The sequence below is a fragment of the Escherichia sp. KTE159 genome, from assembly GCF_000408805.1.
GTDB classification, from domain to species: domain Bacteria; phylum Pseudomonadota; class Gammaproteobacteria; order Enterobacterales; family Enterobacteriaceae; genus Escherichia; species Escherichia marmotae.
The window spans coordinates 54,693-111,885 of the sequence record NZ_KE137291.1 but is presented as its reverse complement, the minus strand read 5'-3'; the positions used below and the strand labels follow the sequence as shown (position 1 = coordinate 111,885).

General features: G+C 48.3%; 42 protein-coding genes and 12 pseudogenes. 35 read left to right on the top strand and 19 right to left on the bottom strand.

The window, feature by feature from the left end:
* The first annotated feature begins 338 nt into the window (after positions 1-338).
* The 5 genes and pseudogenes from A31E_RS0121990 to A31E_RS21345 all read left to right on the top strand — a co-directional run bounded on the left by A31E_RS0121990 (position 339) and on the right by A31E_RS21345 (position 2,835).
* Positions 339-1,075 (top strand): annotated as a pseudogene (locus A31E_RS0121990) (DUF1281 domain-containing protein).
* Positions 1,072-1,383, top strand: a complete 312-nt coding sequence (locus A31E_RS25115) for a hypothetical protein (protein ID WP_032157807.1) — start codon at positions 1,072-1,074, stop codon at positions 1,381-1,383. Before A31E_RS0121990 ends, A31E_RS25115 begins: the two are co-directional and overlap by 4 nt.
* Before the next feature lie 76 nt (positions 1,384-1,459).
* Positions 1,460-2,143 carry a DNA methylase gene (locus A31E_RS21335; RefSeq protein WP_016233099.1) on the top strand — a complete coding sequence of 228 codons (684 nt, stop codon included), beginning with the start codon at positions 1,460-1,462 and terminating at the stop codon, positions 2,141-2,143.
* Positions 2,144-2,365: a hypothetical protein gene (locus A31E_RS21340; RefSeq protein WP_016233098.1), complete on the top strand. Its 222-nt coding sequence runs from the start codon at positions 2,144-2,146 to the stop codon at positions 2,363-2,365.
* 13 nt (positions 2,366-2,378) lie between these two features.
* A pseudogene (locus tag A31E_RS21345) lies at positions 2,379-2,835 on the top strand (DUF1380 family protein).
* Between the two features lie 3 nt (positions 2,836-2,838).
* Here the strand turns inward: A31E_RS21345 and tnpC are convergent.
* The 3 genes and pseudogenes from tnpC to A31E_RS21360 form a co-directional block, all read right to left on the bottom strand.
* Positions 2,839-4,410, bottom strand: a complete 1,572-nt coding sequence (gene tnpC / locus A31E_RS21350) for an IS66 family transposase (protein ID WP_016248305.1) — start codon at positions 4,408-4,410, stop codon at positions 2,839-2,841.
* Positions 4,411-4,429: 19 nt separating this feature from the next.
* Positions 4,430-4,777: an IS66 family insertion sequence element accessory protein TnpB gene (gene tnpB, locus A31E_RS21355; RefSeq protein ID WP_000624622.1), complete on the bottom strand. Its 348-nt coding sequence runs from the start codon at positions 4,775-4,777 to the stop codon at positions 4,430-4,432.
* Positions 4,777-4,950 (bottom strand): annotated as a pseudogene (locus tag A31E_RS21360) (IS66 family insertion sequence element accessory protein TnpB); the annotation flags it as partial. The pseudogene A31E_RS21360 and the gene tnpB, both read right to left, overlap by 1 nt.
* A 390-nt stretch (positions 4,951-5,340) precedes the next feature.
* On the opposite strand from A31E_RS21360, the gene ccdA reads away from it, so the two are divergent.
* From ccdA to A31E_RS21375, 3 genes are read left to right on the top strand one after another with little or no spacing between them, the layout of a single operon-like run.
* The gene (gene ccdA, locus A31E_RS21365) at positions 5,341-5,559 is read left to right on the top strand and encodes a type II toxin-antitoxin system antitoxin CcdA (protein WP_000813639.1); all 219 of its coding nucleotides are present in this window, start codon (positions 5,341-5,343) and stop codon (positions 5,557-5,559) included.
* 1 nt (position 5,560) lies between these two features.
* Complete coding sequence (gene ccdB, locus A31E_RS21370) at positions 5,561-5,866, top strand: type II toxin-antitoxin system toxin CcdB (RefSeq protein WP_016248304.1); 306 nt, start codon at positions 5,561-5,563, stop codon at positions 5,864-5,866.
* Positions 5,867-6,673, top strand: coding sequence for a site-specific integrase (locus A31E_RS21375; protein ID WP_016233093.1), 807 nt, complete (start codon positions 5,867-5,869; stop codon positions 6,671-6,673). It begins immediately after the preceding gene.
* Between the two features lie 359 nt (positions 6,674-7,032).
* Here the strand turns inward: A31E_RS21375 and msrQ are convergent, their stop codons facing one another.
* The 3 genes from msrQ to hiuH form a co-directional block, all read right to left on the bottom strand.
* On the bottom strand, positions 7,033-7,668 hold the full coding sequence (msrQ, locus tag A31E_RS21380) for a protein-methionine-sulfoxide reductase heme-binding subunit MsrQ (protein ID WP_016233092.1): 636 nt from the start codon (positions 7,666-7,668) through the stop codon (positions 7,033-7,035).
* Positions 7,669-8,661 carry a protein-methionine-sulfoxide reductase catalytic subunit MsrP gene (gene msrP, locus A31E_RS21385; RefSeq protein ID WP_016233091.1) on the bottom strand — a complete coding sequence of 331 codons (993 nt, stop codon included), beginning with the start codon at positions 8,659-8,661 and terminating at the stop codon, positions 7,669-7,671. It abuts the gene before it with no gap.
* Positions 8,662-8,759: 98 nt separating this feature from the next.
* The gene (gene hiuH, locus A31E_RS21390) at positions 8,760-9,173 is read right to left on the bottom strand and encodes a hydroxyisourate hydrolase (RefSeq protein ID WP_016233090.1); all 414 of its coding nucleotides are present in this window, start codon (positions 9,171-9,173) and stop codon (positions 8,760-8,762) included.
* 131 nt (positions 9,174-9,304) lie between these two features.
* Between hiuH and hprR the strand changes: the two genes are divergently transcribed.
* The 4 genes and pseudogenes from hprR (at position 9,305) to A31E_RS21405 (ending at position 20,671) form a co-directional block, all read left to right on the top strand.
* The gene (gene hprR / locus A31E_RS21395; protein WP_024188661.1) at positions 9,305-9,976 is read left to right on the top strand and encodes a response regulator transcription factor HprR; all 672 of its coding nucleotides are present in this window, start codon (positions 9,305-9,307) and stop codon (positions 9,974-9,976) included.
* Entirely contained in the window at positions 9,976-11,334 is a 1,359-nt protein-coding gene (gene hprS / locus A31E_RS21400; protein WP_016233088.1) for a two-component system sensor histidine kinase HprS, read from the top strand. Before hprR ends, hprS begins: the two co-directional genes overlap by 1 nt.
* A 108-nt stretch (positions 11,335-11,442) precedes the next feature.
* Positions 11,443-11,696: pseudogene (locus tag A31E_RS26310) on the top strand (peptidase); the annotation flags it as partial.
* Positions 11,697-12,088: 392 nt separating this feature from the next.
* Positions 12,089-20,671, top strand: coding sequence for a glycoside hydrolase family 94 protein (locus A31E_RS21405; protein WP_016248303.1), 8,583 nt, complete (start codon positions 12,089-12,091; stop codon positions 20,669-20,671).
* Between the two features lie 19 nt (positions 20,672-20,690).
* Here the strand turns inward: A31E_RS21405 and A31E_RS21410 are convergent, their stop codons facing one another.
* On the bottom strand, positions 20,691-20,924 hold the full coding sequence (locus A31E_RS21410; RefSeq protein ID WP_024193537.1) for a hypothetical protein: 234 nt from the start codon (positions 20,922-20,924) through the stop codon (positions 20,691-20,693).
* A 400-nt stretch (positions 20,925-21,324) separates the two neighbouring features.
* Between A31E_RS21410 and A31E_RS26025 the strand changes: the two genes are divergently transcribed.
* Both A31E_RS26025 and A31E_RS21420 read left to right on the top strand, forming a co-directional pair.
* Complete coding sequence (locus A31E_RS26025; protein WP_016233085.1) at positions 21,325-21,597, top strand: hypothetical protein; 273 nt, start codon at positions 21,325-21,327, stop codon at positions 21,595-21,597.
* Between the two features lie 163 nt (positions 21,598-21,760).
* A pseudogene (locus A31E_RS21420) lies at positions 21,761-22,015 on the top strand (helix-turn-helix domain-containing protein); the annotation flags it as partial.
* A 182-nt stretch (positions 22,016-22,197) separates the two neighbouring features.
* Here the strand turns inward: A31E_RS21420 and A31E_RS21425 are convergent.
* On the bottom strand, positions 22,198-23,385 hold the full coding sequence (locus tag A31E_RS21425) for an IS91 family transposase (protein ID WP_016248302.1): 1,188 nt from the start codon (positions 23,383-23,385) through the stop codon (positions 22,198-22,200).
* A 3-nt stretch (positions 23,386-23,388) separates the two neighbouring features.
* The gene (locus A31E_RS23660; protein WP_207145514.1) at positions 23,389-23,796 is read right to left on the bottom strand and encodes a transposase; all 408 of its coding nucleotides are present in this window, start codon (positions 23,794-23,796) and stop codon (positions 23,389-23,391) included.
* Positions 23,797-23,820: 24 nt separating this feature from the next.
* Between A31E_RS23660 and A31E_RS26540 the strand changes: the two are divergent.
* Positions 23,821-23,910: pseudogene (locus tag A31E_RS26540) on the top strand (type II toxin-antitoxin system RelE/ParE family toxin); the annotation flags it as partial.
* A 678-nt stretch (positions 23,911-24,588) separates the two neighbouring features.
* Here A31E_RS26540 and A31E_RS21430 read toward each other — a convergent pair.
* The 6 genes and pseudogenes from A31E_RS21430 to A31E_RS25105 all read right to left on the bottom strand — a co-directional run.
* Positions 24,589-26,049: an anion permease gene (locus A31E_RS21430; protein ID WP_016233082.1), complete on the bottom strand. Its 1,461-nt coding sequence runs from the start codon at positions 26,047-26,049 to the stop codon at positions 24,589-24,591.
* Positions 26,050-26,114: 65 nt separating this feature from the next.
* Positions 26,115-27,767 (bottom strand): NAD-dependent malic enzyme, encoded by a 1,653-nt coding sequence (locus A31E_RS21435; protein WP_016233081.1) that lies wholly within the window; start codon positions 27,765-27,767, stop codon positions 26,115-26,117.
* Positions 27,768-28,563: 796 nt separating this feature from the next.
* Complete coding sequence (locus A31E_RS21440) at positions 28,564-29,547, bottom strand: helix-turn-helix domain-containing protein (protein ID WP_228943880.1); 984 nt, start codon at positions 29,545-29,547, stop codon at positions 28,564-28,566.
* A 223-nt stretch (positions 29,548-29,770) separates the two neighbouring features.
* A pseudogene (locus tag A31E_RS25110) lies at positions 29,771-30,229 on the bottom strand (IS3 family transposase); the annotation flags it as partial.
* Positions 30,230-30,309: 80 nt separating this feature from the next.
* Positions 30,310-31,818, bottom strand: a complete 1,509-nt coding sequence (gene ltrA / locus A31E_RS21445; RefSeq protein WP_187415622.1) for a group II intron reverse transcriptase/maturase — start codon at positions 31,816-31,818, stop codon at positions 30,310-30,312.
* A gap of 671 nt (positions 31,819-32,489) precedes the next feature.
* Positions 32,490-33,175: pseudogene (locus tag A31E_RS25105) on the bottom strand (IS3 family transposase); the annotation flags it as partial.
* Positions 33,176-34,268: 1,093 nt separating this feature from the next.
* On the opposite strand from A31E_RS25105, the gene faeD reads away from it, so the two are divergent.
* The 12 genes and pseudogenes from faeD (at position 34,269) to cmi (ending at position 48,887) form a co-directional block, all read left to right on the top strand.
* Positions 34,269-36,713 carry a F4 (K88) fimbrial usher FaeD gene (gene faeD, locus A31E_RS21455; protein ID WP_016233074.1) on the top strand — a complete coding sequence of 815 codons (2,445 nt, stop codon included), beginning with the start codon at positions 34,269-34,271 and terminating at the stop codon, positions 36,711-36,713.
* The gene (gene faeE, locus A31E_RS21460) at positions 36,706-37,497 is read left to right on the top strand and encodes a F4 (K88) fimbrial chaperone FaeE (RefSeq protein WP_000044491.1); all 792 of its coding nucleotides are present in this window, start codon (positions 36,706-36,708) and stop codon (positions 37,495-37,497) included. The genes faeD and faeE overlap by 8 nt, the downstream gene beginning before the upstream one ends.
* A gap of 34 nt (positions 37,498-37,531) precedes the next feature.
* A complete protein-coding gene (locus tag A31E_RS21465; protein ID WP_016233073.1) occupies positions 37,532-37,750 on the top strand; it encodes a DUF5462 family protein in 219 nt (72 codons plus the stop codon).
* Between the two features lie 237 nt (positions 37,751-37,987).
* Positions 37,988-38,797 carry a F4 family fimbrial subunit gene (locus A31E_RS21470; RefSeq protein ID WP_016248300.1) on the top strand — a complete coding sequence of 270 codons (810 nt, stop codon included), beginning with the start codon at positions 37,988-37,990 and terminating at the stop codon, positions 38,795-38,797.
* A 135-nt stretch (positions 38,798-38,932) separates the two neighbouring features.
* On the top strand, positions 38,933-39,730 hold the full coding sequence (faeH, locus tag A31E_RS21475) for a F4 (K88) fimbria minor subunit FaeH (protein ID WP_016233060.1): 798 nt from the start codon (positions 38,933-38,935) through the stop codon (positions 39,728-39,730).
* 29 nt (positions 39,731-39,759) lie between these two features.
* Positions 39,760-40,524, top strand: a complete 765-nt coding sequence (gene faeI / locus A31E_RS21480) for a F4 (K88) fimbria minor subunit FaeI (protein ID WP_016233059.1) — start codon at positions 39,760-39,762, stop codon at positions 40,522-40,524.
* Positions 40,525-41,054: 530 nt separating this feature from the next.
* Positions 41,055-41,123, top strand: a pseudogene (locus A31E_RS26685) (hypothetical protein); the annotation flags it as partial.
* 1,607 nt (positions 41,124-42,730) lie between these two features.
* Positions 42,731-43,196, top strand: a pseudogene (locus A31E_RS21485) (IS21 family transposase); the annotation flags it as partial.
* 315 nt (positions 43,197-43,511) lie between these two features.
* Complete coding sequence (locus A31E_RS21490; RefSeq protein WP_016248299.1) at positions 43,512-46,643, top strand: hypothetical protein; 3,132 nt, start codon at positions 43,512-43,514, stop codon at positions 46,641-46,643.
* A gap of 521 nt (positions 46,644-47,164) precedes the next feature.
* Positions 47,165-47,578, top strand: coding sequence for a hypothetical protein (locus A31E_RS21495; RefSeq protein WP_000465043.1), 414 nt, complete (start codon positions 47,165-47,167; stop codon positions 47,576-47,578).
* A 1-nt stretch (position 47,579) separates the two neighbouring features.
* Complete coding sequence (locus tag A31E_RS21500; RefSeq protein WP_016233054.1) at positions 47,580-48,362, top strand: site-specific integrase; 783 nt, start codon at positions 47,580-47,582, stop codon at positions 48,360-48,362.
* A 171-nt stretch (positions 48,363-48,533) separates the two neighbouring features.
* A complete protein-coding gene (gene cmi / locus A31E_RS21505) occupies positions 48,534-48,887 on the top strand; it encodes a colicin M immunity protein (RefSeq protein ID WP_000864812.1) in 354 nt (117 codons plus the stop codon).
* A 49-nt stretch (positions 48,888-48,936) separates the two neighbouring features.
* Here cmi and cma read toward each other — a convergent pair whose 3' ends face one another.
* Positions 48,937-49,752 carry a lipid II-degrading bacteriocin colicin M gene (gene cma, locus A31E_RS21510; protein ID WP_016248298.1) on the bottom strand — a complete coding sequence of 272 codons (816 nt, stop codon included), beginning with the start codon at positions 49,750-49,752 and terminating at the stop codon, positions 48,937-48,939.
* 243 nt (positions 49,753-49,995) lie between these two features.
* Between cma and cbi the strand changes: the two genes are divergently transcribed.
* Positions 49,996-50,523, top strand: coding sequence for a colicin B immunity protein (gene cbi, locus A31E_RS21515; protein WP_016233052.1), 528 nt, complete (start codon positions 49,996-49,998; stop codon positions 50,521-50,523).
* Positions 50,524-50,540: 17 nt separating this feature from the next.
* On the opposite strand, the gene cba is transcribed toward cbi, so the two are convergent.
* Positions 50,541-52,076: a pore-forming bacteriocin colicin B gene (gene cba / locus A31E_RS21520; RefSeq protein ID WP_016233051.1), complete on the bottom strand. Its 1,536-nt coding sequence runs from the start codon at positions 52,074-52,076 to the stop codon at positions 50,541-50,543.
* A gap of 245 nt (positions 52,077-52,321) precedes the next feature.
* On the opposite strand from cba, the pseudogene A31E_RS26680 reads away from it, so the two are divergent.
* Together A31E_RS26680 and A31E_RS21525 are read left to right on the top strand one after the other, a co-directional pair.
* Positions 52,322-52,442 (top strand): annotated as a pseudogene (locus A31E_RS26680) (entry exclusion protein 1); the annotation flags it as partial.
* Between the two features lie 74 nt (positions 52,443-52,516).
* A complete protein-coding gene (locus A31E_RS21525) occupies positions 52,517-53,029 on the top strand; it encodes a hypothetical protein (protein WP_016248297.1) in 513 nt (170 codons plus the stop codon).
* A 150-nt stretch (positions 53,030-53,179) separates the two neighbouring features.
* On the opposite strand, the gene A31E_RS21530 is transcribed toward A31E_RS21525, so the two are convergent.
* Together A31E_RS21530 and parM are read right to left on the bottom strand one after the other, a co-directional pair.
* Entirely contained in the window at positions 53,180-53,530 is a 351-nt protein-coding gene (locus A31E_RS21530) for a plasmid partitioning/stability family protein (RefSeq protein ID WP_000361384.1), read from the bottom strand.
* A gap of 2 nt (positions 53,531-53,532) precedes the next feature.
* Positions 53,533-54,495 carry a plasmid segregation protein ParM gene (gene parM / locus A31E_RS21535; protein ID WP_016233050.1) on the bottom strand — a complete coding sequence of 321 codons (963 nt, stop codon included), beginning with the start codon at positions 54,493-54,495 and terminating at the stop codon, positions 53,533-53,535.
* A gap of 30 nt (positions 54,496-54,525) precedes the next feature.
* Between parM and A31E_RS25095 the strand changes: the two genes are divergently transcribed.
* The 5 genes and pseudogenes from A31E_RS25095 (at position 54,526) to A31E_RS26020 (ending at position 57,087) form a co-directional block, all read left to right on the top strand.
* Positions 54,526-54,828 (top strand): hypothetical protein, encoded by a 303-nt coding sequence (locus A31E_RS25095; protein WP_148718425.1) that lies wholly within the window; start codon positions 54,526-54,528, stop codon positions 54,826-54,828.
* A 76-nt stretch (positions 54,829-54,904) separates the two neighbouring features.
* The gene (locus A31E_RS21540; protein WP_016233049.1) at positions 54,905-55,588 is read left to right on the top strand and encodes a DNA methylase; all 684 of its coding nucleotides are present in this window, start codon (positions 54,905-54,907) and stop codon (positions 55,586-55,588) included.
* On the top strand, positions 55,589-55,810 hold the full coding sequence (locus A31E_RS21545; protein ID WP_001104902.1) for a hypothetical protein: 222 nt from the start codon (positions 55,589-55,591) through the stop codon (positions 55,808-55,810). It abuts the gene before it with no gap.
* Positions 55,704-56,257: pseudogene (locus A31E_RS21550) on the top strand (DUF1380 family protein). Before A31E_RS21545 ends, A31E_RS21550 begins: the two are co-directional and overlap by 107 nt.
* Before the next feature lie 50 nt (positions 56,258-56,307).
* Positions 56,308-57,087 (top strand): hypothetical protein, encoded by a 780-nt coding sequence (locus A31E_RS26020; protein ID WP_024193531.1) that lies wholly within the window; start codon positions 56,308-56,310, stop codon positions 57,085-57,087.
* Positions 57,088-57,193 lie beyond the last annotated feature (106 nt).

The following is a 57,193-nucleotide window of genomic DNA, read 5'->3' as shown; positions in this document are numbered from 1 at the left end:
CTGGGACCACGGTCCCACTCGTATCGTCGGTCGGATAATCAGTCTGGGACCACGGTCCCACCCGTATTGTTGGTCGGATAATCAGTCTGGGACCATGGTCCCACTTGTATTGTCGGGCAGGTTATCAGCGTGAGACTACAATTCCATTAATGCCTGTCAAGAACAACTATTGACATATCGTTTCAACCCGTAGAACGGAGTAGTCTCGGCGTGCGGCTGTATGGCCACTGTGTCCAGCTTATCCACAGCATTTTTCGCACGGTTCTGTGGACAAAATACCTGGTTACCCAGGCCGAATGTAAGAGGAGAATTCCCATGCAAAACTGGTGCGCCACCGAATGTATTTTTCTGCCGAACTGGCAAAGATTGCTGAGATTAAACGACAGGCCAGTGGTGCAGTCACACCGTTTTATCGCCGCGCCACAGATGAAGGTATTCAGCTGTTTGTGGTCGGAAGTGCCGGACTTCTGCTGACCACTGAAGATATCCGCTCTGAACAGTGCCACGGAGTGAAGGCTGCCGGACGTGGCGTTGTATCGCCGGAGAATATCGCGTTCACCCGCTGGCTGATGCACCTGCAGAACGGTGTGCTACTGGATGAGCAAAACTGCCTAATGCTGCATGAACTCTGGCTGCAGAGTGGTACTGGACAGTGTCGCTGGGAAGGATTACCGGATGATGCCAGGGAAACCATCACCGTGCATTTCACCGCAAAAAGAGGTGACTGGTGTGGCTTCTGGACTAACGAGAATGTATCGGTGTGGTGGAACCGTCTATGTGACAACGTACTGGCGGAAAAACTATGCCGTTTTACTTGTTGACGGTTTTGCCCACCCGCCTGGATGTTGAAGTGAACGGCTTTAACGGTGGTGTTCTGAAAGATGTCCCCTCTGCATATCACTGGTATGCAGAACAGGGCTGTGATTTCTGTGGCTGGCAGTTGTATTAGCGCGGAGAGCTCGTTGATGTGCTGTGGGGGAAACTTGAATGGTCTTCCCCGACAGATGACGATGAGCTGTCGGAAGTCACCGGACCTGCGTGGATAGTCGACAATGTGGCGCATTATGGCGGATGAAGTATGACGGAGACGGGCGGGCAACCACCCGTTTCTTTTCCTGTAAAGGATGTCGCCGGGCTCCTCTTTTTACTGCGCCGGCTGACGCGGCGCGGCAGGAAAGCTGCCTGTGGTCAGTGTCCCGCGTCCGGCGGGCACGAGACGGGCGCTTTTACCGCTCCCGTCTGGTGTCGGTGACAGAGTACGCCAGCCTGTCGCCCTTTTCTGATGAACGCCCTTCAAGCCGCTTTCGCGGCATATTCTCGCCGTCAAAAAGACGACGGCTGCGGTATTCCACGGTCGGCCTGACCTGTTACCGGACGCGGTGAACAGCCCACAGGCAGCGGGGAACGGGCACCACAGGGGGGACCTCCCTGTGCCCTCTGTAAGAGAAGGTGTGCTGTTATGTCCCGTTTTATCCTCGGCAACTGCATCGATGTTATGGCGCGTATCCCTGATAACGCCATTGATTTCATCCTCACTGACCCGCCGTATCTCGTCGATTTCCGTGACCGTTCCGGACGCACCATCGCTGGCGATAAAACCGATAAATGGCTGCAACCGGCCTGTAATGAAATGTATCGCGTACTCAAAAAAGATGCGCTGATGGTGAGCTTCTATGGCTGGAACCGCGTCGATCGCTTTGTGTCCGCCTGGAAAAATTCGGGATTCAGCGTGGTTGGCCACCTGGTCTTCACCAAAAACTACACATCCAAATCTGCGTATGTCGCGTACCGTCACGAATGCGCTTACATCCTGGCAAAAGGACGTCCGGCGCTGCCTCAGAAGCCATTGCCCGACGTGCTGGGCTGGAAATATTCAGGCAACCGCCATCACCCGACGGAAAAGCCCGTTACCAGCCTGCAACCGCTGATTGAGAGCTTCACACACCCGAACGCGATTGTGCTGGACCCGTTTGCAGGCAGCGGCTCAACCTGCGTCGCCGCCCTCCAGTCCGGACGCCGGTATATCGGTATCGAACTGCTTGAGCAGTATCACCGTGCCGGACAGCAACGCCTTGCCGCCGTGCAGCGGGCCATGCAGCAGGGGGCCGCAAATGATGACTGGTTTATGCCGGAGGCTGCGTAAATGAACTATGCCGGACATGAAAAACTTCGCGCCGAAGTGGCGGAGGTGGCCAATGCCATGTGCGACCTGCGTACATCCATGAATGAGATGGAGCGGCGGTACAGCTTTAATGCTGACACCCTGCCGGAACGTCTGGTGCGCCAGACGTTGTTTCGCACAAACCGCCTCCTGATGGAGGCATATACCGACATTCTGGAACTGGATTCCTGCTTCAAAGATTGAGAAGGAGACGAGTATGTACGGAACATGCGAAACACTCTGCCGGGAGCTGGCAGCGCAGTATCCGGGAGACACGCCGCTGATGCTGGTTGTCTGGTCCCCGGAAGAGATTCAGACCCTCGCTGACGGAATGGATATTTCCCTGTCCGATCCTGAAATCAGGACTGTCCTGGCGCGCCTGGAGAAGATCCCGGAAGACCAGCGGATTGAGTCCGGTATTTCTTCCGGCGCGGCGATGGAGATCATCAATAACGTGAGAGAAAACCGCCAGGTGACCGTCCCTGCTGAACTGCTGGCGTCCCTGATTCAGACCGATGAACAGGCATTGTGAAGCGTGAATGGGCCGCCCGTGATAACGGCCTTGCCGTCTCGGATGTGTTACCCGCCGTCAGGCGGTGGTTAATCAGGCCCGCGCCCTGCTGAAAAACAACACACACGAAAACGACGTAAGCGGCTCGCCAGAACCGTATTGATATTTACTGAGAGGTCAGATCAACTTTCCAGGGCAACAGATCGCGTACCCGGTTTGCCGGCCAGTCCTGGATATGCTCAATAACGTAACGCAGCCATTTTTCTGGCTCTACATTGTTCAGATGGCATGTGCCGATCAGCGAGTACAACACCGCCGCATGTTCGCCACCGCTGTCGGAACCCGCGAAGAGCCAGTTTTTCCGGCCTACGGCCACTCCCCGTAAGGCATTCTCTGCAATGTTGTTGTCGATTTCCACCCAGCCATTACTGCAGTACACGTTCAGGGCCTCCCACTGTTTCAGCAGGTATGCGAACGCTTTTGCCGTATCCGAGTGACGCGACAGTGTTTTCATCTGAGTCTGTATCCAGTCATACAGTGACTGCATCAGTGGCGCAGCTCTGGCTTTTCTTGTCGCCAGACGCTGTTCTGCTGAACATCCCCGGACTTCTGCCTCGATGACATACAGTTCACCGATACGCTGCAGGGCTTCCGTGGTGATGTCGGTTGGCACTCTTGCATGCACATCGTGGATTTTTCTCCGGGCATGAGCCATACACGCGGCTTCCGTTATTCTGCCGGATTCGTATAACACCCGGTAACCACCGTAAGCATCGGCCTGAAGCACACCGCTGTAACCGGCCAGATGATTTTGTGGATGGATACCTTTCCGGTCCGGTGAGTACGCGAACCAGACCGCCGGGGGCATCTGTGAACCGGCATTACGGTCATCACGGACGTAGGCCCACAGCCGGGCAGTCCTTGTTTTACCACTGCCCGGCTCCTGGACCGGAACGGGGATATCATCGGCATGGACTTTACCGGGCATCAGCACATACTGGCGCAGGACGTCATACAACGGCTCCAGCAGTTCAGCAACAGCACCTGTCCAGCGCCCCAGTGTGGCACGGCTCAGCTCCACTCCCTGACGACGATATATTTCTGACTGGCGGTATAACGGCAGATGGTCTGCATATTTTCCAGCGACAACATGGGCCAGAAGCCCCGCTCCGGCATAACTGCGTGCAATGGGTTTTGAAGGCACCGGAGCCTGCACGATATGGTCGCACCGACAACAGGCCAGTTTCGGACGTTGTGTTTCGATAACCTTAAAGGCGCTGCTGATAAGCTCCAGTTGCTCTGACACATCACATCCCAGAGAACTGAGTTCGCCACCACAGGCAGGACAGCATTCCTCTTCCGGCCGGATAACCCGGGGTTCACGGGGAAGTGAGGTCGGTAACGGTTTACGGGCTGAAGACTGGCGCAGGGCGGATGGCAGTACCGGATCATACTGCTCACCCAGCGTTTCCGCCATTTCTTCCTGAAGTGCGCTGATTCGCTCCTGTGCTTCCTGTATCTGTCGTTCGGTTTTTGCGCGAAGTTTTTCTGAGCTTTTACCGAACTGCATGCGCTGCAGTTTTGCAACCAGCGCCTTCAGCCGGTTGATTTCAGAAGCATAAGCCGCCACCCGCTGTGAGAGCAGGCAGTTGTATTCGGCCATCTGGCGGATGGTGTCCTGTTGCGTCTGCAACAGTGCCCGCAGGCGGGCATTCTCATGAGCAAGTGAGGTGTCCATATCCTCACTTTACAACGGGTTATATACGGATTCCAGCGCGTTCCGTTCGTTTCGGGTGCTTCCAGTTGATGCCCTCAAGAAGCATGGACAACTGAGCCGGAGTAAGGTGAACCTTTCCATCGCGGGTGACCGGCCAGACGAAGCGGCCCCGCTCCAGGCGTTTGGTGAAGAGGCACAGTCCGTCACTGTCAGCCCACAGCACTTTTATCTGGTCACCCCGGCGTCCGCGGAAGATAAACAGGTGTCCGGAGAACGGGTCATCCTTCAGGACGTTCTGAACTTTTGAGGCCAGGCCGTTAAAGCCATTTCGCATGTCGGTGATACCGGCAACCAGCCAGATACGCGAACCGGCAGGGAGAGATATCATCAGTGGCTGCTCCCTTTCATTTCGCGGATAAGTGTCTGTAATAACGCCGGTGTCAGTTCACCTTTCAGCCTGAGAGTTCCGACCGGCAGAACCAGCTCACAGCACAGACTGTCAGACGGTGTATTTATCTGCTCTGGTTCCTGTGCCGGAGCCGGGATTTTATGTTCAGGATCTTCCTCTCCCCCACACAACGCCACCACCTGTAAGCACAACATGTGGTGCCGGATTCAGCTGCTGATGACACGATATGTTGTGTCATCTCCCTGACCTGTGATGCGTCGCGCAGGGGCGGAAAACAGCGATATGATTATTTCCTCAGCGTGGTACACTTCCGGAAAGTCGTTTATTCAAATAAAGTCGGATCTATATGAAACGGGAATGCGGTAATTACGCTTTGTTTTTATAAGTCAGGTTTTAATTTTTATTTGTTAACATAATGAAAGGTAAAATACATAAGGCTTACTAAAAGCCAGATAACAGTATGTGTATTTACGCGCTGATTTTTGCGGAATAAGAATATATACTGACATGCATACCCGAAGTATGTCAAAAAGAGGTGTGCTATGAAGCAGCGTATTACAGTGACAGTTGACAGCGACAGCTATCAGCTGCTCAAGGCGTATGACGTGAATATCTCCGGTCTGGTCAGTACGACTATGCAGAACGAAGCCCGGCGACTGCGCGCAGAACGCTGGCAGGCTGAAAATCAGGAAGGGATGGCAGAGGTCGCCAGGTTTATTGAAATGAACGGCTCTTTTGCCGATGAGAACAGGGACTGGTGAAATGCAGTTTAAAGTTTACACCTATAAAAGAGAGAGCCGTTATCGTCTGTTTGTGGATGTACAGAGTGATATTATTGACACGCCCGGGCGACGGATGGTGATCCCCCTGGCCAGTGCACGTCTGCTGTCAGATAAAGTCTCCCGTGAACTTTATCCGGTGGTGCATGTCGGGGATGAAAGCTGGCGCATGATGACCACCGATATGGCCAGTGTGCCGGTCTCCGTTATCGGGGAAGAAGTGGCTGATCTCAGCCACCGCGAAAGTGACATCAAAAACGCCATTAACCTGATGTTCTGGGGAATATAAATGTCAGGCTCCGTTATACACAGCCAGTCTGCAGTCATGGTACCGGCAGTGTATTCTGCCGGACAGCCTGCATCGCTGCCTGTTGCCATTGATTATCCTGCAGCTCTGGCACTCCGCCAGATGTCGATGGTACATGATGAACTGCCAAAATATCTGCTGGCTCCAGAAGTGAGTGCCCTGCTCCATTACGTCCCGGATCTGCGCCGCAAGATGCTGCTGGCCACACTGTGGAACACCGGAGCACGCATTAATGAAGCACTGGCGCTGACGCGGGGAGATTTTTCGCTTGCGCCTCCGTATTCGTTTGTGCAGCTTGCGACCCTGAAACAACGGACCGAAAAAGCTGCCAGGACGGCAGGAATAATGCCCGCCGGTCAGCAGACTCACCGGCTGGTTCCGCTCTCTGACTCCTGGTACGTCAGCCAGCTGCAGACGATGGTGGCAACACTGAAAATACCCATGGAGCGGCGTAACCGTCGCACAGGAAGGACAGAGAAAGCGCGGATCTGGGAAGTGACGGACAGAACGGTCAGGACCTGGATTGGGGAAGCGGTTGCCGCCGCTGCCGCTGATGGTGTGACGTTCTCTGTCCCGGTCACGCCACATACGTTCCGCCATTCCTATGCGATGCACATGCTGTATGCCGGTATACCGCTGAAGGTCCTGCAGAGCCTGATGGGGCATAAGTCCATCAGCTCAACGGAGGTCTACACGAAGGTGTTTGCGCTCGATGTGGCTGCACGGCACCGGGTGCAGTTTTCGATGCCGGAATCTGATGCGGTTTCGATGCTGAAACAATTATCCTGAGAATAAATACTCTGGCCTGTATATGGGAAATGTCTCAAGTCTCCCCTAGGATGGGAGACAGACTTGGTTATTTCTTCATACTAACAATGGTGATTATTGTCTTATATCACTGACGCTGGCAACTCCGACTACGCAAAGAAGCATTATCATCGCTGATTGGGCGCATGGCATTGCAGGACGGAAGGACGACCGCACAGACTTACGTCGGGCTTCGGCGGTTTTCTCCTGCGCCATATGAAATCACAGCATACCGTCTTACATGCCATTGACGCACATTGTTTAGGTTATCCAGTTGGACAACACCATTAAATATTTACTGCCAGCTCACGTAACCTAAGTGTCTGCAGGAGACGCACAGATTATGTTGTAATTTTGTGGTGAAACAACTTCTGTAACTTTTTGAACAGAGAAAACCATTTATTATGACGCAAGCCTAAAAGTAGCAACACTAGGACAGCGTAATTTACTGATTGCATTGAGATAATCTTTAATGACCACAGATAATGTATGGGGGCCAGGATCGCGATAAGATAGACGAAGTTATGCAATTGTTGCCAGCGTTTGCCTAAGCTTCGCTGCATCGCCTGCGTGGAAGTGAATGTTAAAGCCAGTAAAATCAGCCAACTGATAATTCCGAGCGTTAAATAAGGTCGGGTGATTAATTCCTGACCCAATAACGTCAGATTATTCACTCCCAGCTCCAGCAAGGCATAACTGGTTAAGTGCAGCGTTGCCCAGGCGAAACACCATAAACCCAACAGGCGGCGAGTGCGAATCAATAATGGTTGTTTAGCGTAGCGCGCCAGCGGTGTAACCAACAAGGTCGCCAGCAAGAATTTCAGCGCAGTCCGACCGGTAAAATGCTGAATATCTTTCACCGGATCGGCACTTAATCCACCGTGGTTAATTGCCCACATCAGCCAGACAAACGGCAAAAATCCGGCAAGATGCAGGCAAACTTTCAGCCATGTCACTTGTTTTGCTGTCAGTCGCACTTAGAAATTCTCCCGTAAATCCAGTCCACGATAAAGCGACGCCACTTGATCGGCGTATCCGTTAAACAACAGCGTTGGCTGACGTTGTACATCAAGAATGCCACCTGAACCGATAAACCGTTCGGTAGCCTGCGACCAACGGGGATGATCAACATGTGGATTGACGTTGGCATAAAAGCCGTATTCATCGGGCGCAGCCAGATTCCAGGTGGTTGGCGGACGCTCCCGGGTCAGCTTAATACTGACTATCGATTTAATCCCTTTAAAGCCATATTTCCACGGCACAATCAGCCGTACCGGTGCGCCATTTTGCGGCGGTAACGCCTTGCCATAAACACCAACGGTCATCAGTGTGAGCGGATGCATCGCTTCGTCGAGACGTAATCCTTCTATATAAGGATATTTCAGGCCGCCGCCAATAAACCGGTCCTGCTGGCCTGGCATCTGTTCCGGCGCATAAATGGTTTCGAAGGCGACGTATTTCGCGTTACTGGTCGGTTCTGCCAGTGCCAGCAATTTGTGCAGCGGAAAACCAATCCACGGCACCACCATCGACCATGCTTCTACACAACGCATACGATAAATCCGTTCTTCCAGCGGGAAACGACGAGTCAGTGCATCATGATCGAGGGTTAACGGTTTAGCGACTTCACCGCTGATTTTCAACGTCCACGGATCAGTTTTCAGACTGCCGGCATTGGCCGCTGGATCGGCTTTATCCAGTCCGAACTCATAGAAGTTGTTATAGCCAGAAACTTTATCTTCCGGCGTCAGTGGCAGGTTATTTTGCCAGGCGGCAGGCTTGCTGAATTCTAATGGCTTTCCGGTTGGTGCGGATGGGCGATCGTTCCCTTTAAACCAGCTAAGCACATCCGCATGGGCGGCGTTTGGTAAAGAGAGGGCTGCAGCGCTGATACCTAATGCTTTCAGAACTTGCCGACGTTGCATAAAAAAAGCCGACTCGGCGGTAATATCAGATTCTTTTAATTTCATAATTCATCACGATTTTTTGTTATTTATCAGCAAGAGCTAACCTGTCAGGAAAAGCCTTTCCTGACAGAAGCAGAGATATGCATCTATATATTTATGAATTAACTTCCACGATATGTTGAATATCCATATTGACTGAGCAATAAAGGCACATGATAATGTTCATTCAGTTTATTAATATGAAATTCAACGGGGATCTCAGGAAAGAAACTTTCAAGATTTTGTTGCTTGAAATAGTCCCCGGTTTTAAATATGACACGATAATCGCCCGTGGTCGCAGTTTGTTCGGGCCACAGCGCCTTAATTCGTCCATCTTTATCTGTTTTAGCGGTATTAATTTGTAACCAATTATTATCCGTTTTCTTTTCAAGAGTGACTGTCACATCGGCAGCAGGTTTTCCTGTTTGCTGGTTCAAAATATGCACGCTAAGAATGTTTTGTTGTGTGGCATAAACCAAAGACGGTAATGAGAATGTAGCCGTTGCCACCGAGAGTAGTAAATAACGCTTTAACATTTTTATATCCTTATCATGTGAATGAGCTTTGAGGATAGCGAAAAAACGTCTGGGTAACCTTACAGCAGAATTACAATTTTGTAATGAACCAGGCTGTTTCTAAAATATATGATTTATGGCATATTATTTTCATGAAGATTCTACTTATTGAAGATAATCAAAGAACCCAGGAATGGGTAACGCAAGGGCTTTCAGAAGCGGGTTATGTCATTGATGCCGTTTCTGATGGCAGAGATGGGCTTTATTTTGCGCTGAAGGATGATTATGCATTGATCATTCTGGATATTATGCTTCCTGGTATGGATGGCTGGAAGATCTTACAAACGTTACGAACGGCAAAGCAAACCCCCGTTATTTGCCTTACAGCACGGGATTCTGTCGATGACAGAGTCAGAGGGCTGGACAGTGGGGCAAATGATTATCTGGTAAAACCCTTTTCATTTTCTGAGTTGCTGGCAAGGGTTCGGGCACAATTAAGGCAACATCACGCCCTGAATTCAACATTAGAAATCAGCGGGTTAAGGATGGACTCTGTCAACCAAAGTGTAAGTAGAAACAATATCAGTATTACTCTGACGCGCAAGGAGTTTCAGTTACTTTGGCTACTGGCCTCCAGAGCTGGCGAAATTATACCCAGAACGGTTATTGCGAGTGAAATTTGGGGAATCAATTTCGATAGTGATACCAATACGGTGGATGTTGCCATTCGCAGGCTCCGCGCAAAAGTTGATGATCCTTTTCCTGAAAAACTAATCACCACAATCCGGGGGATGGGGTATTCATTCGTAGTGGTAAAAAAATAATGAAAAGATTATCTATAACCATCCGTTTAACCTTGCTTTTTATATTACTGCTGTCTGTAGCTGGCGCTGGAATTGTATGGACTCTCTATAATGGCTTGGCAAGTGAGTTGAAATGGCGCGATGATACAACGCTCATTAACCGGACAGCGCAGATCAAGCAGTTGCTAATTGATGGAGTAAATCCAGACACTTTACCAGTGTACTTTAACCGGATGATGGATGTTAGCCAGGATATCTTGATTATTCATGGTGATGGCATCAATAAAATTGTTAACCGAACAAATGTCAGTGATGACATGTTAAATAACATACCTGCGACTGAGACAATCAGCGCACCTGGCATTTACAGAAGTATTATTAATGATACAGAGATAGATGCTTTGCAAATTAATATTAATGAAATTTCGCCAGTATTAACGGTTACTGTGGCTAAATTGGCTTCAGCAAGACATAACATGCTTGAACAGTATAAAATCAATAGCATTATAATTTGCATTGTCGCCATTATATTGTGCTCGGTACTTAGCCCGCTGTTAATCAGAACGGGATTACGAGAGATCAAAAAGTTAAGTGGTGTAACTGAAGCATTGAATTATAACGATACCCGTGAACCTGTTGAGGTTAGCGCACTACCGAGTGAACTAAAACCTCTTGGACAGGCGCTGAATAAAATGCATCATGCTTTAGTAAAAGATTTTGAACGCCTTAGTCAATTTGCTGACGATCTCGCTCATGAACTTAGAACGCCAATTAATGCATTACTTGGTCAGAATCAGGTCACGCTCAGTCAAACAAGAAGTATCGCTGAATATCAAAAAACAATCGCTGGAAACATTGAAGAGCTGGAAAATATTTCGCGATTAACAGAGAATATACTTTTTCTTGCCAGAGCAGATAAAAACAATGTTTTGGTGAAACTGGATTTGCTTTCTCTCAATAAGGAAGTTGGAAATTTGTTAGACTATCTTGAATATCTCTCAGACGAGAAAGAGATTCGTTTTAAGGTCGAGTGCAATCAGCAAATCTTTGCGGATAAAATTTTACTACAACGAATGTTATCGAATCTTATTGTTAACGCTATTCGATATTCACCGGAAAAATCGCTCATTCATATAACCAGTTTTCTTGATTTCAACGGATATCTTAATATTGATATCGCCAGTCCAGGAAAGAAAATTAATGAGTCGGAAAAAATCTTCCGCAGGTTTTGGCGGGGAGATAACTCGCGTCATTCCGCAGGTCAGGGACTTGGTCTTTCTTTAGTCAAAGCGATTGCCGAATTGCATGGGGGAAGCGCCACATATCACTATATAAATGAAAATAATGTATTTCGAATCGCCTTACCACAAAAATATTAATTTATGACAACAATTTATCTTTTGGGGGTGGCATATATTCTAAATGTGAAGGCGAAAACTGTCGCTGCAGGGGGAAATCTGGCAGGATGACAGTTGGCTGCCTGCTGCATAAGCGCCGTTTATCACTGCCTGGCAGACACTTCAGGCGACGGCGGTTACATACGACAGTTATTTACCGATTGCTGTCTGACAGTTTTTCTGTCCCTGCCACCGATTATGCTGAGCAGGAACTGGAGCGGAACAGCTATTGCATCAGCAGACCTGCAGCCACCTTCTTTCTGCGCGCCAGCGGTGAATCGATGAACCAGGCTGGCATGTACTTCCCATTGTATCTGATACTGGAGGCAGGTCACTTTCCTGAGTTTTAATGCATCAAAATAAACAGATTAAAACTTAACCGCATGTGATATGTGAAGCACTTTCATTGCCGGGGTAATGGTTATGTCTATAATCAATCACGCAATGAAATTTTTCAGTGGTGCGTCTACCGCCACCGGCTCTGTTTGTGGCTTAAAATCAGTACAACTGTTGTCAAAATCCGGCTCAACCAAACCATGCCTTGCCCCGGATGTAAGGCTCTGTTTATCTCCCGACGCTAGTCCCAACCAAAACAGCACTCAGAGCCCATACTCTATACTTAAGTTAAATTCCGGCAACTGCTAAATCCCTGATGCCTGACGCCCATCCTGAGAGAACGTTTCTGAACTGATTTTGCAACTGCTCCTGCGCGCTAACGTTGCATCAGAGCAATGCTATGAAAATGAACCCCAGAGCGTGGTTTAACCGCTCCCGTATCCCAATGAATGCTTCCGAATACATAACGTTTTCGGTGAATGACCCCGCAAGCGAAAGCATTCCGCGGTCTGAACTCTTTTCGACCGTCCAGATGGAACGCTACGGCCAGAAGCTGGCGCGGACTCATAAAGTATCACCGGATAAGCATCCTTATTATCTTCTGAAACGGCTTGGCGACAATGAGGCCGTCATTACCCAAAACTGCTATGAGCTTAACGCGGGTAAAAAGACCAGTATCATGCCCGCGGGTGAATGGTTGCTGGACAATTATTATCTGATTGAGGAACAAATCCGCACAGTCCGCCAGCACTTGCCGAAAAGCTTTGGAAAAGGTCTCCCGTCGCTGGTATCGCCACTGAATTGTCCACGAATTTATCATATCGCATCAGAGGCAGTTGCTCACGGTGATGGTCGCTGGGATGCCGCGAGCCTGACCAGCTATCTCACTGCCTATCAAAAGGTGACACCGCTGACGCTGGGTGAAGTCTGGGCGTTGCCGGGAATGCTGCGCCTTGCGCTGATTGAAAATCTTCGTCGTATCAGTATGGAAGTGATAAAAGCGCAGCGGGACAGAAACCTTGCTGATACGTGGATAACAAGGATTGTCGAATGCGCAGAGAGTGCGCCTGGTGATTTAATCATGGTGGTTGCCGATATGGCGCGCTCCCGACCTCCGTTAACCAGTGCGTTTGTCGCAGAACTGGTGCGGCGCCTGCAGGGGCATGGCAACGCGCTGTCGTTACCTCTGACCTGGGTTGATCAGTGCCTTCGGGAACAGGGGATCACCACTGACGTTCTCATACATAGTTTCAATCAGCAGCTTGCCGCCAGCCAGCTGTCCGTCAGTAACAGCGTCGCGGGCCTGCGTTTATTGAGTGAAACGGACTGGGCTGATTTCGCCGAAACGATAAGCGTTGTCGAACAGGCATTACGTAATGATCCTGCTGGCATCTATCCCCGGATGCACTTCAATACCCGGGATCATTACCGGCACGTAGTTGAGGTTCTGGCCAGAGACAACGGTCTCAGCGAGCTTGAGGTTGCTGAGAGGGTGCTTGCGCTTTCAGAGGAAAAAGTGCCCGATAAACCGGAACATCATGTTGGTTATTATCTTGCGGGCGAAGGTCGACAGGCGCTGGATATTCATCTCCTGGCAGACGCCTCAAGGCTCATACGCTTGCGGCACAGTTTCAACAGAATAACCCTGCTGTCATGGCTTGGCAGCCTGGCGTTGCTGACAACCGCAGCGACCGCAGCAATATTGCACGAAACCGCCATGCAGGGCGCAGACTGGCTATTGATCGCGGTGATATTACCTCTGATTATCGCATTAACTCAGTTAATGAGCGATTTGCTCAGTGATGCAACCACCCGTTTTCGCGTACCTCGCCCCTTGCCGGGGATGGATTTTTCAGCCGGTATTCCCGCTGACAGTGCCACCATGTTAGTCATTCCCTGCATGCTGACCAGCCACGAAAGTTTCAGCCAGCTCCTCACCAGTCTTGAAGTTTGCTGGTTGGGGAATGAAAACGAAAATCTTAGGTTCGCGCTGCTCACAGACTTCGCTGATTCTGAAAATGAACCCTCGCCGGAAAGTCACGCGCTGCTCAGAAAGGCTATCGCCGATACGCAGGCGCTTAATCGCCGCTACCCCTCCGGCCGACCACGTTTTTATCTGTTACATCGTCAGCCTGAATGGAACCCCTCGGAAGGAGCGTGGATGGGCTATGAACGCAAGCGGGGAAAACTGGCGTTATTGAACAGCTGGTTGCGACATCCCGGAATGCAATTCGTCAGCGTTGCAGACATGCCTGCCCATCTTTTACCGGGCCACATAAAATACGTCATTACCCTGGACAGCGATACGGTGCTACCGCGCGATACGGCACACAAACTCGTCGCGACGATGGCGCATCCGCTGAATACGCCTGAGTATGATCCGGTACGCCAGAGGGTTGTCAAAGGATTCGGTATTTTACAGCCCGGTCTTGCGGAGGAGATACCACGCAACGGTCAGGGGCGTTACGCAGCCCTGCGCAGCAGCGTACCGGGCAATAACCCTTATTCGATGATGTCTTCGGATATCTATCAGGATCTCTTTGGGGAAGGCTCGTTTGTGGGTAAAGGGATTTACGATGTTGATATTTTTATGCAGGCCACTACCAACATCTGCCCGGAAAATCTGGTACTCAGCCACGATCTGCTTGAAGGATGCTATGCACGTTCGGGTCTGCTGAGCGAGGTGTTACTGTACGAACAGTACCCTAATTATTATCTGTCGGATGTTGCACGACGTTCACGCTGGATCCGGGGTGACTGGCAACTGCTTAACTGGCTAAAACCACGCGTAAGAAAAGCCGATGGAACCCGGGTCAGGAATCCGCTGACCGCGCTTTCTTACTGGAAATTACTCGATAATCTACGTCGCAGTCTGGTCGCCCCCTCCTTACTGGTATTGCTGTTCTTCACTCTGCTTTGGGTACCCAATCCGTTTTACTGGCTGGGCATACTGTTGCTGATATGGCTGTTGCCAACCATCCTCTGCATTAGCCATGACCTTCTGCATAAACCTCTGCGTCGCCGCGTGAAACCGCATCTGTTACTGGTGGGGGCGGGCGCGATAAAGCGTCTGTCAGGTATCAGCCTTAATTTTGCGATACTGCCGCACGAAGCCGGATATTCGTTGAAAGCGATCGCCGTGACGCTATGGCGACTGGGGATAAGCAGGCGTCACCTCAGCCAGTGGGTCAGCCACAGCCAGGACAGCAGTCAGGCCAGATCCACCGTTGCATGTTTTTATCAGGCGATGTGGCTGAACGTTGCCAGTGGCGTGTCGCTGACAATACTGACCGGACAATTTGCCCCCCAACTGCTGTGGATTGCGTTACCGATCGGTTTGGTATGGTGTGTGGCCCCGCTGCTGCTGCGCTGGCTGAGTCACCAGCCCGTGCGTAAGGTTTTTTCGCCAACTCAGGAACAAAAACAGCTGTTACGCCAGACAAGCCGTGAAATCTGGGCTTTTTTTGAAACATTTGCCACAGCAAAAGAGAACTGGCTTCCGCCTGATAATTATCAGGAAATACCACAACCGACGGTGGCACACCGAACTTCTCCTACTAATATTGGCCTTTCACTTATGGCTAACCTGACGGCATGGGACTTTGGCTACCTTCCTGGCGGAGAGGTGCTCCGGCGCGTGTCGCTCACACTCGACACGCTGGATAAATTGGAGCACTACCGGGGCCATCTCTACAACTGGTATGACACCCGTACGCTGGTTCCCCTCAGTCCACGCTATATCTCCAGCGTTGACAGCGGCAACATGGCCGGGCATTTGTTGACCCTGCGTGCAGGCCTGTCTGCCATGCGTCATCAGCCTGTTTTAAGCAGCCAACAGATACTGGCAGGACTGAACGATACGCTGGATATTCTGGAAAAACAGTGGGCTAAGAACCCACCTGACAGCCTGAGACTGCTGCGTAAGCATTGCCTGAATGCGGTGTCGCTCTCTCCGCAGGCGTTTATCAGCGAACTGAAAAGCATGCGCACCCAGTGCAACCATCTGACCAGCGCATGTCATCAGGGAGCTTCTCTTCAGATGCGCTGGGCTGGACATCTGGAGCATCAACTGGTTCAGCTTTGCCATGAGTGGTCTCTGTTGCTTGGCTGGTTACCTGTATCCTGGAATGAACAGACGCTGCCGACGCTGAGCGAGCTTGCCCGTCTGACATTAACCGATACAGAAACGCCTCCGGCGTCAGTGGCGGAGCAGGCCCGAATGCGACTCAATATTATCACCGAGCTGGAACAGCGCTTGGATGAGCATGCCCGGATGGATTTCGCCTTTCTGTACAGTGAAGCCACCAGTCTGCTCAGCGTCGGTTATAACTGTGACACGAATACGCCTGACAAGAGCCACTACGATCTCCTGCCGTCTGAAATCCGCCTGACCAGTTTTCTTGCCATTGCGACTAATCAGTTGCCTCTTAAAAGCTGGTACGCGCTGGGTCGATTGTTTACCACGATTGATAATGAAACTGCCCTGATGTCATGGAGCGGATCCATGTTTGAATATCTGATGCCAAATCTGGTGATGCCCACCTGGCCCGGCAGCCTGCTCGATGAAATGAGTCAGTCGGCGGTTATGCGCCAGATTCACTGGGGGAAAGAACGCGGGGTACCATGGGGTGTTTCAGAGTCTGGCTATCATGCTTTTGATGTTCAGCATAATTATCAGTATCAGGCATTTGGCGTACCGGGGCTCGGTCTGCGCAGGGGACTTGCCGATGACATGGTTGTTGCTCCTTACGCCACGCTGCTGGCGCTGATGGTTTCCCCACAGAGAGCCTGTGAGAACCTGTTCAGGATGCAAAAAAATGGTGCACGCGGAGAATACGGTTTTTATGAAGCGCTGGACTATACCCCCTCACGTCTTGCAACCGGTCAGCTCTATGCGGTGGTACAGTCTTGGATGGCGCATCACCAGGGTATGGCATTTCAGGCGTTGGCTCATGTACTGCTTGACGCTCCCATGACTGAACGCTTTATGTCCAGCACGGTATTCCGGTCAGCGAGTCTGCTGTTACAGGAGCGCGTGCCGGATGCGGTCGATCTGTACAGTCCGCGCCGTCATTTTGAATCTCATGAGGGCAGGGTCAAACCCGTTCGCTATGAACCCCGTATTTTCTATAGCGTGGATACCCCCGCCCCGGATATTCAACTCCTGTCCAACGGCCATTATCATCTGATGTTGACCGCGGGCGGCGGTGGTTACAGTCGCTGGAATGATATCGCACTGACGCGCTGGCGCAGTGATGCCACCCGTGATAACTGGGGAGCATTCTGCTACATCCGCGATACCCAGACGGGTGATGTGTGGAGCAATACCTGGCAACCAACAGGCTACACCAGCGGACAAGACGAGGAAGTGTTGTTCATCGATGCGGGGGCAGAATTCAGACGCAGCTTCGGGGGACTCAGCCTCAAAACTCAGGTGGTGATCTCTCCGGAGGATGATGTTGAATTGCGACGGCTCACGCTGATCCATCGTGGTCGCAAGCCTCGCTCTCTGGAGCTGACAACCTATGCTGAAGTGGTACTGGCACCTGATGCCAGCGATCTGGCACACCCGGCATTCAGCAATTTGTTTATTCAGACTGAGCTGGCTCCTGAGCGTGACGCTATTCTTTGCCACCGGCGCCCGTGCTCACCGGATGAACCGGCCCCTTGCCTGTTTCACATGATGGTGGTGCACGGCGATAACCGACATAACGTGTCGTTTGAAACGGACAGGGCAAGGTTTATTGGACGTGGCAGAAACCCTGCGAATGCACAGGCAATAGAGGCGGGAGGGATGCTAGGCAACACGTCGGGCTCGGTGCTGGATCCGATACAGGCAATTCGCAACGCCATCATTCTGCAGCCGGGGCAGCCGGTTACGATTGATATCATTTATGGCATCAGCGAGACCCGTCAGCAGAGCCTGGCGTTGCTGGAGAAATATCGCGATTACCCTATCGCCGATCGCGTCTTTGAACTGGCTTGGTCTCACAGTCTGGTGGTATTGCGCCAGATGAACGCCAGTGAAGATGATGCCACGTTGTTCAATAGTCTCGCCAGCGCTGTGCTTTACCCTGTCCAGGAGCTGCGCGCCGAAGGCCAGGCGATCGTCCGCAACCGGCGTGGCCAGTCCGGACTGTGGGGCTGGGCAATTTCAGGGGATCTGCCGATAGTGCTGCTGAGTATAACCAGCGAGGAAAGTATCACCTTAGTGACCACACTGATTCAGGCACACCGTTACTGGAGGCAGAAAGGGCTGGATGTTGATTTGGTTATCCTGAATAACAGTCCTGGCGGCTACCAGCAGGGATTACAAAATCAGATTATGGAGTTAATTTATGCCGGGTCTGAAGCCAGTCTGCTGGATAAAAAGGGTGGGCTTTTTGTCCGCAACGGTGAGCATCTCTCCGCTGAGGATAAGTTGCTTTTGATGAGCGTGGCCTGTCTTTATTTTGATGATCGCGCAGGGGGGATTAATGAGCAGCTTAACCAGCGTATTCATACCCTGAAATCGCTGGCAAGGGCATTCATTCCGCGTGCTGTGCGCGAGCGTAATCAACATACGGACTGGAGCCCTGATACCAGTCAGCTATGCCATTTCAATGGATACGGTGGATTTTCTCAGGATGGGCGGGAGTATCAGATCGTCCTTCGGGAAAATGCGCTTACACCGGCTCCCTGGTCGAACATACTGGCAAATTCCCGTTTTGGCAGCGTGATTTCAGAGGCAGGGCAGGCCTATACCTGGTATGAGAATGCCCATGAATACCGGTTGACGCCGTGGGAGAACGATCCGGTGAGCGATCGCAGCGGCGAGGCATTTTACCTGCGCGATGAAGAGAGCGGGGAGTGCTGGTCGCCGACGGCTTTACCTGTTCGCGGACACGGTGATTACCTGACCCGCCATGGTTTTGGCTACAGCGTTTTTGCCCATCGTGAGAGTGGTATAGACAGCGAGTTGACGGTCCTGGTTGCTGAAGAAGAGCCAGTTAAACTGGTGCTCCTGACGCTCAGTAACTCTTCGGGGCGGACACGTCAACTATCCGTCACAGGCTATGTAGAGTGGACGCTCGGAGAAACACGAACGCGCTCAGCCCCTCACATTGTGACACATGTGGCCAGAACGCCCGGCGGCTGCGGGGTGCTTGCGAATAACTTTTATGGTGATAATGGTGGCGGCCGAACTGCATTTTTTGCCGTCAGCGGTAATGGCTGTTCTCTGACAGGGGACCGCCGGGAGTTTATTGGCCGTAATGGTTCCCTTCACGCCCCGTCGGCCATGAAACTGCAAAAGCTTTCTGGTAAGACGGGGGCCGCTCTGGATCCCTGCGGAGCGGTGCAATCGGCGGTTACATTAATTGACGGGGACCAGAGGACGTTTATTTTTATCCTCGGCGCAGAGGAGAATGATGTTTGTGCACAGGAGACGCTGGCCCGCTACATGAATGAGGATACGGTCCGCCAGGAGCTGAACCGGATTCATAATCACTGGCACAATGTGCTCGATAAAATCGTAGTTAATACCCCCGACACGTCCGTAAATTTACTGGTTAACGGCTGGCTGTTGTATCAGACGGTAGCCTGTCGTCTTATGGCACGGAGTGGTTACTATCAGTCTGGCGGTGCATTTGGTTTTCGCGATCAGCTGCAGGATACGCTGGCACTGAACCACGCTGCTCCGGACCGGATGCGTGAACAGATAATACTCTGTGCATCACGGCAGTTTATCGAGGGGGATGTGCAGCACTGGTGGCACCCTCCACACGGCAACGGTGTGCGTACCCGCTGTTCCGATGACTATCTTTGGCTTCCGCTTGCTGTTTGCCACTATGTTGAAACGACGGGGGATATGGATGCACTGGAAATACGCATTCCTTATCTGGAGGGATGCCCGCTTCAGCCTGGTGAAGAGTCTGTCTATGACACGCCGGTCATCAGCGGCACCGAAGAGACACTCTGGTTACACTGCGTCAAAGCTATTCACTATGGACTTCGCTTCGGGGAGCATGGCCTGCCGCTGATGGGGGCTGGTGACTGGAATGACGGGATGAACCGGGTGGGTATCGAAGGCAAAGGTGAAAGCGTCTGGCTGGGCTTCTTCCTGTACGACATTTTGCAGCGGTTTGCAGCGCTGGCGGATCGCAGGCTGGATGAAAGCGTCGCCGCGATGTGCCGTTCACAGGCTCTGCGCCTGCAAAGTAATCTCGAAGCCCACGCCTGGGATGGGGAATGGTACCGGCGTGGGTATTTTGACGATGGTACTCCCCTGGGATCGAAAACCTCACAGGACTGCCGGATTGATGCGATTGCGCAGAGCTGGTCTGTATTGTCCGGCGCCGCGAGCCCGGGGCGGTGCGCAAAGGCCATGCAGGCGCTGGATAAGCACCTTGTGGATAACGAAGGAGGGCTGATCAAACTGTTAACGCCTCCTTTTGACGGACACGGTCCAAATCCGGGCTACATACAGGGGTACCTGCCCGGTGTGCGGGAAAATGGAGGGCAGTATACGCATGGCGCCATCTGGGCAGTGATGGCCTTTGCCCGAATGGGGAATGCCGAACGAGCCTGGCAACTCTGGTCAATGCTCAACCCTGTAAATCATACCCTGAATGCGGGTCTGGTCGGGATTTATAAAGCTGAGCCTTATGTTATGAGTGCTGATGTCTACAGCGTCGCTCCCCATACCGGACGTGCAGGGTGGAGCTGGTATACCGGTTCCGCAGGCTGGGCCTGGCGTTTACTTACCGAGGAATTACTGGGGATAAAACGTTCCGGCACTGACTTTAGTGTTCATGCCCGGTTTCCGGATGAGTGGTCGTCTTTTTCTATGGCATATCAATATGGTGACAGCCATTATCAGATTAGTGTTTCACGTGGCGATGCAGAATATTGCGTGACGCTGGATGGTGTTCTCCTCCCTGATGACAGAATACCGCTGAAGGATGATGGACAAAACCATACGGTTGAGATCATTCAGAACTGACACTGATCCCGGAAGTGCATTAACGTCTGCCGTTAATGCGCTGATTATCCCTGAGAACATCAATCGCAGTCTGCATGGCGATTTTGTCATCCCGCCTTTTTTGTTTGTCCTGCATGACCTGAAGGTATTCCAGCAAGGTGCGGGTATTAATCGGTCGGCCCTGTTTACCCACAGCCAGCACGGCTTCGCCAAGAATAATTTTCACTGGCGGTAGTTGTGCCGGATACCAGTCGAGGGTGTCATCTGATTTCATCATAAATTTCTAACGGAAGGGTAGTGTATCATAAATCAGACGTTTAATTTTCAATATCTCTTCTTCTGGTTCAGTAATAAATTAACAGAACTTAAACCAGTTATTATTATATTAAAGCGTATAATAATTATTGTATTCCTCAGAGAGCTTTAATTATGTCTTACACAAAAGGACTCAGGCACTTTAAAGAAAGACCTGTTCATGTTGCCTGCCTAGTATGCGCACACAGAGCTGATCAGAAAGCAGGTAAATTAAGAAAAGATGTGCCCTGCCTGCGGACTGTTGTTCAGATCTTCAGAATGCTGGTGTATCGGCAGCTGATCAGCTTCTGCCACTTAACGTAAGTGATGTCGGGAAATGACAACATTTCTCCTGTACTGCAGTTGTCGAGGGTATGATAATGAAATCTAAAAAGTCAGTTTTTATTGAAGGACATATCCTGTCGAACAGCTGTCATGGGCAGGCCGGTCAGCCTTTCTGTATCCACAGGGTCGGTTTTAGTAATGGCAAATATGCAATTATCCGGGAAGCATTAGGCATATGTTTCAAACCTGGCGAAATTATTCAACGAAACGATTGTGAGTGGTTTTATAAACTTACCAAAATTCGGCTTCTTTCTTTTGAGTACCTTGATGATGATGAATCAAGAAGACAATTTCTTGAATATCAATGAGAAGTACTTGATTTTTTGCAGCATAACTTTGCTGGTTTACATTCATTTCTGACTCTCCAAATCGTTTACTCGGTGCGCCGTAAAGCCCCGTCCTTCTGGTCAGGGATATAAGGCGCGGTTTTCCTCCTAACTTTCTTTTGTTTAAAATAGCGGGATGAAATGACTACAGGCACTCAAATGCCGGTTAAGAGCAGATGGTCAACAGGAACGTGAAATGAGGTGCTTCGCGGGCGCGTGTCGTTTCGTTTTCAATCGTGCTCTGGCACGTCAGAATGAGAATCATGAGGCCGGAAATAAATATATTGCCTACACGAAAATGACCTCGTGGCTGGTTGAGTGGAAAAATGCCCATGAAACACAATGGATTAAAGATTCTCCCTCACCGCCATTGCAACAGTCACTGAAAGACCTTGATCGATAGGAATTTAAACCCTAAAAAGATTAAAAAAACACCCAAAAACGGATGTTTATTCAACACTGCCTGCGTGCCATGAGTGCACCGCCGTCAATTAAATGGACTGCATTGATTGATACCGGGTATCAGTGATGGTTTTTTGCTCGATTTCCCGGACAATGGATGCAACTTCCCCAATGCGGCTCTCAGCCGCACCACCGCATCCTGGCCAGTGGCTCATGCATCATAACCAGCTCTGCCAGACGGTATCCCCGCTTCAGCCCCGTAAAACGCATCTGACTTCCGCACAGCACGCATTTCAGCGGGTCAACCTTCAGTAACCGCTGATACATCCCCCTCCATGTTATTTGCCTTGCTGTTTTTCTCACTGTCTCCGTTATGGTGTATACCACCTCTTCCAGTAAGCGCCGCTTCACCGGACTCAGGAACCCGTAGTACCTCACCATACGGAACCCCTTATCTGCCATATGCCACGAGAACCTTTCCATAAACTCATCACCGCTCATCACAAGGTACTCTTCCCGCCGTGTGCGGTGGCTGTTATAACGCAGACCGACTTCATCCTGACCGGCATAATGCTCCAGACGACTCATCGGCACCTGTGGCTTTTTCAGGTAAGAGCCGAAGTACACCGCCACATGTGTGGCGTTATCCATCTCCTGGGATACGTTGACATTCCAGCCACGGCGGTAATGCGTGTTCAGGAAGCGATTCCACTCCCGTTTACTGCTTCCTTCTGCTGCCAGCGCATCCGGTATCACCAGGTCCGGATATTTCCGTGACAGCAACCGCGTTATCCGGTAACGCCACATGCTCATCACCTTACGGGCGTAAAAATGAAGGTTTTTCCAGGTATGACCTGACGTCACACCACCGGCAGTGGTCGACAGATGAATATGTGGATGCCATTGCTGGTCACGGCCCCATGTGTGGATTACCGTGAATCCCCCCGGTTCCACATCCGCCTGGCGGCAGATTTCCAGTATCACATCCGCTGCAATACGGCTCATCTCTGCCAGTAACCACCGGTTGTGGAACACCAGGGACCAGAACTGGCAGGGAAGTGTGAACACAATATGCTGCCACGGGCAATCGGGGACCAGACTCAGCAGATACTGTATCCACTGTGCGCCAGCCTTCACTCCGCAGTGCGGGCAGGAGCGGCTTTTACACCGGAAGCAGACCTTTTTTGTGTGGCAACAGTCCGGTGATGAACAGCACCACTGTGTGTAACCCATCAGCGTGGTCCCGCAGGCCATGATTTTTGTCACTGACTCAATCACCACCGGACGCACTGAATCTTCCGGCTGCTTCTCCAGCCAGTTAAGCCAGCGGTTTCCCTGCTGGAAAATATCGGCAAAACGGGGAAGCATGAATTACGCAGGGGGAGGATGTGAGGTGCCGCACTGCGGACAGATAAAGGGATGTATCGTGCACACGGACAGAAAATTTTTCCAGGACATGGGGAGCATGGTGACATTACCGTCGGGCTCACCAACTATCCATACAGTTGTTTCATAATTGCCGGTGGCATCTTCTTCAAACAGGTATGGAATATCTTTCTCCATACAGTAATCGGCAGCGCTGGCGAAGTCGGGAAAAAACAGCCCGGCTTCATTATCTGTTCCTCCGGCGCAGGGGACCACCCGCCATCGCAACAAGGGGGGGGCTGAGCGGGAAGATTGTCTGCTGGATTTTTGTTTGCGAGGTTTAGCTGAACGGGCTATATAACCACCTGAAAGACAATGATATTGTCTGTTTTTATAACGGTAATTACAGGCCATGACAAGCCGCAGCCGCCAGGCTGCCTACTCGGACAGCACGTTCTTTATGAAGTGAATGATGAGGCCAGTCGTGTCAATATCCTGGCGGTTGTAGGCCAACGTCAGAATCTTTGAGCCCGGCTTGCTGCTCAGCTTACCGGGCTTGCTAGGAATTACGGTTTGGGAGTTGCTTGAAAAAGGAAGTTTTCCCACGCTAAGAGTATTGAGTTGAACGAGTAGTTACATCCCCTTGCGTAGATGTAACACGGTAGCCTGGAATCGATCTGCAAATGCAGAAAAGTCACGTAACCCATAACTGCCGGCTCCAGTGACGTTATTAGCTCAGTGATAGTGAGTGAGGAGCCTGCCATGCTTTCCTGATCATTCTGGTGACGGATGCAGGCTTAGGGAAGGTTGACATCCCTTACCATGGAATTCTGCATACACAGCCAGATATAATGCTCGTTAAGCAGTGTAATGGCCAGTTTGTAATCTTCCCGGGCGTCAACTGGGGAAGCCAGCTGCTTCTTTACATATGGCATTCCGGGCAGCTACGCTATTGCCTGTCTTTTGTTTTTATAATATTTATCTGGTGACCAATATATTATTTTTGCCATCCAGAGTAACAGGATAAATTCTGCTGCGAAAAATAAAATAATAAAAGTCCAGAATGATATTTCTGAGTCACCCATAGATATAATGAATGCCAGCAATCTTTTTTAAAATATTAATGCTTGTTAGCATCCTTCACATTCATGCAGCCTCCTGAAACAAGAAGCTGCACGCATATTAAATGATATTCCAGCGTTTTTGTTATATCCCGCCCCAGAGATATTTCAACCATGGGTATTCGATGGCAATGTATACAAGAAAATAGATTGCACCAAATACAAAACCCAGTCGCCAGTATTCAGACGACTGAATATAACCACTGCCATAATATATTGGTGAAGGGCCTGTCGCATAGGGAGTTATAACCCCCATGATCCCCTGAGTTCCGCATACTAATAATGAAAATGCGAAAACATTAACACCATCCATCAGGGATACCACTGCAATCATTAAAGGTAGCAGTGCCGTGACATGTGCCGTGCCACTGGCAAAAAAATAGTGAAGGAAAAAATACAGTACAACCAGAGCCAGTATTGTAAATACTTTGTCAAACCCTGACAGCGTGCCCGCAATCTGGTCTCCTGCCCAGCGAACAAACCCCACTTCCGATAAACCAGAAGCTAGGGCAACCAGCGTGGCAAACCAGAAGAAAGTATTCCAGGCATTTTTATTGTTGACGATATCATCCCAGGAAATGATATCCGTCAGAATCATCAGAGAGATGATAACTAAAGACGCTATTGCAGGATCAATAAATCCGGAGCACCCAATCCAGAGAATTAACGCACCAACGATCAGAAGAATAAGCATGACTTCTTTTGTCGTCAGTCGTCCCATCTGAGAAAGTTGTTCTTTAGCCCAGACTGGAACCTGGGCATTTTTCTTTTCTGTCGGCGGATAAAGATAATATCCGAGTAATGGGGTAACACACCATAATATTATGCCAGCCGGCAATAAAGAAACAAACCAGTCAGTCCATCCTATTAATATCCCGGTTTGTTGCTCAATTAATGCAACAGAAAGAAGGTTTGGCGCCAGACCTGACAGAAATAATGAACTGGTTACACATGTGGTACTCACCGCAGTCCACATTAAGTAAGCACCTATTTTCCGGGCGCTTTCATCATGTGGGCAGGAGCCATACAGAGCTGGCAGATTACGGATCACCGGATAAATTGTTCCTGCACTGCGTGCCGTATTGGATGGTGTGAATGGCGCCAAGAGTAAATCTGCAAATGAAATTGCATATCCTAACGTCAGCGTTCTTGCCCCCATCAACCTGACCAGCCACAACGATATGCGTTTTCCTAGGCCTGTTTTTTCATATCCCTGTGCAAACATAAAAGCACTGAATATAAGCCATACCGTATCGTTGGAGAACCCGGATACAGCCCAGTGAAACGCCATTAATGTTGTGTTAACTCCCGGAGAATGAAGCTGTTCCGGAGAAAATAAAAATATCGGAGAGAAAACTGCGCCAATAACAATACCCAATAATCCAATTACAGCCCCCGGCAATGGCTCAATAATTAATGCGACAATGACTCCAACAAACAAGGAAAAATAATACCACGAATACGGTAACAGTCCCAGCGGCACCGGGAGTTGAGAGATAATCAACGTTAATAATACTGGTGCTAATATAAGAAATTTTTTATTCATCAGACATGCATAACTCATGTTCGAAAAAACATATACAGGAGGCTCAGCCTCCTGTTATCAACGGATTAAAGAGAAATGCGATGGTAATCGCTGTATTCAGGACGCCAGAATGTGTTTTCCAGCTTTTCTGTCAGTGCCGGCAGTGTCTGCGGGGGAGCCACATTGTCTGCTATCGCAGACTGCGCAACCGCAAATGCTATCATCCGGGATATGTCATGTATGTGCCGGATATCCGGTAACAGTCCTGTGTTTTTACATTCAAATGATGCCAGTGCCCGGGCGGATGCCAGAAACATATTCCGGGTGACTCGTGTGGCACCGGAAATCAGCACTCCAAGTCCGATACCCGGGAAAATATAGGCATTGTTGCACTGAGAAATCACCCTCTGCTCCCCGTTATATTCCACAGGAAAGAACGGGCTGCCTGTGGCCACAATCGCATTGCCTTTGGTCCAGGACAGCAGATCTGCCGGTACCGCTTCTGCCCTTGAGGTGGGATTGGACAGCGGAAAAATGATCGGTTTTTCACAATGCGCATACATCTGTCTGATGGCCTGTTCTGTAAACAGCCCCGCTACACCGGACACGCCAATCAGCACGGAAGGTTTGATTTCCGCGATTAATGCATCAAGACCTTTGTTTTCAGGAGAGAAACCAAGCTGTTCTGCAGGCCAGGCAAAGGGTGACTGAAAGTCTGTTAATGACGGATTGTCTTTCAGCAGGAGACCGTCTTTATCCACCATATAAATACGGCGACGCGCTTCTTGCTCATTCAGCCCTTCGGCCATCATTGCTGACACAATCAAATCCGCAATCCCACATCCTGCTGAGCCCGCACCGACAAAAAGCAGGGTCTGTGAAGATAGTGTCTGCCTTTTATGTCTGCAGGCTGCCTGCAGCGTCCCCAGGGTCACAGCGGCCGTTCCCTGAATGTCATCATTAAAACAACACAGGCGATCCTGGTATTTTTCCAGTAACGGCGTGGCATGTTTCAGTGCAAAGTCTTCAAACTGCAGCAACACGCCGGGCCAGCGTTTTTCCACGGCAACAATAAACCGTTCCAGAAACGGGTAATAGTCACTGTCAGGAATACGAGGATGCCGGGCACCCATGTATACGGGACTCTCCAGTAATGACGTATTGTTGGTCCCCACATCCAGAACCATCGGCAGGCACATCTGAGGATCAATACCCCCGCAGGCAGAATACAGAGAGAGTTTTCCAACCGGTATCCCCATACCGCCAATGCCCTGGTCTCCCAGTCCAAGAATACGTTCCCCGTCAGTCACAACGATGATCCTGATATTATCTGACGGAACGTTCCTCAACAAAGCATCGATATTGTCCCTGTCTTCCCAGGCAATGCATATACCCCGGGGTTTTCGCCATATCTCAGAATAATGCTGGCAGGCATAACCGACGGTGGGGGTATAGATTAGCGGCAGCGTGTCTTCCAGATGGGAAGTGATGAATCTGTAGAACAGCGTTTCGTTTGTGTCCTGAAGATTGCGTAAAAACACATGTCGCGCCTCATCAGTAGCAAAGCGATCAAGCTGAATTTTTACCCGTTGAACCTGTTCTTCCAGCGATTCAATTTTGTTCGGGAGCAACCCATTCAGATTGAACTCACCCCGCTCAGATACTGAAAATGCCGTACCTTTATTTAACAGAGCATTATTAATTAACGAAACCCCTGACAGGTGTGTGTATTTGCTCATATTTCATCCTAACAATAATAATTAATCTATAGATAACACAATAACAATTAAAATTAATATTGCTGCATGTTGTTTGCTTTTTGTTGGCTAAATGCTAATAAATGAAAGCTATATGTTTGCATATTGTTTGGTTTGCTCCTAGTTTATTTACACTACCAAGGATATAAATTAATAACAAAAAAAAGTGAAATATTTTTGCTATATGTGAAAAAAAAAGTGCAATTTACGAAATAATCAAGATATAGACATGCTTATGGTTAAAGATAGCAATTCTATTGAGTGGGAAAATTATTCTGGTTACAGAAAGAACGTCATTATTACTAACGATGACAGGGAATTTGTTTCGTTGACATCATGGTTAATTATCATCCGCCACTGATGTTAACAGGAGAAATCAAACTATCCCGAAACGCATAAAAAAGGACACCGCAAAGAAAGGAGGAGATTGTAGGGAAAATAATTAACGCTTCATTTCATGCTGCTAAGTTCGGTAACTCTAACCTAGCGGTCTATGGCGCAACTAGGTTTTCTATTCACTGTATACTCCAGACTGCTGCAAAGAACTTGGTGAAGTCCGGTATTACTATCAGGGATAAATGTGCTGTGGCGGGTACCGATGGAAACATTACTTGATCAAAATACATCTGGATTGAGAAAAAATTTAAACAAGATTTAATGTGACAGATGTCTATATAAATAATCGACACCTGTCAACCTAGGGGGTGATCTAATATATCAGATGGATATCATCATATAACGACGGGAATATGTAATTCCTTTACACGCCAACCAACAGTTAGGAAAAGAAAGAATTGTTTTTTTGTTGTTTGTGTAAATTTTTCTTTTGCCGTTCTTGATATTTTTTGGGTGTTTCATTTAATCTTTTTTTAAATTGTCTATTAGCTGTGGCGATTGAGTTAAAACCTGATTCATATATATGAACATCAACATTCATATAGGGATCGTCCATTATTTTCTTTGCCAGAAGTCGACAGCGTTCATTTGCAATAAATTCACTGAATTTTATATTGTTCTCTGAAAGAATATACTGAATCATCCTCTCGGAAATATTAAATGAATTCGCTACAGATGATAGACATAGTTCACTGTTTTTTATATTGGATTTAATAAAATAGATCAATGGTGTGAGTTTGTCATCGCTATTGATTTTTCCTAGGTAGGCTTTATCATGAGATTCAAGCTCTAATGATAACAGACTAATCAACGCTTTGGTGTTCTTCTCACAAAATCTATCTGAATAATTAGAGTGATAGTTTAAAAGTAACTTGTTAATATCATCACCATACATTAATTCTGAAGTTTTTTTCCATGCTAAGTTTTTTAACGTTTCTTCAGATTCTTCGGTTATGTTTTTAACATCCACGATAAGAGAAATAGTATTTCTTTTCGAAGGAGAATCTATGATTAACTCGTCATGTGAGGGAACAATTAAAGCATCTCCTGGCGAAATAATTTCTCGGCGCTCTTTATTTCTCACAAGTACATTGCCACATGAATATATAAAAAATACTTTTTTAAAAGTAGAATTTATTACATCTTTATGTGTAAGGGATACAGTAACAGCGGAAGACTTTACTAAGGTTTTAAATATATCTCCATTTAATTCGTCAATATACATGCGCCCATCAAATAAACCTTCTTTTTTTTGTAATGAAGGGATTATTTTTACACTGGAAAAATTCAATTTATTTTTTATCGCCCTTGACCATTCATCGGGAAGAAAAATATTGTTATTTTCTGTGTTTGAATGTTTCTTCATGAGAGTCATATAATGTATGCAAAACAACAGGATATTATTTTATAGCAATTATAGTTCGCCATCAATAGCAAGGGATATAAATAGAGTTCGATATCAATTATATGTTAAATGGGCCTCTTGGATTGCCACGAGTAGTACCTTGTCAAAAGGGGCGTATCCCTCCCTGAGCAAAGCAACGCTACAGTCCTTGGACTGTCCCCACAACCGTGGACATATCCTGTCCTCACGACGAGGCCTGTTCAAAGGCCTCCGGACTGACGCCACCGAGATGACTGTGGCGCCGGGCCCGGTTATAGAACACTTCAATGTAATCGAAGATATCGGTGCGGGCCAGATCCCGGGTTTTATAGATACGTTTTCTGAGCCGTTCTTTTTTCAGTGAACTGAAGAACGGCTCGGCCACTGCATTATCTCAGCAGTTGCCACGCCGGCTCATGCTCGGGGCCAGGTTATTGGCCTGGCAGAAACGCTGCCAGTCGTCACTGCCGTACTGGCTACCTTGGTCTGAGTGCACGATGACCTCTCCGTCAGGTTTACGTCGCCAGACCGCCATCATCAGTGCATCCAGCGCCAGTTCGCGTGAGAGAGTGGGCTTCATCGACCAGCCCACCACGTTACGGGCAAAGAGATCGATAACCACCGCCAGATACAGCCAGCCCTGCCAGGTACGGAGTAGAGTAAGAGGCAGGGCGTAGTTGGACTATTTCCCTGCCTCTCCTCCCCGAACCGGACGTGCACCTTTCAGCGCATCCGGCTCTCCGTTTAAACGCTGGCGAACGCCATTGACACCTCAGTGTAGCGCGATGTATACGTGTTTCTGGCTTTCGTCCTCAGATAAGGGTTACCTTCAGGCAGACGCCAGCGGAACAGCTTCTTGCCTTGCCCGACCAGCCGGTACAGGATTTCACCGCTGAGCTTACCGTGGTTGGTTTTTCCAAATAAAACCCATGTTTTGCTCTGACCCGGTTTCGGTGATTTACACCACCACTTCATCAGGGAAGTGATACCTGTACGATACTTGCGGGCCAGCCAGTGAGCCAGCTTCCAGAACACTACGCGGTCGATATAACTGAATACTTTGGCCTTAAAATCAACGAATTGATAGAACGCGGCCCAGCCTTTCAGTTTCCGGTTGAGTATCTCAACCATATCGATTTTACTTTCACTGTAATTACCTGATAACAAAGCCGTCAGCGATGCAGCGAAGTTTCTGGCTTTCTCCTGCGGGATCATCGAGACCACCCGCATATCGCCATAACGACTGCGTTTGCGGATGATCCGGTGACCCAGAAAGATAAAGCCGTCGTTAACATGGGTGATTCTGGTCTTGTCCATGTTCAGCCTGAGTTTCAGGCTGTCTTCAAGCACACTACGACACTCTTCCCTGATGGCTTCGGCTTGTGCTTTGGTACCCTTGACGATAAGCACGAAGTCATCGGCATACCGGCAGTATGCCACAGCAGGTTTCCATTGCCAGTTTTCTCTGACAGCGGTACTTAGGCCTCGCTGGATACTGTGATTCCAGTACCAGCGATCCTTTCGGGCTTTCCCGCTCAGGTAGCGTTTATGCAGATACTGATCGAACTCATTGAGCATGATATTCGACAGCAACGGCGATATTACGCCACCCTGCGGTACGCCTTCACTTGCCGCCCGAAAGAGACCGACATCAATATGCCCGGCCTTGATGGTTTTCCACAGCAGAGCCATGAAACGAGTGTCGCTGATCCTGCGGCGTACTGCCTTCATCTGCAACCGATGGTGTACAGTGTCGAAGTAGCTGGACAGGTCGCCTTCAATTACCCAGCGGCCCCGTGTTTCACCGCAGTCGGTGAGCTGCAATTTCACCGTGCGGATCGCATGGTGGACACTGCGTTCAGGCCGGAAGCCATATGAGAGTGTATGAAAATCACTTTCCCATATCTGCTCCATCGCCATCAGCATAGCCCGCTGAACAATACGATCACGCATCGCCGGGATACCCAGAGGTCGCAGCTTGCCGTTGCTTTTAGGGATGTAAACCCGTCTGGCGGGCAAGGGCTGGTAGTGACCTGAGAGTAATTCATCCCTGAGGATTTGCAGCTCAGCAGCCAGTCTGGCCTGTAGCGTTGCTTTGTTCACACCATCAACGCCGGGGGGATGAGCCCCCGTTGATGAAAGCGTGATGCGCGCCGCTTCAGCCAGCCATTCTGGGTGTGTTATCAGACGCAGCAGTCGTTCAATCCGTCGGGACGGTTCGGTGGCTGCCCATGTGGCAAGCTTGCGTTTCATTTCGCTGATTATCAAAGGTCTTCACCTCGTTAGGTCAGTTAATTCTCGTCGCAAACACATGTAAACTTCTTCCCTTCGCCATGTAATGGGCTTTCCCCATCGCAGACTACTACGGAAGCTCCGCCAGTCAGCGCGTCATCGGGCCATGCCCCCTTAACATCCGTCGCTGACCTTCCCCGGTTCACCTGTCTGGACTCAGACATACTGAGGAGGCTGCCCGTCGCACTCTTTACCCTTGCTTGCCGCAAGTTGGCAGAAGTCAGCAACCCGAGCGTGATGGGCACTGCTGTCCCGGTGTTTTGCATACTTGTCAAAACACCTTTGACCGGCAGTGCATACATATCACTGCCAGTTCCTTCTGCACGGCCTGTCAGATCACATTGGCCGTGGTGACGTTTTCAACCCACAGAGGCGAATTAACGGGTTCATGTTCTTCAGCCTTTCAGCACTCAACTTTGGGGGTCATCTCGGCTTAGTGATCTCGCCTCAATCCCCGTTGTCAGCGGGTTACATCACCCTGCAGGCATGCCGCAGGTCACTGCCGCTCAGGTTCTCCACCATCACACCCGGTGGGATTGTTGGGTTTCTCGTCATGAGTTACCGTTTCAATATTCCAGACAGACTCATGGTTCATTTGAGCCTCCATGCTCGCCCTGAACTCCGGGCACACTATAAGTAATGTCGGTGACCCAGACCTGATTGGCCCGGACAACAGTAAACTGCCGCTGCACACGATTAGGCGCTACCACTGAAGGTCTGCCAGCGATACGACGCGGCGCTTTATAGCCGCGTACAGCTTTAATCCGGTTCAGTTGCATGATGCGGCCCACCCGGTTTTTACCGCAGGCTTCCCCGATTTCGTTCAGATCGCCATAAACCCGCCGGTAACCGTATACGCCTCAGCTCAGTAAATATGAGTCACGGATAAGCGTCAGCAGACGCTGGTTATCTTTATCACGCGCCGAGACCGGGTTGTGCAACCATGCATAGAACCCGGCCCGGGCGGCATTCAGTACCCGACACATCGTCATCACACCCCATACAGTGTGGTGTTCATTGATAAAGCGGTACTTCAGTCGGGCTCCCTTGCAAAGTACCGCGCGGCCTTTTTCAGGATATCCCGTTCTTCTTCGGTACGTTTTAGCTGCGCCCGTAGTTTCAGTATCTCGCTTTTGGCTTCTAGTAAATCCCGGGCATGCTGCTCGCTGTTACCTGGTTTGATAGCCCGTCGCCACTTGTAGAGGCTGTGTGCAGAAACGCCCAGACGGTCAAATACTTTGGCAACGGAATAGCCGCGTTCCGTGATCTGACGGACGGCTTCTTCCTTAAATTCTGGTGTAAATCGTGGTGTGCCCATATGCTCCCCCTATGCTCAAACTATAGGGCAGGATCGTCTAACGGGGTGGGGTGCAGTCCATTCCGCCAGAGCTTTATCTTTACGGATACGTTCTTTTTCCAGTTCCCGTAACTGAGTCTTTGCTTCGCGTAATTATTTATCAGCACGGCGACTTTCTGTCATTTTCTTTTCATGATCCTGAATGAATATAGTTCCATTCTTTAACTTGCTCAACAAAAAACTCCATTCTCTGGAAATAATCAGCCAGTTCCATTTCAGATAAAATTGCGGTTTCGATTACAACTGTCAACAACAGAAAACCGTTGCTCCGGTGTCCATTCATTTCCATCGACAGAAGATATTTTTTTCCGGTAATAGGCCTTGTTGCACGAGCTCAAGTCTCCATCTTGTATTACTGAAGGACTCAGATCTGGTTTACAGAAAATATTCTGTATGGATCATGCTATAAGGTACTAATAACTAGGTAACACCTTGTTCTTTTATATAAATTGGTACCGCATGTGCAGGCATAGTCTCTTTTATATGTAAAAAAATCAAGGTGATAACTATTCTGACGCAGGGAGAACCGATCTCATTCACGGTAATACGCACAAACTGGAAGCATCAAAACTATACATAGCGATTCACTTTCTGCTTATTAATCAATTTCTATTGAGGAGGAGTATTTTATGATTGTGACATTGTTTTAGGATGGCCAGAGAGCTGTGGACTGAAGGGTATTATTATCTTTGTGTAAAGTGGTAATGCATTTCATTAAACGTCCAATATTCTGTATTGAGGTTTATTTCATGTGGCCATGTGAATTATTCTTATGTATTTCATGTTTTGTTTCCTGTTTTTTCGTGTTGTGTGTTTTTTTTAGGGTTGAAGAGGCGATAATTAATCGCAGAGAAGGCAACCACATTGTGGTTAGCGATTAAATGATTGTCCTGAGATGTATACGAGCGCACATATGCATTTTTTTATTTTCTTTGTGTGGGGTGGATTCCATACAGAGAATTGTTTTTTGTGCAGACATAGTTGCTTCAGCCTGTCATGTGGTGGATGCGGGCAGTACCAGTGTGGTCACGTATCAGTAACGGAGAAAAGGATTGTGTGTGCAGGAAAGAAGGAAATCGCAGAGCCGGTTTCATCCGTGTTTTTCTGTCGGGCCGTAGTTGCGATTGCTGTATCAATTGTTTTCGCCAGTGCCACAGGTGTTGCAGGTGAAAAACTGGATATGTCCTTTATCCAGGGTGGTGCCGGGGTTAATCCGGAAGTCTGGGCAGCCCTGAACGGCAGCTATGCGCCGGGGCGTTATCTGGTTGACCTGTCCCTGAACGGGAAGGAGGCCGGGAAACAGATACTGGATGTGGCACCACAGGACAGTAATGAACTGTGTCTGACAGAGGCATGGCTGACGAAGGCCGGGATTTACGTCAGTACAGATTACTTTCGTGAGGGATATGACGCCACACGACAGTGCTATGTGCTGACAAAAGCCCCGTCAGTGAAGGTGGATTTTGATGTTTCCACCCAGAGTCTGGCGCTGTTCATTCCCCAGAAGGGGCTGGTGAAGATGCCGGAGAATGTGGACTGGGATTACGGGACCAGTGCATTTCGCGTGAACTATAACGCGAACGCCAACACCGGCCGTAATAACACCTCGGCCTTTGGTTCTGCGGACCTGAAAGCCAATATCGGGCGCTGGGTGGTGAGTTCTTCTGCCACGGCCAGCGGCGGTGACAGCGGGGATAACTCCACCACGATAAACATGTTTACGGCCACCCGGGCTATCCGGGCACTGAGTGCGGACCTGGCGGTCGGGAAAACATCCACCGGGGACAGTCTGCTGGGCAGCACGGGAACGTACGGCGTGTCGCTGAGCCGGAACAACAGCATGAAGCCGGGCAATCTGGGGTATACCCCGGTGTTCAGCGGCATTGCGAACGGGCCGTCGAGGGTGACGCTGACACAGAACGGGCGGTTGCTGCATTCGGAGATGGTGCCGGCAGGTCCGTTCTCCATCACGGATGTGCCGCTGTACACCAGTGGTGATGTGACCATGAAAATCACCGGTGAAGACGGGCGCGAGCAGGTACAGAACTTCCCGTTGTCGGTGATGGCCGGGCAGTTAAGCCCGGGGCAACATGAGTTCAGTGTGGCAGCCGGTTTGCCTGACGATGACAGTGACCTGAAAGGCGGCGTGTTTGCGGCGTCATACGGTTACGGTCTGGACGGACTGACGCTGCGAGCCGGCGGGGTGTTCAACCAGGACTGGCAGGGGGCCAGTGTCGGTGTGGTTGCCGGGCTGGGTTACCTGGGGGCGGTGTCTGCTGACGGTGCTTATGCCACGGCAAAATACCGCGACGGCAGCCGCAGCGGAAATAAGGTGCTGTTATCCTGGAGTAAACAACTGGAGATGACGAACACCGGATTGCGGGTGAGCTGGTCACGGCAGAGTGAGGAATATGAGGACATGTCCTCCTTTGACCCGACAGAGCTGTGGTCGCAGTTAAATCATGGTCGCCGGACGAAGAATGAATGGAATGCCGGTGTCAGCCAACCGGTGGGTAGACTGTTCAGTCTGTCGGTGTCCGGCTGGCAGCGGAGCTATTACCCCGCATCCATGACCGGGAGTTACCGTTACAGCGATGACAACGGTAAGGACACAGGTATTACCGGCACTCTGAGCACACAGATTAAGGGTGTCAGTCTTAACCTGGGCTGGGCTGGTTCACGGAACACCCGGGGAGAAAACAACTGGTCTGCATCGGCGTCAGTGTCGGTACCGTTCACACTGTTTGACCGTCGCTACAGCAGCAGTACGTCGGTGAGTACGAGTAAGGACGGCGGTACGGGCTTCAGTACGGGGCTGTCCGGCTCACTGAATGACCGCTTCAGCTATGGTCTGGGCGGTGGGCGTGACAGCGGTGGTGGTGTGAGCAGTTATCTGAATGCGTCGTACAGTGGTGACCGGGCTTATCTGAATGGTGCCCTGAATCACTCGCAGTCCGGCGGAACCAGTGGTTCTGTCTCGGTCAGCGGTTCGGTACTGGCCGTTCCGGCGGCGAAAGACATTATGTTCAGCCGCACGACCGGGGACACCGTGGCGGTAGTGAACGTGAAGGATACGCCCGGAGTGAAGGTGACGTCCGGTGACGGACAGACTGACAGCGACGGCAACCTGGTGGTACCGCTGAACAGCTATGACTGGAACACGGTGACGATTGATGCGGGCACACTGCCGCTGAGCACCGAACTGACGAACACCAGTCAGAAGGTGGTGCCGACGGACAAGGCGGTGGTGTGGATGCCGTTTGATGCCCTGAAAGTTAAGCGTTACCTGCTGCAGGTGAAGCAGCGTGACGGTGAGTTTGTGCCGGGGGGAACCTGGGCACGTGACAGTAAGAACACACCACTGGGCTTTGTGGCTAACAATGGTGTGCTGATGATTAACACGGTGGATGCGCCGGGTGATATCACCCTGGGGCAGTGCCGGATACCTGCGGCGAAACTGCAGGATACTGAGAAACTACAGGAGATTACGTGTGAGTAAGCGTAACGCAGTAACGACGTTTTTCACTAACCGGGTGACAAAAGCACTGGGAATGACTCTGGCGCTGATGATGACCTGTCAGAGTGCGATGGCTTCCCTGGCGGCAGACCAGACCCGCTATATCTTTCGCGGGGACAAGGATGCGCTGACCATCACGGTCACCAACAATGACAAGGAGCGTACCTTTGGTGGTCAGGCCTGGGTGGACAATATCGTGGAGAAGGACACCCGTCCGACCTTTGTTGTGACGCCATCCTTCTTCAAGGTGAAGCCGAATGGTCAGCAGACACTGCGTATCATCATGGCCTCGGACCATCTGCCGAAGGATAAAGAGTCGGTGTACTGGCTGAACCTGCAGGATATTCCGCCGGCTCTGGAGGGCAGCGGTATTGCAGTGGCGCTGCGCACGAAGCTGAAACTGTTCTACCGACCGAAGGCACTGCTTGAAGGCCGCAAGGGGGCAGAGGAAGGGCTCAGCCTGCAGAGCCGCCCGGATGGCAGGACCATGCTGGTGAACACCACGCCGTACATTTTTGCGATTGGCAGCCTGCTGGACGGAAACGGGAAGAAAATTGCCACGGATAATGAGACGGCACAGAAACTGCTGATGTTCATGCCGGGTGATGAAGTACAGGTGAAGGGAAATGTGGTGAAAGTGGACTCCCTGAATGACTGGGGAAGCCTGCAGACCTGGACAATTAACCAGAAAAAGGCTGCGGCCCCTTCCGGGCAGAAGGCATCTGATTCGCCGGTTAATCCGTCTGATAAGGCAGATAAAAAATAACCGCCCTCCGGAACACGGAACAGAGGGGTAATAAATGAAGAAAACAATGATGGCAGTCGCCCTGGCTCTGAGTGCACTCAGCATTCAGTCAGCACTGGCCGCTGAATACAGCGAGAAAACGCAGTATCTGGGCGTGGTGAATGGTCAGGTGTCAGGTAACAGTGTGGTGAAGGTAACCCGCACACCGACAGAGCTGGAAGTGCCGGTCAGTTACCGGGGAAATCTGCAGATTGCGCTGGAGGTGGAGGACTGAGGATTCTTCTCCTTTATCAAAGCAAAACATCCGTGACTCCGGAACGGGTCAGATTGGTAAAGGGACTTACCGTATTTTTAATACGGGAATAACGTAAAACTATTCTGAGTTAAACAATGCGTTTAATGAAATGCGGTTACTCAAATAAACCCGCAGGGGATAGTTTTGCGGTAATTCCGGTAAATAAGGATTACTGATTTCAGTTTGTTATTTATGAAATATCAAGGAGTTTGTTTTATGAAAAAGACTCTGATTGCACTGAGTGTGGCTGCCTCTGCTGTAGTATCCGGTTCCTCAATGGCAGCTGTAGGAGAATGGACGCCAGGGAGTGAAGGTGGCTCATTCGAGATGAGTGGTACTTTAGTTGTTACAGGAACAAGTACAAATCCGTGGGAAGTGAAAGTTGGTCCGAATGTAACTAATTTGGATGGAAAGATTAATCAAGGAGACAGCGAAGTTAAAATCACTGTTGCTAATGCTGTTCCTGTGCTGGGTATTCGTACTCACTCTAATCAGGCATTTATAGGAAAACCCGGAATTAGTCCGCAGATTAACTATGGTGGAAAAATTAATCTGGACTCTTTTTCCAGTGGGAAAACCCAATTGGTACTGGATGTTACTGATGCATCTTCAAGTAATAAAATCGGTACTATGACGACCGAGCTTTTTGCTGGCGCAGTATATTCTTTGAGCGATGCAGTCGGTAATGCATATAGTTCAGTGTTTGGTATGTTGGCCAGTCAGGCTGGCGACGGGTTTTATGGCGGTTTGCCCAAGAATCAGAATGGTGCTTTAAAATATGCGGAAGTAGTTTCGAAGTTCAATGAAATTGACTCTTCTTTTTTAGCTAATTTTGATGACCAGAAGGGTTCGGATGTAGATATCTTAAATAGAACTTCATTTGAATCTGAGGGTGGAAAGTATAGTGGGGCCTATGGTTCTGGTGTCCTGGCAAATGAATCGCTGAATATCAAGCTTGACACTCCTGCTGCAAGCCAGGATATCGAGTGGCGTGCTTCCCTGCCAATTGTTGTTACTTACGCGTAATTAAATAATTACCAGCAGTAAATGTCTTTTATTTACTGCTGGTTAAAAATAATGCATCAACGTAATGTTTTTTTAGGATGTATGCGGGTTTTCTCTATTTTATTATTGTCCAATAAATGCGCAGAGTGAATGGCAATGAAAATAACTCATCATTATAAATTATTTATCTCCGCTCTGACGACAATGGCCTTGCTTTATTCTGCAATTCTTCAGGCAGATATTCTTGATGGTGGCGAAATTCAGTTTAATGGTTTTGTCACTGACGAAGCTCCGAAATGGACCTGGCAGATAAGTTCACCGGACCAGACTTGGTCTGTGGATACCGCTGATGCACGTACAGAGAACGGGCAACTGGTTTTTGATTTGAGCGACAAAGGGCCTCTGCCTTTTCTTGAGGGGCATTTGTATGAGGTGGCTGAGCGTGGTGGGCCCGGATTCACGCCCTTTATTACTTTCAGCAGTAACGGACGGCCTTTCGCCGTAAAGGAAGGCCGTGACACTTCAGCGCAACGTTTTCGCGCCTCTGTCCCGGTGCGTGACCCGGAGACGGGGAACGTGTCGGGACAGCTTTCTTTTACTCTGAATCAGGGGATGGCGGTCAGTACAGGTAAGCAGGAAGAGGGAGCCTCCACGCCTTCGGGTGTGTCACTGGTCAGTGGACAAAGTGTGACGGATGTACAGCCAGGTAGTCTTCCGCAGGGGCTGAAGAGCCGCCTGTCTGCCTTATTACTGATGAATCAGAATTTTGGAAATGGCATGAGTGCGATGGATAACGGACAGGTTATCAGTCAGGGGGTACTGGCTGACGGTCGAGTGATGAATCTGGCTGCGGCATATGCCTCTGTGGTGTCGGATTTTGAACTGCGGTTGCCGGCAGAGGGCACACCGGCCCGCTGGCAGGCAGGGCTGAATGTGACGGTCACAGTACAGTGATGGTCGCAAGGATATAAGGAGAAATAGAAATGAAGAAGATGACGTTGTTTCTGTTTGCTGTCAGCCTCCTGCCCTCCACTGTACTGGCCTGGAACACGCCGGGAGAAGATTTCAGCGGAGAGCTTAAGCTGGAAGGGGGGGTGACCAGCACACGTAATCCGTGGGTGTGGAAAGTCGGACATGGAAATGAAAGCCTGGAGGTTAAGCAGAGCCGTAGTGTTCGTGACGGTGAGCAGGGAATTCCGGTTGCACTGCCGGCGATGACCGTTTTACTGGGAAAAACCACCCTGACCACACCGGCAGGACGTGAGGGACTTTCTCCCCGGGTCAGTTACGGAAAGGAGGCTGAGGGTTTTTCACTTGTCTGGATAGCACCAGGCGTCGCGGAAGTGATGCTGCCTGTCACCGGAGATAATAACGTCCGGGCAGGCACATTTGTTTTCAGAATGCAGGCTGCGGGGGTATTGCGCCATGTGAAAGGCGGACAGTCGGTGTATGCCGGCGTGTATGACGACCTGGATGTGAATGGCCTGCCTGGTGAAAGCACAGCCATGAAGGGGGCTGATATTCCGGGGGTTCTGCAGAAGATGTTCAGTGGCGAAGGTCCCGTCTGGCTGCAGACAATGACAATCAGTGGTTATTCGGGAGTGAGTCATTTCAGTGATGCCACCCTGCGTCAGGTAGAAGGTGCGTATGGTGCACAGACTGTGGCAGGCAGTGGTGAATTACGTCTGAATGGCGCGATGCCTGAACGCTGGCGGGTGTCACTGCCGGTAAGTATTGAATACCAGTAAGCAGGAGGATTGTCCAGTACTAGTTCTGATTATTCCTCCGGGGCATTGGTAGGAAATATGATGCGGGAGATTTTTGTATTGGATCAATATAGAGAGTCCCGGAAAAGTGAGGCTAAGAAATGAGCAGGCAATAACTAATACATTGATATACAACAGAACTCGTTTTGGGAGTACTGGAGAAAGTGACATGGAAAAATTATACATTAATAGTAAATATATTTTATCGGTGAGTTGAGTAAGGATGGATATGCGTAGAAATATTATTGTTGATGTTTTGTTTGTTATTGTTTATTCTCTTTTGCTATTAATGTTTGGGAAGGCCTCCGCAAATGTGAAAGAAGGGGGGCGAAATACGCTATCTGGCATGGAATGTCAGATGGATATGCCGAATCCAGTGGTAATAATCATGAAAAATAAATAGCTATGCATTATTATATGATTTTTTTCGTAATTCCCACTGATATTTGATTTTGTGATATTCTACCATTATCTGAGGCTTCTGCGTGGTCACTGTTCATTGATATCGCTGCCATTCAGATGACGTTTATCGACCTGGCTTTAGTCCAACTAAGTGCGAGCGTTTCCGGAGCCAGAACTGAAATGAGACAGGTGAAACCTGTCAGTGTGTATCCGATGTAAGCTTTAATGAAATATAAAAATTACTTTTTATTTGTGTTGTTATGTCGTGTAAATGTATTTAAGAGTTTTTTATGCGATGATTATCTTTTTTTTGGGAATAATTGTTATCGTTTTTATAGGAATGGGTAATTCCGGTTAACTCATCTATAGAACCGGAATGAATATTGTATTGTTCCTCTTAGGTTCGTTTATTACAACACATCACTGATATACTTCTCCAGTTCATTTTTTTGCCTGCCGATAAACTTCCGAAGATTTCAGCAAAAAAATATAAAAATGTGATAATTTTGCGTTAGGTTTAATCATATCTTCAATTGTATCTAATGATATAATGATCTTTCTTGCTCTGTCTTTCGTGCTTTTTTCTGTTCTGGCATTACGGAATTCATCTAAAGCTTCAGACAGTTCCTGTTCGAAAATACGAAAACTGGCAAGAATTTGACTCCTTTCAGAAATCAGCCTGGAAGAGCTCAATTCACAGACCCTAATGGTTCTGTTAGCAATTTAATGGAGAGAACCTTCTTTAGGTTTGATCATTATACCCATGTCAGTGAAATAATCATCTGGATTATCATCATACGGATTAACAATAGGAAACTGATAGGTGTCATAATTGAGTTTTTTATTGTTGCACTGTTTGCAACAGTATAGAAGATTTTTCCATTCAAATGTTCTGCTTCAGCATAACCGGTTTCATCAGGTATACCTTCGCAAAAAGCGCATTTTCCATGTGTACTGTTTTTCAGGGGCTGTTGGATATCCTCATGCGTATAGAACCGGAGTGCGGACTCCTTTTCCATGGCAGAGGTTTTTTATATCCGCCATATTTATTAACCAGATCCATTAAGTTTTTTGTCCAGATTGGACCGTTTTCCCTAAGAATAGCTGGCGTTGATAATCGATTCAGCTTAATCATCTGATAGACTCCATACCTGCAATTCGTGTTTTGAGTGCAATCAAAATACTTTCATCTGGATGACTGATTGATTCAAGGCGAGAATAATTACGTTTCAGTTCATCAAGATCGTTTTATTCAATATTTTTATAGCAGATATTGGCTAGTTTTTCATATTCTTTGTTGTCGAGGCTGAGAACGCCCATTAACCCTGTAAGGATTAAATCGGTAGCCCACCCTGAATAGGCTTTACTCTGTGGGTATATATCATATTTTTCTTTTTCATAGGACGGAGAAAGAAGAATGATTTCATTTTTCTTTGCACAAACCAAGAGGTGCGGTGAGTGCGTCTTTACAATAAACTGCGATTTAGGGAGTAGCGCAGAGATACCGTTTCGGATGGTTAGTTACCATTCTGAATGAAGATGGTTGTCCAGTTCATCGATAAGCACCGCACCTTCAGCGTTTTTTACACTCCTTTCTCCTTCCGGCATGCATGATTCTGCCCATGAACTATATCGACATGTATCTGACTGAAAATGTCTGGAATTGTCGGGGGAATCCTCGCAGTTGTCAGCGCCAGTTATATAAGACGGTAATTCACCATTTGGATTATCCGCTCCACCCAACATGTTGTTTCCTTAAGGTTCTCACACCAGAAAGGACATCAACATGCTGAGCAGAGAGGAATTTTACATGATAAAGCAAATGCGCCAGCAGAGCGCGTACATTGTCGAGACTCAGATTGGTTGCTCTGAACGGGCCGTCAGACGCTACCTCAAATACCCTGAACCGCCAGCTAGAAAGACCCGCCATAAAATGGTTAAGCTGAAACCGTTTATGGATTACATCGACATACGCCTGGCAGAGAATGTCTGGAATAGCGAGGTTATCTTCGAGGAGATTAAGGCAATAGGCTATACAGGTGAACGCTCCATGTTGCATTACTACATCCCCCCCAATGTAAGATTCGCTCATCGACAAAAAGGGTTCGCTTCGAAACTCAGCGAAGGCACTAGATCCAGCATGACTGGGCAAAGTTGGAACTGAGGTCGCCGGACAACGATGCCGGATTAACTTCGTGGTTAACACAATAAGAGCCCTTACATCGTTTCCATGCCTTTGCGGTCCTGAACAGAAGAACGTCTTCGTCCGGTAACGCTGGTTCGACAGCTTCGCTCATATTAATCAACTATAGGAGCTGTGGGGGCTGACGTTGCTGGTCTGGCTCCAGAAAACCAGAGTAGCTGAAAGATGTTATCAAAAAATATTTAAAAACAGTTCTTAAGAGTGAGCTGGTCAATATCTGATAACAACGTTTGGAATCGGTATCTGTCTGGCTTGTCGGAGTCTGGAACTGAGCTGAGCCTGATTCACAGTTATAAAAATAGGTAAATCAACGTATCATTCTGGCAGTGAAATCAGAGGATAAATCCGGTTATGAAGGTTACTTATGTTGAGTAAACTGTTTAAAAGCGTGAACTATCTGGTTGATAGTGAGTTCAGATATAATTTACGTATGAATTCTGAGTATCGAAAATATCGCTGGAATATTTTTGAACGCCTGCTGGCCTGGTGCTCTACATATTATGGATGGGCCATGCTGATTCTCTGGGTTGGTGCAATAATGATTGTACTTGCTGGTTTGTATCTGAGGCCGGTCCTGGCTCCATTTGGCAGGCAGTATTTTAAGGGAGTTGAAAATCTTCCAGATGGTCTTTCAGATCTGCTGGGTGGACAATTAACCATCATTGGTATTGTTTTTCCATTAGTTGTTGGTCTAATCAGCGTCCTTTTTCAGAAAAAATCGACCCGCGAACATATCCAGTCAGCCTATCAGCTTTACTCAGGATACATGTTTGCTGGTCTGAGCGGTCTTTCCCTTGCGGCATTTATCCTGGTGAGTGAGCTTTTATCTTCCTGGGGTGATAAGTATCTTGATATCTGCCTTGTTGTTGTTGCTCTGATTTGGATGCTCTTGAATATTGGTTTGTCGATCTGGTTTTTTATTCAGAGTCTGAATGTACTGGATAATCACCGGCGTGATCGAATCATGCTTAAGTATTTTGTTTCAAAAGTTGTGACACCGCATATAAAAACTGCTATTGTAAGAAACTGGTTAATTTCTCCAGGTGATTATATTAACAGGAAAGGACGGCTGAATTTTTTAGTTGATGTTTATAACCCTCCGAAAAAAGAAAAATCAGAGCTTCTGAAACTAAAACTTGGATTGGATGAATGTGTGAGAGATGTCTATACACTTCCATTATTATTTCTTTTCAGGAGATTAAAAACTGTCGGAACGGGAGCTGAACGAGTCTGTGTCTTACCCGGATGGGGGATACATAATGGCGAAGTGGTTATTCTGGCTACAATTGGTATCAGATATAATTCTCTCTGGGCGAAATTGTTTAAGCTCTGTTTTATCCGTGGAAGCAAATGGGAAAAAACAAATTTTTTAAATTTCACCAGAGGTTTTTATGGGGAAATTTATGATGCTCTGGATGAACGAAATCTGGGGGCGTTTGAGGAAGCTGCAGATCGACTTGTTTCGACCTTTATTACACTGAAAAGATGTTTTCAGTATGGTGATAAAAATTATATTGATGACGTGTCCGTTTCATTTTTTCCACAAAGTTTAAGCCAGTCTTTTCATAATGATTTCTACCGTCTTGCAGAAGAAGTGGTGAAAACACTGGATACCACATCTATGTATTTTCGAAAGATCATACATCTTCCTCACTCTTTTTACCGGTATCGGGGAGAAGGCAGAACCGGAGAGTTGCAACAGGCTCTTCAGTCCCAGTGTGATATCTGGCAGATACTGATTGACTGGAATGCTGGAAACAAGGCGTTATCAGTGAACCAGAAGCAACGTTATGTTGCAATGCTGCAAAATTTTATCGGCGAGTGGGAAAGCTGGCATATGTGGTTGCGTCTGACGTTTAAGAATAATGTTGATACTGCTGGCTATACTGAGGCCCTTGTATCACATTTGTTTCGCTCTATGGAAATGCTTATTACAGCAATAACATCTGATGATATTGATGCCACTGATCTGAGTACTGATATGTTTATGCTGTGGCTTAATCAGGGGCAGTTTCATAATCATTATCACGAAGAATATTTGTGGCACAGCCTTTTTCTTACGCCAGATTTTTTATTGCACTCTGTTTCAGACAACTGTCAGTCCTGCATATTGAGGGGGGCATCGTATAACGAAAAAGCCGCACTATCCCTGACAATGTATAATGTGATGACAGATCTCCGCCTGTTCCTGGCAGCTTATATAGTGAGATATCTGGAACAACAAAAAAATGTTAATTTATATAATATTATTAAACGGTTACTGTCTCCTTCACTGGTCGCTCCAACTGGTGCATATAATACACTACCTCCGAAAATAGTAGGTCAGACTGATATTATTGATGTTATATTACGTCTTACTTTCTGCCATGCAGACGAGCGCAGTAACTGGTTTTCACGCTTGTCTCATATGGTGGAGAGACTCACCAGAAACAACAACGGGCCGGTTATTTCCGGGCGGATTTATATGGGCTGGGTTGATGATTTAAAAACACTATACCCTGCATTTGCTGATATAGCAGTAATGCTGTCTGTTACTGAACAAAGTGTCAGTCCAAAAGTGATTGCTGCAATCAGTGAAGGGATTTTCTCATTTTCTGATAAAAAAGATATTGTCGATACTCTGAAATCTCTGATGAAAAACACGACAGACGTAGCAGGCAATTTTCTGATGACACCTGAGGAGTACGCTACGCGAGTTGTATTTTTTAACAGAACGCTGGACATGTACATATCCGCTTTTGAAGAAAGTATTAAGTCAGATATTATAAAGGCAGAAGCAGATATCGATCTTTTCAGAAGGATTGATATGAACATCTCTCAGAATGTCATTGATGATATTAAGAAAGATCATCTTCTTTCTCTGTTTGAGTTTATACCTGATACTGGAATTTCAGAGCGCTGGGAAAAACAATGGATTAATATTGGTATTGATAGGGAAAGTGTGTCAAAGAAACTTGGACGCACAATTGATCCAGCATTTTTTTACTCAACAACAATTTCAGACTACATACTTAATGCAGTCCACCGAAATCTCTGTATTAATCGTGGTCAGTTGAGTGAGGATGTAAGCGATCTGGATGAACTCTTTCATAAAGTAAAAATCCTGATGGAAAAGGAAGAAGATTGCACACTCATTGTGTATGGTGATTGTTTTTCCAGGAAGTTATACGAACTTGAGTATTGCACTGATAAACATAATGAGCTTGGCATAAAAAGGGTAAGTAAACCAGAAAAGGGGTATCAGCCACATGTTCTTCCATATATGATTGGAAACTGTACAATATATTTCGTTCCGGACTGTCTGGATAATTACTCATTACTGATCCGGAATTCATCTTTTGGTCGTTTACGTCTGTTCCGTTACCCTGATGATACGATGTTCTGCACGTTCTGCAGGGAAGATGCAGATGATCCACTTAAAAGTATTATAACCCACCTCTGGGAGCTGGATGCAGAGATGACAGATCCTGTCATAGCTATGTTTAATCACGTCTGAGTGCCATGAGCGATTTCTGTCTTTTCTGCAACAGTATCCGGACATTGTAATCAAAAAAGCATTAATGTGTTTTTGGTAGTAATCCGTTTTTATTAATGCCACAGAAGCATTAATCTTTCTTTTCCTTCAGGAAGATCCGAAAACCCCTGGTCACGGATCTTCCTCTCCCCCACACAACGCCACCTCCTGTAAGTACAACATGTAGTGCTTCATTCAGCTGCTTATGACACTATATGTTGTGTTATTTCCCTGACCTGTGATGCGCCACGCAGGGGCGGAAAACAGCGATATGATGATTTCCTCAGCGTGGTACACTTCCGGAAAGTTGTGATATTCCGGAAAGTCGGATCTGACGGAAACGGCTCTCCGGTAATTTAACGGCGTGGTTATATGGATGCTTGTTATCATGGTGATGATGATAACGGCATGATGTTATCAGACGGCGTGACGGTAAGGGCAGTGATGATGGATGACGTTATCGCATGACCGTCCCTGCCCGGAAAAGAAAAAAGGAGTCACCCATGTTTTTTATTGAGAATGAAGGTCAGGCTGTCGCCAGAACGGATTACTGGCAGTCTGTACAGGCGCAGGCCGGATATGTCTACCTCAGCTGGAATGCCGGCGCAGCCAGGCTGCTTGTCCCGGATGCGGCAAAACATTTACTCAGGGAGATGCGGGGGGCTGAGTACGTCATCATCAGTAAGGGAACGCTGCATGGCCGCGATGCGCTGGAACTGGTATTTGAAGACGGCAGCGATGCGCCGTTCGTGATCCACATGCTGAGTGAGCAGTGCGATCGCCTGCTCCCCGAAAACAACCAGGGAGGGGGTTTTGTTGTCACCGTCTGGACGCGTGGCGGTAACCAGCTCCGTTATCCGGGAAAGTACCGGGTTGTGGAAAACCTGCCCGACGTTTCCCCGTGGAGTGAACACTGATATGCAGCACCTGCCGGCACCGATCCACCATGCCCGGGATGTCGCTCAGCTTCCTGTTGCCATCGATTATCCGGCAGCGCTGGCACTCCGCCAGATGTCGATGGTTCATGATGAACTGCCAAAATACCTGCTGGCCCCTGAAGTGAGCGCCCTGCTCCATTACGTCCCGGATCTGCGCCGCAAGATGCTGCTGGCCACACAGTGGAACACCGGTGCGCGCATTAATGAAGCACTGGCGCTGACGCGGGGGGATTTTTCGCTTGCGCCTCCGTATCCGTTTGTGCAGCTGGCCACTCTGAAGCAGCGGACAGAAAAAGCAGCCAGGACGGCAGGAAGAATGCCCGCCGGTCAGCAGACTCACCGGCTGGTTCCGCTTTCCGACGCCTGGTACGTCAGCCAGCTGCAGACGATGGTGGCCACACTGAAAATCCCCATGGAACGGCGTAATAAACGAACAGGCAGGACAGAGAAAGCGCGGATCTGGGAAGTGACGGACAGAACGGTCAGGACCTGGATTGGAGAAGCGGTTGCCGCCGCTGCCGCTGATGGTGTGACGTTCTCTGTCCCGGTCACGCCACATACGTTCCGCCATTCCTATGCGATGTACATGCTGTATGCCGGTATACCGCTGAAGGTCCTGCAGAGCCTGATGGGGCATAAGTCCATCAGCTCAACAGAGGTCTATACGAAGGTGTTTGCACTGGATGTGGCTGCACGGCACCGGGTGCAGTTTTCGATGCCTGAGTCCGATGCGGTCACAATGCTGAAAAACAGACATGCATAATAAGTCACAATTATGAATTGTGATTTCTTCTATAAAAAAGAGACCACTGCAATATGTGATCTCTTGTATTATTTCATAATTGTTAAAGCCACTTCACAGTATGCTCACATTGTACGGATATATTCGTAATGTTTTTTATATAGAATGAACGACAGAAGTTGTGGAGATTTTATGAAAGTAATTAGCATGAAATTTATTTTTATTTTAACGATTATTGCTCTTGCTGCTGTTTTTTTCTGGTCTGAAGATAAAGGTCCGGCATGCTATCAGGTCAGCGATGAACAGGCCAGAACGTTTGTAAAAAATGATTACCTGCAAAGAATGAAACGCTGGGACAACGATGTACAACTTCTTGGTACAGAAATCCCGAAAATTACATGGGAAAAGATTGAGAGAAGTTTAACAGATGTTGAAGATGAAAAAACACTTCTTGTCCCATTTAAAGCTGAAGGCCCGGAGGGTAAGAGAATGTATTATGGCATGTACCATTGTGAGGAGGGATATGTTGAATATGCGAATGACTAATACACTGTTATAAAGGCTGCATAAAAAGGCCGGAACCCCGGCCCTTATATTATCGCTTACCACTTTCTTTAATGTGAATTTCACCAGGAAGCAGTATCTGGTACTCTTTACCAGAAAACATCGCCCCGAGCCTTGTGAGCGACTCTCCGATAATGCCACGGTGAGTGCTGGCGTTAAAATCGTATTTATCATCATATGAACGAACAACGCCATTGTAAGTCCAGGAGCCATTGGCAGAGATAGTTAAAGTACCTTCTGTTTTCAGTGTGATATTACCAAGATATGCACCGGTAATAACATTATAATCACCAGTGGCATGTGTGAACTTTGTAGAAACAGGGAATATACCTACTACACCAGATTTTATAATGTCTTTTATCTGATTAATTTTCATAGGGGAAATTTTAAGACCAATGTTGGCGATATTAACGCTCCTTTCAGCGCCATTACCCCATAAATAGTGAGCAAGCGCCACAATTGGTGTAGTGACATTACCGCTCATTTGTTTCATATTCATTGAGCGATAGTCATATTGACTTGGCGCTGGTTTTGCGAAGTGGTAAGCGTCATAAACGCTTATTCCAGGGTGGAGAACCAGATTTCGGTCGGCGTTACAGAAGTAACCAATATTTGTCGATATGATCTGCAATGTGAGAGGGTTGCTGGCCCCATGTTTTTTGATGTAATCCTCAAGTTGAGTTAAAGCCTGAAGACACATGTTTGGACTCTGGAAAAAACTATAAACAACCTGGACTAAAAGAGGGCCAGCACCAGGCACATGTGGTGCTGAAAGAGAAAATGCACCATTGCCATAACTTGGTAAGTTAGTTGATGGTGATGGTGCATGAACAGTTAAGGTTTCCATACATAACTCCTTATAAGTTAACAAGATAACAGAGTTCGCCGCTGGCTAACGCCTCCGCCGGCGAACAAAACCCATGAGGGAGGCTCCCCATAACATTGTTTGCCTGATATGCCGTTAAAAATGGTAGGGCAGCTCCTGAACTACCATATATAAGATATATATCTGTACACTCCATTAAATACTGGAAATATATTGAGAACTCTGATATATAATCTATATATAAAAATACAAAAAGGTATATATATGACCAGCAATAAAGATAAGAACAAGAAAGCAAACGAAATATTATATGCATTTTCCATAATCGGGATTATTCCATTAATGGCTATATTAATACTTCGAATAAATAATCCATATTCTCAAGTGCTGTACTACTTATATAATAAGGTGGCATTTCTCCCTTCTATTACATCATTGCATGATCCCGTCATGACAACACTTATGTCAAACTACAACAAGACAGCACCAGTTATGGGTATTCTCGTTTTTCTTTGCACATATAAGACAAGAGAAATCATAAAGCCAGTAACAAGAAAACTTGTTGTGCAATCCTGTTTCTGGGGGCCCGTTTTTTATGCCATTCTGATTTATATCACACTGTTCTATAATCTGGAACTAACAACAGCAGGTGGTTTTTTTAAATTATTATCTCATAATGTCATCACTCTGTTTATTTTATATTGCTCCATTTACTTTACTGTTTTAACCATGACATATGCGATTTTACTGATGCCATTGCTTGTCATTAAATATTTTAAAGGGAGGCAGTAACACTGCCTTCCTTTTAATTATTTTATGATCTTGTGATTCAACTCATCAACAAATTTATCATCGATAAATGCACCAATAGCACCTGCAATAACTACGCCAACAAAACCAACAACTGTGGCCGAAAGACCAAAGGCTATAAGGGCCGAGCCTAATGTCAAAGAAAACAAACTAAGAGATACAGCAGATGCCATCCCACTGATAACCCAGGACTCGACTTCCAGCATTAATGGCCCCCAGTTACCAGTCTGGTAACCCTCAATACTCTTCTCCCTGATGTTGTTTGCCTTTATTGCATAATCTGCTGCTTTGAACGTTTTACCCAACGCAGCAAATTTATTCCCCATATCCTCAGCATTAAATGCTTTCCACGCATTCACAATGGCTTCTTTGTCCGTTGCATTTATTTTAAGGCTGGGGTTAGCCATTAACTTATTAATGGAAGACATTGCATCATCATAACTACGAATCGTTTTTCCCTGAAAATTATTTATATTCTCTGCAATTTCACGGGAAAGCGCCTTGTATTTATCTCCAAGATATTCCCCGACTTTGTCACCGACACTAATGATGACCTCGCTGGTTTTTGTCAGGACCGTCTTCTCGTCATTTTCTTGTTCTTTCTTGACTCTGAAGTCATCCTTTGCGTTATTTTCGGCTTCCTGGCGTTGGCTTAAACTATTACTGTCCAGAATCTCCACGGCTGAAATATATAGCGGAGAAACTCCACTGCCTTCAGGAAAACGGACAATGACATCATGATTATTACTGGACATCGTATAACCAGCCTCAACATAATTCCCTGTCTCAGAAATAACGCCATCTTCCTGGATTTCGGGATTAGACCGAACTGGAGTATTCATCTGACCCACACTTAATACCAGGTCCGGTAGATTTGGTGATACAGGGGCACTGTAAACATCTTTAATATTGGTTCCCGGACGACTCCGGTCCGGAACTGGAACGGCATCCACTACTGGCACTGTCATCGGAATACCTCCGATAATAGCCATATATTGTGTACCATTCTGCATAAGGTCCGTCAGACGATATTTTACCGGTACATTATTACCCGCTGCTGGTAACTGGCTGGCAGGGATATCCGTTACCTGCTCCAGTTGCTGTGTAACCATAAGACGAATAATTTTTTGCTCATTTCCGGAAGCTGGCTCCAGACGGGCAAAAGAAACAGCAGCCGGGCGAGACGGTTCTGGCAAACCACCACGTAAACCATTTTCAAGAACTGTTCGTGCAGCGGAAACTTTCTCGTTTCCCCAGGGGCTATGCACACTGACAGACCATCCCGACCAGTCTCCCTCTTCAAGTTCCTTATCAAGAATAATCCGGCGAATAATTCCAGGAAAAAGAACACTTTGTACAAGTGCGATACCTTGTGGGCTGTAATCCCCCCATCCCGGAGGCATGGATGGAGCGAGACCTGATGAGCCTCCGGGTTTCACATCACCGCCCGGAATTCGTCCTGTTGACGGCCACACAACCATTGTGTCCCCGTAATCAATACCTTCTGTCGGTACACTACCTTCATTATCACTCATAGAAAACCTCTTTGACTTTAAAAACAATCAATTAAAATTAAATACTGTACATATAATTACTGGTTTTATGTACAGATCAAAAATTACGCCGCTGTGTTTTCTCTGTCAAGACTGTGGATTTCAATTTTTGTGAAAACGATCAAAAAACAGGCATTCACACCACGTGCTATTCTCGCCTGATACCACAAAAAACGGCACAGGCATAACTGTTCTCTGGCCTCAGCATGTTTTAATGAAACTATGATATGAGACACCTGGGGGGATACTGTCACTTTATGGCATGGTACACATCGTGATATGTGTACAGGCCTTGTTAGTTACCGTACCGGTCAGGACGGACGACGGGAGTTTGAAACCAGTGAGTTGTTCTGTACTGGCGTGTTTTATAATGAAATCCTTATCGGTGGCGATGAGCAATGTTCTCAAGGGAGGATATTGTGATGAACATAAGTGTGGAAGATTTGTTTCCGGAGTCATTTCAACGAATTAAAGAAGAAGAAGAAGCGAACAGGCCTGCTCCTAACTGGTTTGCACATTTACCGCCTGAAAAAATCAATGCGTATATGTCCAAGTATCCTTTCAAATCCTTTGATGATATTCCTCTGGACAACAGTGGGTTGCAATACCCTTCACTACAGGAACTGGAGTTTTATTTTCCCCCGGCGGCCCTGGCTGCTAATTGCCATCAACTTCCTGAGAGAATGAGACAAAAGCCTGTGGTCACGATGATTAATGGGTTAACCCTGTTAAGGTCGCTTGGCGTTCAGGCTTTCAATATCGATCCACGCCGATGGCACAAAATTAAAACCTATTTAAGTCAAGGAACGATTGAATATCCACAAATGTCAGAAGACGGGAAAGTAATTATAGATGGCAGGCATAGAATACTACTTATTATGCAGATTTATAAAGTAACTGATGTTCCCGTTTTTTTTCTGAAAGGAATAAGCTGAACAGTGCAAAGGGTAAAGCTATACTGATTTTTAGACTGTGATTTGTTACGTAGAAATAACTTGTCAGATGTAATCTGTACATAGCTAAAAAATAGGTTTATTGATACCTTTACCCCGTTTATGGGGGTAAAGGTATCAATAAAAATTTAATCAGTTTATTAACTTCATCGCGTTTTTTTTTGTCTCTTCATCACTTCTTTGCTCCTGTTGTGAAGAGGGTTGAGTGATTGTTGAAGAATTAAAATCAGCCATCTCTTTTGGAAATAGCGATCTCAATATATTCACGATATCTGAAAATGTGGTTTCTTTCGTCAGCAGTTCACATAAAAGGAAAGGGGCCCTGGGATCTTGTCTGTATAAGGCCAGACCTGCCGTCAGTGCGGCCCGGTTAAGGCGGCTGCGTTCCCCTTGCGGGATACTGTCCAGTGTATCACAAACAATTTTATCTGTTTGATTTACATCTGGATTTAGTTTGAAGGCAATGGTTCTGCGCTTGTCCATTATTAATTACCTATGAGATACATACCGTTAACTAAATCATATTGAGAGTTATTGGTTTTGAAAAAACGTTCATCACGAATCTGTGTGTGTTTTTTTACTGCATCGCATATTAATTCTGCGCCACCGCCTATAACCATAACATGCGTATAACCAGAAAATTCATTGAGCGTATTTAATACACGTTGCTCAAGTTTACGAAATGCTTCATTCATTGCTTCGGTGACTATTGATATTTTGTTCTCATCATTAATTCGTTGCTTCAGATAGTTGTTGTCTTTTCTGTGAATAATTATATCGTCAGCAAGATAGCTACTTCCTTTTGTTCTCGCAAGAGAAAGTGCATCTTTTACTGCAGATGTGACCAGAGATACACCAAGAGATGAGTCTCCGTATATTTTACTGATCCCTGATAATTTCCCCATTACCTGAGAAATATCTAATGTGGTGCCCCCGAGGTCTATAATTAATAAAGAATCTAACTCATCCAGTTCTTGTAGAACTTCATAACCTGCTGGTATAGATTCAGGCATGACTTTTACATCTTTTATTGTGAATGTATCCCCACCATTTAATGTAATTTTTTTCCGGAAGTTTGCTTTCTTACGCTCAATATTTTCCGTATTGGGTTGGTTATTCCTGTCGTAATACTCTGTCAGAGGAAGTGTGCAAACAATATCCACTTCGCTTACCGGCAGACCACTGGTCAGTAAGGCGTGATGCACCGCAACGACATTAACGTCGCTGTATTGCCATGCGATATTGGTTGTGACTACAGCATCCGGGCTGATTGGATCAAATGAATACTGTTCGCCGTTCAGTGTGTAGTTAAAGACCTTTTTATCACCAAAAGAGACTGCCCACTCGCGTTTGAAGCTGTTCGGGCTAATGTGCTGTTTAATTGTTCCGTCGCTTTCCTGCCACTGTAGTTTGATGTTTGTTGAACCGTCATCAATGAATACCAACATTTATAAAACTCCTTATGGTGTTTTTTTGGTGTGTATTTGGGTGTATTTGGGTTTTTTGGGCGGGTAACAAAAGATGTCGCCGGGCTCCTCTTTTTACTGCGCTGGCTGACGCGGCGCGGCAGGAACGCTGCCTGTGGTCAGTGTCCCGCGTCCGGCCGGGCACGGGACGGGCGCTTTTACCGCTCCCGGCTGGCGTTGGTGACAGTGTACGCCAGCCCGTCGCCCTTTTCTGATGAACGCCCTTCAAGCCGCTTTCGCGGCATATCCTCGCCGTCAAAAAGACGACGGCTGCGGTATTCCACGGTCGGCCTGACCCGTTACCGGACGCGGTGAACAGCCCACAGGCAGCGGGGAACGGGCGCCACAGGGGCGCCCTCCCGGTGCCCTCTGTAAGAGAAGGAGTGCTGTTATGTCCCGTTTTATCCAGGGTGACTGCGTGCGTGTTATGGCCACGTTTCCGGGCAATGCTGTCGATTTCATCCTCACCGACCCGCCATATCTCGTCGGTTTCCGTGACCGTCAGGGGCGTACCATCGCCGGCGATAAAACCGATGAATGGCTGCAACCGGCCTGTAATGAAATGTACCGCGTGCTGAAAAAAGATGCGCTGATGGTGAGCTTCTATGGCTGGAACCGCGTCGATCGCTTTATGGCCGCCTGGAAAAATGTGGGATTCAGCGTGGTTGGCCACCTGGTGTTTACCAAAACCTACACATCGAAGGCCGCATATGTGGGCTATCGCCACGAATGCGCCTACATCCTGGCAAAAGGGCGTCCGGCGCTGCCTCAGAAACCCTTGCCGGATGTGCTGGGCTGGAAATATTCAGGCAATCGTCATCACCCGACGGAAAAGCCTGTTACCAGCCTGCAACCACTGATTGAGAGCTTCACACACCCGAACGCGATTGTGCTGGACCCGTTTGCAGGCAGCGGCTCAACCTGTGTGGCCGCCCTTCAGTCCGGACGCCGGTATATCGGTATCGAGCTGCTTGAACAGTATCACCGTGCCGGACAGCAACGACTGGCCGCCGTGCAACGGGCCATGCAGCAGGGGGCCGCGAATGATAACTGGTTTGAACCGGAGGCTGCGTAAATGAACTATGCCGGACACGAAAACCTTCGTGCTGAAGTGGCGGAGGTGGCCAATGCCATGTGTGACCTTCGGGCCAGGCTGAACGATATGGAGCATCGCTGTCGCTTTGATTCCGATGTGCTCGTTGAACGCCTGGCACGCCAGACGCTGTATCGCGCCAATCGCCTGTTCATGGAGGCATATACCGAAATTCTTGAACTGGATGCGTGCTTCAAAGATTAAGGGGGAGACGAAATGTACGGAACATGCGAAACGCTCTGCCGTGAGCTGGCAGCAAAGTATCCGGGAGACACGCCGCTGATGCTGCTTATCTGGTCCCCGGAAGAGATTCAGGCCCTCGCTGACGGAATGGATATTTCCCTGTCCGATCATGAAATCAGGACTGTCCTGGCGCGCCTGGAGGACATCCCGGAAGACCAGCGGATTGAGTCCGGTATTTCTTCCGCCGCTGCGATGGAGATTATCAGCAACGTGAGCGAAAACCGCCAGGTGACCGTCTCTGCTGAACTGCTGGCGTCCCTGATTCAGACCGCTGAACAGGCACTGTGGAAACGTGAATGGGCCGCCCGGGATCATGGCCTCGCCGTCCCGGAATGCGTCACCCGCCGTCAGGCGGTGATTAATCAGGCCCGCACCCTGCTGAAAAACAACACACACGAAAACGACTGATGTTATCGCCGCCTGCCCTGCGGGCGGCGATACAGGGAGAACGCTTAATCATGAACGAAAACTGCACGCTGAACGCACTGATTTGTCGTCACGCCCGCAACCTGCTGCTGGCGCAGGGCTGGCCGGAGGAGACGGATGTTGATCAGCGAGATCCACAGAACTATCCGGGCTGGATCAGCATTTACGTGCGGCTGGATGCGCCCCGGCTGGCGACGTTACTTATCAACCGTCACGGCGGCGTACTGCCGCCGCTCCTGGCCTCCGCCATTCACAAACTGACCGGAACCGGGGCGGAACTGGTACTGTCCGGCAGTCAGTGGCAGTCGCTGCCGGTACTTCCGGCAGACGGAACGCAGGTGTCTTTCCCGTATGCCGGCGAATGGCTGACCGAAGACGAAATCAGGGCTGTACTTGCGGCGGTGCGCGATGCGGTACGCAGTGTCAGTTGCCGGGTGGCAGAAGATGCACGGCGTATCCGGGCGGCGCTGACCACAACCGGGCAGACGTTGCTGACCCGCCAGACCCGCCGCTTTCGCCTGGTGGTGAAGGAAAGCGATCACTCCTGCTGGCTCGATGAAGACGACAAAAACCTGCCTGTGGTGCTCGATGCCATCCTGAACCGGGGCGCACGTTTTACTTCGGTGGAAATGTATCTGGTCAGTGAGTGTGTGGAGCATATCCTGTCCAGTGGGCTGGCCTGCGATGTGCTGCGTATACCGGATGAACCGCCCCGCCGCTGGTTTGACCGTGGTGTTCTGCGGGAGATGGTCCGGGAAGCCCGGACCGAAATCCGCAGCATGGCGGATGCCCTGGCAAAAATCCGGAAATGATGACGTTGGCGGGGTAAATCCCCGCCTTTTTCCTGCCGGTCCCCGGACAGAGCACAAAGGAAGTTGCCGCCGGCTCCGCTTTACCCGGCCATGCGGGGCATGGCCT

Coding starts and splice junctions, on each gene's coding strand:
- A31E_RS21545 (WP_001104902.1), top strand. CDS start 55,589: ATGAACTATGCCGGACACGAAAACCTTCGTGCTGAAGTGGCGGAGGTG.
- cmi (WP_000864812.1), top strand. CDS start 48,534: ATGAAAGTAATTAGCATGAAATTTATTTTTATTTTAACGATTATTGCT.
- hprR (WP_024188661.1), top strand. CDS start 9,305: ATGAAGATTCTACTTATTGAAGATAATCAAAGAACCCAGGAATGGGTA.
- A31E_RS21375 (WP_016233093.1), top strand. CDS start 5,867: ATGTCAGGCTCCGTTATACACAGCCAGTCTGCAGTCATGGTACCGGCA.
- hiuH (WP_016233090.1), bottom strand. CDS start 9,173: ATGTTAAAGCGTTATTTACTACTCTCGGTGGCAACGGCTACATTCTCA.
- A31E_RS21525 (WP_016248297.1), top strand. CDS start 52,517: ATGAACATAAGTGTGGAAGATTTGTTTCCGGAGTCATTTCAACGAATT.
- A31E_RS25115 (WP_032157807.1), top strand. CDS start 1,072: ATGAAGTATGACGGAGACGGGCGGGCAACCACCCGTTTCTTTTCCTGT.
- ccdA (WP_000813639.1), top strand. CDS start 5,341: ATGAAGCAGCGTATTACAGTGACAGTTGACAGCGACAGCTATCAGCTG.
- parM (WP_016233050.1), bottom strand. CDS start 54,495: ATGTTGGTATTCATTGATGACGGTTCAACAAACATCAAACTACAGTGG.
- tnpB (WP_000624622.1), bottom strand. CDS start 4,777: ATGATATCTCTCCCTGCCGGTTCGCGTATCTGGCTGGTTGCCGGTATC.
- hprS (WP_016233088.1), top strand. CDS start 9,976: ATGAAAAGATTATCTATAACCATCCGTTTAACCTTGCTTTTTATATTA.
- A31E_RS21430 (WP_016233082.1), bottom strand. CDS start 26,049: ATGAATAAAAAATTTCTTATATTAGCACCAGTATTATTAACGTTGATT.
- A31E_RS21340 (WP_016233098.1), top strand. CDS start 2,144: ATGAACTATGCCGGACATGAAAAACTTCGCGCCGAAGTGGCGGAGGTG.
- A31E_RS21440 (WP_228943880.1), bottom strand. CDS start 29,547: ATGAAGAAACATTCAAACACAGAAAATAACAATATTTTTCTTCCCGAT.
- A31E_RS23660 (WP_207145514.1), bottom strand. CDS start 23,796: ATGGCCTGTAATTACCGTTATAAAAACAGACAATATCATTGTCTTTCA.
- faeI (WP_016233059.1), top strand. CDS start 39,760: ATGAAGAAGATGACGTTGTTTCTGTTTGCTGTCAGCCTCCTGCCCTCC.
- A31E_RS21540 (WP_016233049.1), top strand. CDS start 54,905: ATGTCCCGTTTTATCCAGGGTGACTGCGTGCGTGTTATGGCCACGTTT.
- ccdB (WP_016248304.1), top strand. CDS start 5,561: ATGCAGTTTAAAGTTTACACCTATAAAAGAGAGAGCCGTTATCGTCTG.
- A31E_RS21435 (WP_016233081.1), bottom strand. CDS start 27,767: ATGAGCAAATACACACACCTGTCAGGGGTTTCGTTAATTAATAATGCT.
- msrP (WP_016233091.1), bottom strand. CDS start 8,661: ATGAAATTAAAAGAATCTGATATTACCGCCGAGTCGGCTTTTTTTATG.
- A31E_RS21425 (WP_016248302.1), bottom strand. CDS start 23,385: ATGCTTCCCCGTTTTGCCGATATTTTCCAGCAGGGAAACCGCTGGCTT.
- A31E_RS21490 (WP_016248299.1), top strand. CDS start 43,512: ATGTTGAGTAAACTGTTTAAAAGCGTGAACTATCTGGTTGATAGTGAG.
- faeH (WP_016233060.1), top strand. CDS start 38,933: ATGAAAATAACTCATCATTATAAATTATTTATCTCCGCTCTGACGACA.
- A31E_RS21335 (WP_016233099.1), top strand. CDS start 1,460: ATGTCCCGTTTTATCCTCGGCAACTGCATCGATGTTATGGCGCGTATC.
- A31E_RS21500 (WP_016233054.1), top strand. CDS start 47,580: ATGCAGCACCTGCCGGCACCGATCCACCATGCCCGGGATGTCGCTCAG.
- A31E_RS21465 (WP_016233073.1), top strand. CDS start 37,532: ATGAAGAAAACAATGATGGCAGTCGCCCTGGCTCTGAGTGCACTCAGC.
- ltrA (WP_187415622.1), bottom strand. CDS start 31,818: ATGAAACGCAAGCTTGCCACATGGGCAGCCACCGAACCGTCCCGACGG.
- cbi (WP_016233052.1), top strand. CDS start 49,996: ATGACCAGCAATAAAGATAAGAACAAGAAAGCAAACGAAATATTATAT.
- cma (WP_016248298.1), bottom strand. CDS start 49,752: ATGGAAACCTTAACTGTTCATGCACCATCACCATCAACTAACTTACCA.
- A31E_RS21470 (WP_016248300.1), top strand. CDS start 37,988: ATGAAAAAGACTCTGATTGCACTGAGTGTGGCTGCCTCTGCTGTAGTA.
- A31E_RS21530 (WP_000361384.1), bottom strand. CDS start 53,530: ATGGACAAGCGCAGAACCATTGCCTTCAAACTAAATCCAGATGTAAAT.
- A31E_RS21405 (WP_016248303.1), top strand. CDS start 12,089: ATGAAAATGAACCCCAGAGCGTGGTTTAACCGCTCCCGTATCCCAATG.
- A31E_RS26025 (WP_016233085.1), top strand. CDS start 21,325: ATGAAATCTAAAAAGTCAGTTTTTATTGAAGGACATATCCTGTCGAAC.
- A31E_RS26020 (WP_024193531.1), top strand. CDS start 56,308: ATGAACGAAAACTGCACGCTGAACGCACTGATTTGTCGTCACGCCCGC.
- A31E_RS21495 (WP_000465043.1), top strand. CDS start 47,165: ATGTTTTTTATTGAGAATGAAGGTCAGGCTGTCGCCAGAACGGATTAC.
- tnpC (WP_016248305.1), bottom strand. CDS start 4,410: ATGGACACCTCACTTGCTCATGAGAATGCCCGCCTGCGGGCACTGTTG.
- cba (WP_016233051.1), bottom strand. CDS start 52,076: ATGAGTGATAATGAAGGTAGTGTACCGACAGAAGGTATTGATTACGGG.
- A31E_RS21410 (WP_024193537.1), bottom strand. CDS start 20,924: ATGAAATCAGATGACACCCTCGACTGGTATCCGGCACAACTACCGCCA.